At 40.5% G+C, this 47,500-nt stretch carries 42 protein-coding genes and 1 rRNA gene (1 of these 43 cut by a window edge); 19 read left to right on the forward strand and 24 right to left on the reverse strand.

Annotation, left to right across the window (positions count from 1 at the left end; all coding sequences use genetic code 11):
• Positions 1-197 precede the first annotated feature (197 nt).
• The 3 genes from H5183_RS17230 to H5183_RS17240 form a co-directional block, all read right to left on the reverse strand.
• On the reverse strand, positions 198-1,409 hold the full coding sequence (locus tag H5183_RS17230) for a TonB family protein (RefSeq protein ID WP_149982190.1): 1,212 nt from the start codon (positions 1,407-1,409) through the stop codon (positions 198-200).
• 9 nt (positions 1,410-1,418) lie between these two features.
• A complete protein-coding gene (locus H5183_RS17235; RefSeq protein ID WP_145239968.1) occupies positions 1,419-1,793 on the reverse strand; it encodes a BlaI/MecI/CopY family transcriptional regulator in 375 nt (124 codons plus the stop codon).
• A gap of 81 nt (positions 1,794-1,874) precedes the next feature.
• On the reverse strand, positions 1,875-2,567 hold the full coding sequence (locus H5183_RS17240; protein ID WP_145239966.1) for a pseudouridine synthase: 693 nt from the start codon (positions 2,565-2,567) through the stop codon (positions 1,875-1,877).
• An 85-nt stretch (positions 2,568-2,652) separates the two neighbouring features.
• On the opposite strand from H5183_RS17240, the gene H5183_RS17245 reads away from it, so the two are divergent.
• Together H5183_RS17245 and H5183_RS17250 are read left to right on the forward strand one after the other, a co-directional pair.
• On the forward strand, positions 2,653-2,958 hold the full coding sequence (locus H5183_RS17245; protein ID WP_182732290.1) for a DUF6482 family protein: 306 nt from the start codon (positions 2,653-2,655) through the stop codon (positions 2,956-2,958).
• Between the two features lie 46 nt (positions 2,959-3,004).
• Positions 3,005-3,415, forward strand: coding sequence for an N-acetyltransferase (locus H5183_RS17250; protein ID WP_145239962.1), 411 nt, complete (start codon positions 3,005-3,007; stop codon positions 3,413-3,415).
• Here the strand turns inward: H5183_RS17250 and H5183_RS17255 are convergent.
• From H5183_RS17255 to lptM, 8 genes are all read right to left on the reverse strand, one after another.
• A complete protein-coding gene (locus H5183_RS17255) occupies positions 3,408-3,764 on the reverse strand; it encodes a HopJ type III effector protein (RefSeq protein WP_145239960.1) in 357 nt (118 codons plus the stop codon). The genes H5183_RS17250 and H5183_RS17255 overlap by 8 nt on opposite strands.
• Positions 3,765-3,772: 8 nt before the next feature.
• Positions 3,773-4,885 carry a retroviral-like aspartic protease family protein gene (locus H5183_RS17260; protein WP_145239958.1) on the reverse strand — a complete coding sequence of 371 codons (1,113 nt, stop codon included), beginning with the start codon at positions 4,883-4,885 and terminating at the stop codon, positions 3,773-3,775.
• A gap of 17 nt (positions 4,886-4,902) precedes the next feature.
• On the reverse strand, positions 4,903-5,616 hold the full coding sequence (locus H5183_RS17265; RefSeq protein WP_149982187.1) for an HAD-IA family hydrolase: 714 nt from the start codon (positions 5,614-5,616) through the stop codon (positions 4,903-4,905).
• A gap of 12 nt (positions 5,617-5,628) precedes the next feature.
• Positions 5,629-6,594, reverse strand: a complete 966-nt coding sequence (locus H5183_RS17270) for a tyrosine recombinase XerC (RefSeq protein ID WP_145239954.1) — start codon at positions 6,592-6,594, stop codon at positions 5,629-5,631.
• Positions 6,591-7,223, reverse strand: a complete 633-nt coding sequence (locus H5183_RS17275; RefSeq protein ID WP_182732291.1) for a DUF484 family protein — start codon at positions 7,221-7,223, stop codon at positions 6,591-6,593. The genes H5183_RS17270 and H5183_RS17275 overlap by 4 nt, the downstream gene beginning before the upstream one ends.
• The gene (gene dapF, locus H5183_RS17280; protein ID WP_145239950.1) at positions 7,220-8,050 is read right to left on the reverse strand and encodes a diaminopimelate epimerase; all 831 of its coding nucleotides are present in this window, start codon (positions 8,048-8,050) and stop codon (positions 7,220-7,222) included. The genes H5183_RS17275 and dapF overlap by 4 nt, the downstream gene beginning before the upstream one ends.
• Before the next feature lie 62 nt (positions 8,051-8,112).
• The gene (gene lysA / locus H5183_RS17285; RefSeq protein ID WP_149982184.1) at positions 8,113-9,366 is read right to left on the reverse strand and encodes a diaminopimelate decarboxylase; all 1,254 of its coding nucleotides are present in this window, start codon (positions 9,364-9,366) and stop codon (positions 8,113-8,115) included.
• The gene (lptM, locus tag H5183_RS17290) at positions 9,366-9,560 is read right to left on the reverse strand and encodes an LPS translocon maturation chaperone LptM (RefSeq protein ID WP_149982183.1); all 195 of its coding nucleotides are present in this window, start codon (positions 9,558-9,560) and stop codon (positions 9,366-9,368) included. The genes lysA and lptM overlap by 1 nt, the downstream gene beginning before the upstream one ends.
• A gap of 148 nt (positions 9,561-9,708) precedes the next feature.
• Between lptM and cyaY the strand changes: the two genes are divergently transcribed.
• The 9 genes from cyaY (at position 9,709) to H5183_RS17335 (ending at position 20,598) form a co-directional block, all read left to right on the forward strand.
• Positions 9,709-10,032, forward strand: a complete 324-nt coding sequence (cyaY, locus tag H5183_RS17295; protein ID WP_145239944.1) for an iron donor protein CyaY — start codon at positions 9,709-9,711, stop codon at positions 10,030-10,032.
• On the forward strand, positions 10,029-10,685 hold the full coding sequence (locus tag H5183_RS17300; protein ID WP_182732292.1) for an alpha/beta hydrolase: 657 nt from the start codon (positions 10,029-10,031) through the stop codon (positions 10,683-10,685). Before cyaY ends, H5183_RS17300 begins: the two co-directional genes overlap by 4 nt.
• A 25-nt stretch (positions 10,686-10,710) precedes the next feature.
• Positions 10,711-11,616: a DUF2914 domain-containing protein gene (locus tag H5183_RS17305; protein WP_182732293.1), complete on the forward strand. Its 906-nt coding sequence runs from the start codon at positions 10,711-10,713 to the stop codon at positions 11,614-11,616.
• A 62-nt stretch (positions 11,617-11,678) separates the two neighbouring features.
• Positions 11,679-12,617, forward strand: coding sequence for a hydroxymethylbilane synthase (gene hemC, locus H5183_RS17310; RefSeq protein WP_149982317.1), 939 nt, complete (start codon positions 11,679-11,681; stop codon positions 12,615-12,617).
• Positions 12,618-14,483, forward strand: coding sequence for a uroporphyrinogen-III C-methyltransferase (locus H5183_RS17315; RefSeq protein WP_182732294.1), 1,866 nt, complete (start codon positions 12,618-12,620; stop codon positions 14,481-14,483).
• Positions 14,480-15,589 carry a heme biosynthesis HemY N-terminal domain-containing protein gene (locus tag H5183_RS17320; protein ID WP_182732295.1) on the forward strand — a complete coding sequence of 370 codons (1,110 nt, stop codon included), beginning with the start codon at positions 14,480-14,482 and terminating at the stop codon, positions 15,587-15,589. The genes H5183_RS17315 and H5183_RS17320 overlap by 4 nt, the downstream gene beginning before the upstream one ends.
• A gap of 38 nt (positions 15,590-15,627) precedes the next feature.
• Complete coding sequence (locus H5183_RS17325; RefSeq protein ID WP_182732296.1) at positions 15,628-18,321, forward strand: CHASE domain-containing protein; 2,694 nt, start codon at positions 15,628-15,630, stop codon at positions 18,319-18,321.
• A 125-nt stretch (positions 18,322-18,446) separates the two neighbouring features.
• Entirely contained in the window at positions 18,447-19,454 is a 1,008-nt protein-coding gene (gene add, locus H5183_RS17330) for an adenosine deaminase (RefSeq protein WP_182732297.1), read from the forward strand.
• Between the two features lie 133 nt (positions 19,455-19,587).
• Positions 19,588-20,598 (forward strand): energy transducer TonB, encoded by a 1,011-nt coding sequence (locus tag H5183_RS17335; protein WP_182732298.1) that lies wholly within the window; start codon positions 19,588-19,590, stop codon positions 20,596-20,598.
• Positions 20,599-20,669: 71 nt separating this feature from the next.
• Here H5183_RS17335 and H5183_RS17340 read toward each other — a convergent pair whose 3' ends face one another.
• The 5 genes from H5183_RS17340 to ubiD all read right to left on the reverse strand — a co-directional run bounded on the left by H5183_RS17340 (position 20,670) and on the right by ubiD (position 24,621).
• The gene (locus tag H5183_RS17340; protein ID WP_145239928.1) at positions 20,670-21,077 is read right to left on the reverse strand and encodes a CBS domain-containing protein; all 408 of its coding nucleotides are present in this window, start codon (positions 21,075-21,077) and stop codon (positions 20,670-20,672) included.
• A gap of 108 nt (positions 21,078-21,185) precedes the next feature.
• On the reverse strand, positions 21,186-21,899 hold the full coding sequence (locus tag H5183_RS17345; protein WP_182732299.1) for a YafY family protein: 714 nt from the start codon (positions 21,897-21,899) through the stop codon (positions 21,186-21,188).
• 29 nt (positions 21,900-21,928) lie between these two features.
• The gene (locus tag H5183_RS17350) at positions 21,929-22,252 is read right to left on the reverse strand and encodes a hypothetical protein (RefSeq protein ID WP_257325242.1); all 324 of its coding nucleotides are present in this window, start codon (positions 22,250-22,252) and stop codon (positions 21,929-21,931) included.
• Between the two features lie 102 nt (positions 22,253-22,354).
• Positions 22,355-23,068 carry an NAD(P)H-flavin reductase gene (gene fre / locus H5183_RS17355; protein WP_145239924.1) on the reverse strand — a complete coding sequence of 238 codons (714 nt, stop codon included), beginning with the start codon at positions 23,066-23,068 and terminating at the stop codon, positions 22,355-22,357.
• An 86-nt stretch (positions 23,069-23,154) separates the two neighbouring features.
• Positions 23,155-24,621 carry a 4-hydroxy-3-polyprenylbenzoate decarboxylase gene (ubiD, locus tag H5183_RS17360; RefSeq protein ID WP_145239922.1) on the reverse strand — a complete coding sequence of 489 codons (1,467 nt, stop codon included), beginning with the start codon at positions 24,619-24,621 and terminating at the stop codon, positions 23,155-23,157.
• Between the two features lie 166 nt (positions 24,622-24,787).
• On the opposite strand from ubiD, the gene H5183_RS17365 reads away from it, so the two are divergent.
• The gene (locus H5183_RS17365) at positions 24,788-27,421 is read left to right on the forward strand and encodes an EAL domain-containing protein (protein WP_182732300.1); all 2,634 of its coding nucleotides are present in this window, start codon (positions 24,788-24,790) and stop codon (positions 27,419-27,421) included.
• An 84-nt stretch (positions 27,422-27,505) separates the two neighbouring features.
• Here the strand turns inward: H5183_RS17365 and H5183_RS17370 are convergent, their stop codons facing one another.
• Together H5183_RS17370 and H5183_RS17375 are read right to left on the reverse strand one after the other, a co-directional pair.
• Positions 27,506-29,527: a methyl-accepting chemotaxis protein gene (locus H5183_RS17370; protein WP_182732301.1), complete on the reverse strand. Its 2,022-nt coding sequence runs from the start codon at positions 29,525-29,527 to the stop codon at positions 27,506-27,508.
• Between the two features lie 76 nt (positions 29,528-29,603).
• Positions 29,604-29,888, reverse strand: a complete 285-nt coding sequence (locus tag H5183_RS17375) for an MliC family protein (protein WP_149982170.1) — start codon at positions 29,886-29,888, stop codon at positions 29,604-29,606.
• 123 nt (positions 29,889-30,011) lie between these two features.
• Here H5183_RS17375 and H5183_RS17380 point away from each other — a divergent pair, with 123 nt between their 5' ends.
• Complete coding sequence (locus H5183_RS17380; protein WP_182732302.1) at positions 30,012-30,932, forward strand: DUF808 domain-containing protein; 921 nt, start codon at positions 30,012-30,014, stop codon at positions 30,930-30,932.
• A 56-nt stretch (positions 30,933-30,988) separates the two neighbouring features.
• Here the strand turns inward: H5183_RS17380 and H5183_RS17385 are convergent, their stop codons facing one another.
• Entirely contained in the window at positions 30,989-32,278 is a 1,290-nt protein-coding gene (locus H5183_RS17385) for a hypothetical protein (protein WP_145239913.1), read from the reverse strand.
• Positions 32,279-32,451: 173 nt separating this feature from the next.
• On the opposite strand from H5183_RS17385, the gene H5183_RS17390 reads away from it, so the two are divergent.
• Positions 32,452-34,413, forward strand: a complete 1,962-nt coding sequence (locus H5183_RS17390; RefSeq protein WP_259397382.1) for a S9 family peptidase — start codon at positions 32,452-32,454, stop codon at positions 34,411-34,413.
• Between the two features lie 78 nt (positions 34,414-34,491).
• Here H5183_RS17390 and H5183_RS17395 read toward each other — a convergent pair whose 3' ends face one another.
• Positions 34,492-35,430: a tetratricopeptide repeat protein gene (locus H5183_RS17395; protein ID WP_182732303.1), complete on the reverse strand. Its 939-nt coding sequence runs from the start codon at positions 35,428-35,430 to the stop codon at positions 34,492-34,494.
• A 94-nt stretch (positions 35,431-35,524) separates the two neighbouring features.
• Complete coding sequence (locus tag H5183_RS17400) at positions 35,525-36,928, reverse strand: M20/M25/M40 family metallo-hydrolase (protein ID WP_149982165.1); 1,404 nt, start codon at positions 36,926-36,928, stop codon at positions 35,525-35,527.
• Between the two features lie 224 nt (positions 36,929-37,152).
• Between H5183_RS17400 and dbpA the strand changes: the two genes are divergently transcribed.
• Positions 37,153-38,541: an ATP-dependent RNA helicase DbpA gene (dbpA, locus tag H5183_RS17405; RefSeq protein ID WP_145239907.1), complete on the forward strand. Its 1,389-nt coding sequence runs from the start codon at positions 37,153-37,155 to the stop codon at positions 38,539-38,541.
• 7 nt (positions 38,542-38,548) lie between these two features.
• Here dbpA and H5183_RS17410 read toward each other — a convergent pair whose 3' ends face one another.
• The gene (locus tag H5183_RS17410) at positions 38,549-39,133 is read right to left on the reverse strand and encodes a DNA-J related domain-containing protein (protein WP_182732304.1); all 585 of its coding nucleotides are present in this window, start codon (positions 39,131-39,133) and stop codon (positions 38,549-38,551) included.
• A 79-nt stretch (positions 39,134-39,212) separates the two neighbouring features.
• Here H5183_RS17410 and H5183_RS17415 point away from each other — a divergent pair, with 79 nt between their 5' ends.
• Positions 39,213-42,029, forward strand: a complete 2,817-nt coding sequence (locus H5183_RS17415; protein ID WP_182732305.1) for an ATP-binding protein — start codon at positions 39,213-39,215, stop codon at positions 42,027-42,029.
• Positions 42,030-42,304: 275 nt separating this feature from the next.
• Here H5183_RS17415 and rho read toward each other — a convergent pair whose 3' ends face one another.
• A complete protein-coding gene (gene rho, locus H5183_RS17420; protein ID WP_064666866.1) occupies positions 42,305-43,564 on the reverse strand; it encodes a transcription termination factor Rho in 1,260 nt (419 codons plus the stop codon).
• Between the two features lie 181 nt (positions 43,565-43,745).
• Positions 43,746-44,072: a thioredoxin TrxA gene (gene trxA, locus H5183_RS17425; protein WP_145239901.1), complete on the reverse strand. Its 327-nt coding sequence runs from the start codon at positions 44,070-44,072 to the stop codon at positions 43,746-43,748.
• A 90-nt stretch (positions 44,073-44,162) separates the two neighbouring features.
• On the opposite strand from trxA, the gene rhlB reads away from it, so the two are divergent.
• From rhlB to H5183_RS17440, 3 genes are all read left to right on the forward strand, one after another.
• A complete protein-coding gene (gene rhlB / locus H5183_RS17430) occupies positions 44,163-45,440 on the forward strand; it encodes an ATP-dependent RNA helicase RhlB (protein ID WP_145239899.1) in 1,278 nt (425 codons plus the stop codon).
• Positions 45,441-45,487: 47 nt separating this feature from the next.
• Positions 45,488-46,981, forward strand: a complete 1,494-nt coding sequence (gene gppA, locus H5183_RS17435; RefSeq protein ID WP_145239897.1) for a guanosine-5'-triphosphate,3'-diphosphate diphosphatase — start codon at positions 45,488-45,490, stop codon at positions 46,979-46,981.
• A gap of 517 nt (positions 46,982-47,498) precedes the next feature.
• Positions 47,499-47,500 (forward strand): 16S ribosomal RNA (locus H5183_RS17440); it runs 1,540 nt beyond the window's last position.

The raw sequence follows: 47,500 nt of genomic DNA on the forward strand, positions 1-47,500 counted from the left end.
GATAAATACAGTGATAACAAGGCGTAAATTTTGACATGTAGTTGTTCTACTTGAAAAAATTATAACGCAGTTAGCGCTTTATTTAGCTCGCTAGAATGGTTAAATATTTAAGTCGATTGGTATAAGCTTTGTTTTTTAAAACGCTAAAGCAAGCGGCTTCAATAAGGCGCTTGCTTTAGGGTCTTGGTTGTTAAAATTTACTTAGCCGCAACAGTCACCTTTTCAATCAGTTCTTCTGATTTGTAATTACTGTCAATTGCAAAGTCTAACTGTACCAATACATCTTTAAAGCCTGAATTTGAAGGCTTATATTGCCATTGCATTAGCGCTTTTTTTGCCTCTTTATCGAATACTCTTTCAGGTTTGGCATTCACAACCGACACATTTTGTGTCTTTCCGGCTGGGCTAATATCGTATTTTAATACTACTGAACCGCTTATACCTTGTTCAGCTGCCTGTATCGGGTAAAGAGGCTCAATACGCATGATGGGTGAAATAGCTTGCACCTTACTTATTGCTTCTGGTTGTTTTGCGATAGCAAAGCTGCTGATCATACCCGCTGCAAAAATAAGTAAAGCGCCTTTGGCAATCATTGAGCTATTGCCGGTGTGTTTGATTTGATTGAGTCGTTGTAACATCGTGTTTTTATCTCCATAGTGTGAGTAAGCTATTAACCCTGCACGGCTATTTGCTGCACAGTTGATCAGAGCTTTACTGTATAAAATGCGTTGTTGAGTAGTTTTATTGGTCAGTACTTTTTCGTCGCACGACAGCTCTTGCAAGCGTCTAAAGTTCATGTAGCCAAGCCAAGCCAGTGGATTAAACCAAATCAGCAATGTGGCCATTAATGCCAGCGCATTAAATAAATTATCGGCGCGTTTTATATGTACTTTTTCATGTTCAATGATCAGCGTTAACGCAGTGCTATCAATGTGTTGTGTATAGGCGGTTGGTAGGACTAGCTGATTACTGAATAGCCCTATAACCATTGGTGTACTAACGGCGCTACTTTGTAATAGTTGCATGTCGGGGTGTGCGTCAATCAGCACTTTATCATCAAGATTGGTTAATCGTAATTGGTTGATAAACCGCAGGTGTACCACGATGGCAGTTAACGCCAGTATGCTAAATATAGCGCTATAAACTAGTACCCAACTAATACTAATCGTTGTTGAAAAACCTTGCTTGGGGCTGATCAGCATAGTGCTAATGACGTTGTTTGGCAGCGGCTTAAAATGCTCTGGCATATTTGCTAGCAGTAATGTGATTGGTAACATTAGCCATAACTTATAGACAAAGTTAGCATTGAGCCATTTTAGTGAATAGCGTTCTAAAACCAGCAAACTGAGTATCAGTAAGCTGATTAATAGTTGCTGCTCAAGAAGCCAGTTAAAGGTGTTTTCTAACATATTAAGCCCTTACTTTTGCTGTTTTTCCCAGTCATCAATCACCTTTTTAAGTTCGTTGATGTCTTGTTGAGAAAGTTGCTCAGATTTAGCAAAACCGCTGACTAACGGCGCGATACGGCCACTAAAAAAACGCTCAATAAAATTTTGACTTTCTTTTAGCGTGTATTCAGCGCGTTCCATGCAAGGAGTGTAAATATACTGGCGGCCATCTTTTTCAAAGCTGAGTGCGCCTTTTTTTACTAACCGACCGAGTAAGGTTTTAATGGTTTTTTCGTGCCATTGTTTATCATCGCTTAAACGCTCGATAATTTGGCTTGCTGTAGCAGGGTAGTTCAGCCAAAGTGCATCGAGCACTTCAAATTCTGCTTTTGATAATTCAATCATATATATATTGCCTACAGGTGTAATCTTTAACTTAAGATTACACCTGTAATCAAACTTTGCAACTATTTTATATAAAAATAATTAGTTTTTTAAAATGTCAGATTTATTTATTTTACGATAGGTATTTTCTGGCAGGCTTAGGGTGGCCAAATTAAGCTCGGCAATTTGTTCTCGGTAAAGATCAATCACTTTATAGCCACAGTAATGGGCCATTTTTCGGATTTGGCGATTCAGCCCTTGCTTTAAAATAATACTAAATTGGCAGTCGGCTACTTTCTCCACGGTGCATGGCAGTGTGATATGTTTATCAACAGGCACACCATTTGCCATTTTTTGGCTAAAGCCATCATTAAGCGGTTTATCAACAGTGACTAAATAACGTTTTGGCTGGTGGAAGTCAGGATGGATCAGCTGATTACAAAATTCACCATCATTAGTCAGTATTAACAGACCACGAGAATCTTTATCTAGCCTGCCAATGGGGTATACGCGGGTGTCTGTTGGTAGATGGTGAATTAAGCTGCTAGGGTCATGTTGATTGAGTTTACAATCAATTCCTACCGGTTTGTGATAGGCATAATAAACGCGCGTTGCTTTACCTTGTACGCGCGTGTTATTGACGCGTATATCGTCGTTATCATCAACGTGATCAATATGATTGGCTGGGCGATTATTTACGCTCACCACACCTTCATCAATCAGCCGCGAGGCTTGTTTACGAGAACAAACGCCAGCATGGGCAAGGTATTTAGCTAGACGAGTTTTCTCGCTCATAAATTAAGTCGCTTCGGTTTAAATTGATCAAAGTATATCAAAGCAACGTACAGATAACTTAATCCACTGTAAAAAGGGTTTCACCATGGCGATAAAATTATCAGAACTTAAAAACCATCAGCCTTTGCAAAAAGTTATTGTTCACTCATTGGAAATGGCTTTATACCAAGTGTCGGTGATGATCAACAATGTTGAGTATTATGTAACGGATGAGCAGGGGGAGTTTATTCGTGGCTTAAGCCCATTGCATATTCAAAAACGACTCGACCACCTTAGTTATGCGCAAATGGTATTGCGTCATACCAGCGCATACGATGAAATGTGTGGCCAGCCTGAAAAAGTGGGCAGTAATATGCTTGAGGTGCCTTACGGTAAAAATCATTTATATTAACTTGTTAGTCATTTAAACTGACCTTTTAACTTGGTAAAAAGCGACCATGTATCAGTTTGAAAATGATGATTCACAGGTATTAGAACAGTTATTGCGTGAGCAAATAGTTGCTTATAATCAAGCTCACTTTGATGCACAAAGACTGCCATTGGGGTGTAAATTTGTTGATGAAAATCAGCAAGTGGTGGCGGCTGTAGCTGCTCAATTATTTGGTAACTGGTTACAAATAAATTGGCTTTGGTGTGATGAAAAAGCACGCGGTCAAGGCCTAGCTAGTAAGTTACTTAGCGCGATCGAATTAAAGGGTAAGCAGTTAGGTGCGCTGCAAGTTCAGCTTGATACTTTAGATTTTCAAGCTAAACCATTTTATGAACATCGTGGTTATGAAGTTAAATATCAACTCGATAATTATCCTCGCTCTGGCACCCGCTACTTTATGGAAAAATCACTTAGTTAGCTGTTAATGGTTCGCCATCAAAAGTAATGCCCAAGAAGGGGGTTACTTCTGGTGCTAACATAAATGTGCGAATGTTCATGTGATCGTGCTCATTAGGATTGCCAAGTACATCATCACGATAAAACGCGCCAAAGCAATCTAGAGTATTTTGTTTACTTAGTTGGTTTAGTTTAGCAAAAGCAAAAATTTTACATGAGCCATTATTTTCACCAACGGCACTTTTTAAGCCGTGGTTATTGAATGCGCAGGCTGTAAAAGTATAGTTTGCTTCAATCACTGCCATCGTATCGGCAAATGCAATGGTGTGTGGCTCATTAGCCAGACGGCTTAAAAAATCGTTGAGTGTCATAGTCATCCTTATTTAGCTAACTCTAGCTGATTAGTTTGTTGATTAATATTAAATTTAAACAACTGTAAAAAATTCATGCCGAGTAATCCATACCCACTATGGTTATCAATTACTAACACTTCAAAGTTTTCAATATATTGCTGGCCAATTAAAATTGAATCAAGTTGGTAACGTTTTGCGATTACTTGGCCGTTGGCGGTATTGATGCTTAAGCTATCAATATAGTCGGGTATTGGCCGTAATGCTTGAAATACGTTATTTGGTAATACGGTAAAGCTTGCCCCGGTATCTATCATTAGTTGGGTATTGAGCGCATCGTTGATTTGCATATCTAATAAATAGTGTGCGCCGTATGGACGTAATGGCACCAGATCAATACCGCTTTGCGCTTGTGCTATGCGTGTTTGTAATTCAGCAACTTTCGCTTGTAATGGATGCTCCAAAGGAAAGCGATCTAATGTTGCTTGCGCGCTTAGCAGGTCACCGAGATGGTAATATGCATTAGCGAGTGCGAATAAGTAATTAGGATTTTCGTTATCATAATCAAGCCACACTAAGGTTTGATTAATGGTTTTTTGCCACGCGTGCTGCTCTGTAAGCGTTTTTATTTGTGCCATGGTCAATTGTATTAAACGCATATTAATGGCTGCTTGCTGGCTTTCATTGGCAAGTGATTGCAATGATAATAACGCAACAATAGCTTGGTGTAGCTGCTGGTTTTTCACTAAACGTTCGGCATCAAGCTGTAACATATTTATATCGTATGGATAGCTATTTAAAAATAATTGCAAAAAAGTCTCAGCAACTGTGAGCTCATTATTTTTTAACCAGTTATCGAGTTTATCTAACCATAAAAAGTAAAGTTGTTCAGCTTGTAATGGCTGGCTTGTAGTTAATGCTTGGTAGCTGGCTAAGGCAGCCGTAAACTGTCGCTGATTAAATTGCTGTAGAGCTTGCTGATAGAGTGATTGCTGATTGTTTTCAACGATAACTGATGGCGACAATTTAACGGCTGCTTGTGGGGCTGTTGCTTGCTGTTGTGGCCACAATAAATAGCCATTAAGTGCCACTGATAGCAGTAGCAGCAGCGTGATAAATTTAGTAACAGCAGTCCCTTTCATTGCTCGCTCCTAGAATATTATGGCTGGCTTAAAAAGTGTTTAAGCGCTTGAATATCAGTTATTTCAATATCGGCTAAGCCTTTGTAGGCATATTTAGCTGGTTGGTCATTTAACCAAAGTGACTGACAACCCGCATTATGCGCACCTTGTACATCGGTGTCTAAACTATCACCAATGTGCAAAATGTGCTGGGTTGGGACGCCAAGCGCGGCGGCGGCCTGTTCAAACATCGTGGTATGAGGTTTAGCTTTACCGTGAATACCTGCTTGTAAAACCAGTTCAAATACACCATTTAAGTTAAAACGTTCAATTTCTACATTACCATTGGTAATAGCAATTAAGCGATAGCGTTTACTCAGTTGTGAAAGTAAATCGAGCACTTTATCATCCACTACAATTTGGCTGCGGGCATCAGCAAATGCTTGATAAGCATTATTAGCATGGTGTTCGAGCTCTGCGTTTTGATAACCGAGCTTTGCCAGTGCTGTACGCAGAGTGCTTTTGCGCCACTGCGTAACATTGTCGACTAACTCGGGGTTATCAAGTAGCGCCTGCTCACGGCACTGTTGCCAATAGTCTTTACCTTGTGCTTGCCAGTTTGGCAATGCATTTAGATAATTTATCTGTGCTTGAACGGCTGCTGTAATTATCGGATGGTTATTGTATAAGGTGTCGTCTAAGTCAAAACTCAATACGGTAAAAGGTGAAATGGCACGATTAAAGCGGATCATATAAGCTCCTTGCTAGTCGGTATTTGAACGTTTTTTAGCGCGAGGGTGCGTGTTGTCATACACTTTAGCTAAATGCTGAAAATCTAAATGGGTATACACTTGGGTGGCCGATAAACTGCTGTGACCCAATAACTCTTGTACTGCTCGCAAGTCACCCGATGATTCTAAAATATGTGATGCAAATGAATGGCGTAATTTATGTGGGTGTACTTGGCTGCTAATACCTTGTTTTATTCCCCACTCTTGCATGCGAAGTCGAACGTGACGTGCTGAAATACGGCACTTTTTGCTACTGACAAATACTGCAATTTCTTCTGGATGAGCAAATTGAGGGCGTAGTTTAAGCCATTTATTTAATGATTCTAGCGCTTTGCCTCCCACTGGTAACAGGCGTTCTTTGTTGCCCTTACCGCGGACTAATATTTCCCCCGCACTGCGATTTATATCTTGTATATTGGCACCAACTAACTCACTAATTCGTAAGCCAGACGAATACATCAGCTCCATCATCGCCTGATCGCGAACTGCAAGAGGATCATCATCGTGAATATCAAGTAACCGTGCCATTTGGTCTACATCAAGGTTTTTAGGCAGGGGTTTGGCAAACTTGGGGCCTTTGATTGCTTCTGCCGGATTATGATAATGGTTTTGTTGACTGTTATCTTTGGTCTTTAAAAACTTATACAAACTGCGAATGCAGCTGAGCTTTAAACTAATCGTACGGCCACTTAGTTGCTTGCTTCTAAGCTGCATGCTGTAACGGCGTATATGCTCACCCTGTACGCTTGACCAATCATTACACAGTTTGCTGAAATACAATGCAGCGAAGTTAAGTTGGCTGGTGTACTGGCTGATAGTGTGTGGTGAGTATTGTCTTTCGAAGCGCAGATAATCACTAAATAATAGGATTGGCGTGCGCCACTTATCGCTTAGTTTGTCACATAATTGATCAACATTTGGCGGCTGCTGCTCGCTCATGCCTGCTCTAGTTCCAATTCCAACAGTCTAAGTTGCAGTGAGCGAACAAACTCAAGTACAAATAAACTATCTTTTGCCGGTTCGAAGTGGTTTGCATCATCACTGCCAAAGGCCAAAATAGCGATAGGGTGCTGACTGTTACCAATTAAATAGAGCGCAGTTGATTGTGTAGCAGGGCTGAACAGTAAATCTCGCTCTTGCTGATTTACGCGACCCAGATAAACGCCATTATGCTCTAAGCGGTGTTCAATTAGTTGCGCAAACTTTTTATCATACTTAAGCAAGTGGCATTCATTAATCGCCGGATTAGTACAAATAATATTGCGTAAGTTTATTGCTAAAGTTTTAAAGTCGTAGTTAGTCCAAAGCTGGCGATGACACTCGCTGAACAAGCCATAAATTAGCTCATTTTCTTTTGCGTGCTTAATTAAGCTGTCAATTTTGCTTTTCAACATGGTGTTGTGTTCACGCAATTGACGCTGTTGAATGTGCACTAATGAGGTTGCGCCTTGTGCTTGCTGCAGCTCAAGTTGGGCTAATAGTGCTGGATTTTGAGCTAAAAACAATGGGTTTTGTTGTAAAAACTCACTCACTTGCTCACTAGTTACTTGGTCGTTTGAGTTACTCATAAAGCGACCTGCCCATCAAATACATGCTCTGCAGGGCCGGTCATTCGCACTGGATGGCCTTCACCTTGCCAGCGAATTTGCAAACTACCGCCCGGTAAATCGACCTGTACTGTAGTGGATAATTTACTTTGAATTTGGCCAATTACCATTGCTGCACATGCGCCTGTACCGCAGGCGAGCGTTTCGTTAACGCCACGTTCCCAAACTCGCAATTTAATATGCTCAGAATTAATCACTTGCATAAAGCCCACGTTAACGCGCTGTGGAAAACGTTCATGATTTTCAAGTAGCGGGCCTAAAGTGCTGACGTCAGCTGTCTCTATATCATCAACTTCAAGTACACAATGTGGGTTACCCATTGATACTGCACCACTAAATACGGTGTGTTCTTCTGCTCGAATAATATAAGTCAGTTCACGCTTAGTCGCTTTGAGTGGAATTTTGCTCGGTTCGAAATTAGGGTGACCCATGTTGACGGTGACTTGGCCATCTTTTTCTATGTATAAGGTTAAATTACCTGATTTGGTAGATACGGTGACTTTATGTTTATTAGTAAGGCCTTTCATCCGTACAAAACGGGCAAAACACCGAGCACCATTGCCGCATTGTTCTACTTCGTTACCGTCAGCATTAAAAATACGATAATGGAAATCAAGATCGGGAGAATAAGGCGCTTCAACCATTAATAGTTGGTCAAAGCCGATGCCGAAATGGCGATCTGCCAGTTTTTTTATTTGGTCTCGTGACAAGAAAACGTTTTGTGTAATGTTATCAATTACAACAAAATCGTTGCCTAGGCCGTGCATTTTGGAAAAATTAACTAACATAGCGCTCTAATTCGGGTTGCTCTGCGCTAATCATGCCACAGAGCAGCCTCGTTACAAAAAGTTTATGGTAAAATTTTCTCGCCTTGCCATAGACTTTCCAGAGTTTCACGCGCGCGGATCAAATGACTCTGCTCGCCATCGACCATGATCTCTGCCACACGTGGCCGTGAGTTATAATTTGAGCTCATGGTAAAGCCGTAGGCACCAGCGCTGCGCTGGGCAAGTAAATCACCTTGTTGTAAGGCTAACAGGCGATCTTTACCTAAAAAGTCACCGGTTTCACACACCGGACCGACAATATCAAAGTTGTATGTGGGTGTGTCGTCATTACGAGGCGTTACCGGCACAATTTTTTGCCATGCTTGATATAAAGCAGGGCGCAACATATCGTTCATACCGGCATCAACGATTGCAAAAAACTTATCTTGGTTTTGTTTTATAAACTCAACTTTTGTAACCAAAATACCCGCATTGGCAGCAATCGCACGGCCCGGTTCAAAAATAAGCTCTAAGTGTTGATAATCAGTTAAACGATCGGTGATATGTGCCACATATTCACTTGGATGCGGTGGCGCTTCGCCATTGTATGGTACGCCTAAACCGCCGCCAATATCTAAATGGCTGAGTTCAATACCGTTGGCTTTTAAATCGTCAATTAGAGCCAGTACTTTGTCTAGTGCTTCGAGAAATGGTTTGATTTCAGTCAGCTGTGAGCCAATGTGACAATCAACCCCGGTGATTTTTAGGCCAGGCAATGACGCAGCATACTGATAAACACTTGTTGCAGTAAGAATATCTATACCGAATTTATTTTCTTTTAAACCCGTTGAAATATACGGATGGGTTTTCGCATCGATATCAGGGTTTACACGAATTGAAATTGGCGCGACTAAATTAAGTTCGCTGGCAACGTGTGAAATACGATCTAGCTCTGAGACGGACTCAACATTAAAACATTTAATCCCGAGCTTGAGTGCGTAGGCAATTTCGTCAGCTGTTTTGGCAACCCCTGAAAAAACCACTTTACTAGCGTCGCCTCCGGCCGCAATGACGCGGGCAAGCTCACCTTTAGAAACAATATCAAAACCTGAGCCTAAACGTGCCAGCACATTTAAAACAGCAATGTTTGAATTGGCTTTTACAGCATAGCAAACTAAGTTTTTATGATTGGTCGCGGCCTGTGCAAAGGCAAGATAATGACGCTCAAAGGTTTTGCGAGAATATATATAACAAGGCGTACCGTATTGTGCGGCGAGCTCCTTGACAGCGATGTCTTCAGCATGCAGCTGATTATTTTTATAGTCAAAAAAGTCCATTATTGGTCCTGTTTCGATTCAGTTGTTGATGACTGTGTTTGCGTAACTGGAGTTGTTACTTGTTGTGGTTTATTTGGCTCGGCTTTATCTTCTGGCAAATATAGTGGCCCGCTTTGTCCGCAGCCAGCTAAAGTGATGAGTAGTACACCAAGTGGGGAAAGTCGTTTTAATTGTTTAAGATGCATCTCTTTCATTAGATTAATCGTGTTGCTGGCTTTATAATCGCAGATTAACAGAATATCTAAAAAATGCAGCTATTCGCGGATGAATTTATTCCTGTTACACTAGCTGCATGCAATTCGTACCGAATATCTGGCTAAATGCCCGTAAAAGGAAACAATAATGACTGATCATGAATACCACCAATTAGCCGAAGCTCTTATGTTTACCATTGAAGAACAAGTGGATGACTGTGAAGCTGACTTAGACTATGAATCTGCACAAGGTATTTTGGAGATTATTTTTGCTGATCGCAGTAAAATTGTGATTAATAAGCAAGCTCCTTTGCATCAAGTATGGGTTGCGACTAAGTTTAATGGTCACCATTTTGAATTGCGTGGCGATAAGTGGATTGATAATCGCTCGGGCGCAGAATTTTGGCAGTTTATGAATGAAGCAACAACGCGTCAAGCTGGCCAAACGGTAGAATGGCAATCAGCACTATGAGTTTAGAGTTTGTAGAATACGCGGCAAAAGGCCAGCATCAAGCAACGATTATTTGGTTACATGGTTTAGGCGATTCAGGCGATGGATTTTTACCTGTCGCATCGCAACTTGCATTGCCTGATGAATTAGGTGTGCGGTTTGTGTTCCCACATGCTCCGGTACAACCGGTCACCATAAATGGTGGTATGGCAATGCGTTCTTGGTATGATATTAAATCTATGGATCTAGACAAGCGCGCTGATGAAACTGGGGTACGCGAATCAGCGGCGAAGGTTGAGCAGTTGATTGAGCAAGATCTTAGTAAAGGTATTCCTGCAGATAAAATAATATTGGCTGGTTTTTCTCAAGGTGGCGTTATTGCGCTACATTTAGCACCGCGTTTAACTCAGAAACTGGCAGGTGTAATGGCGCTTTCGACTTATATGTGCGTGCCAGATAAGTTAACGGCTGAAGCTAAACATACAGATTTGTCGGTATTTATGGCTCATGGTAGCCAAGATCAAGTAGTACCTTATGATGCAGGTCGTCATGCGTTTGACATACTTACAACGCATAACATGGATGTAAGTTGGCAAGATTACCCAATGGGCCATCAGCTCTGCGGGGAAGAACTAATGGCTATTCGCCACTGGTTGATCGCGCGCTTAAGTTAAATAGTGTTGAGTAGCCGAGGCTAAAATGAAACAAAAAATAGTGATCACTGCAAGTATGAGTCGAGAGGCTGCACCTATCGCGCCTGAGGTAACCTATCAATGGCATTGGCAGCGCATTGTTACAGTTATACTACTCGTGATATTTGCGTTAGTTATTTTTACTTATAGCCTGTTGAGCTCCGTTAATGCTGAGCAAAATGATCAACAACAACCCCTTGATAGCCCCGCCGAGTCTGTTGCACAGACAAGCGAAGAAGACGCGCCTTTAGCATCTTCAACAACGGTAGCAGACAATACAGAGTTTGAGGTAGTCAGCGAAGCGTCGACGCTCACTGATATTAATGCTGATGATGGTAATGATGCTAGTGTAGTGGATGATAAAAGTGAATCGCTAGAAATGGCGATGATAACTGATAGCCCAGAACAGCAAATTGTTGATAGTAATCAGCCCGAACAAAGCCAAGCACTTGCAGCTAATACTATTGTTGCTACAAATACCAATAATGAGCCAGTAGAAAGTGACGTTAGTGCGGAGCAACCAGATAGTTTTGCTACATCCGCACATATTGCCAGCGTTGCTCTTGGTGCAAAAATTGATACCGACAAAGTAAGCCGCGCAGTATTGACCCGTGAAGTGGTTGATCGTGAGCCCGTTAATGTTTTTAAAGCGGATGTGCGTTTAAATGAATTTACTGAAACAATGGCATTTTTTAGTGAGCTTAAAAATATGCAAGGGCAGACGGTCAAGCATGTTTGGCGCTATGAAAATGAAGTGCTAGCTAGTATTGAGCTTGGTGTAACGTCTCCTAGGTATCGCACTTACTCTAATAAAACTATTTTACCTGAACAAGTTGGCAACTGGCGTGTTGATGTTGTTGACGAACAGGGCCATTTATTGGCACAAAAAGAATTTCGCATTTTAGCTGAGTAAGTGTTTATTCACCTTTAGGCTCAGCAAAGAAAATTAATTGGACTCCTTTTATGACTGAAAACGTGACAAAAAAACCTCAACTTATTCGTATCGCTACGCGTAAAAGTGCATTAGCACTGTGGCAGGCTGAATTTGTAAAGGCACAGCTAGAGCATTTCCATGCCGGCATTACTGTTGAGCTAGTACCAATGTCGACACAAGGAGATATTATTCTTGATACACCACTTGCAAAAATCGGTGGCAAAGGACTATTTGTTAAAGAGCTTGAGCAGGCCATGTTAGATGGCCGTGCAGATATCGCTGTGCATTCAATGAAAGATGTACCTGTTGATTTTCCTGAAGGGTTAGCACTGCATACAATTTGTGAACGTGAAGATCCACGCGATGCATTTGTGTCAAATACCTTTGCCAACATTGCACAGCTACCACAAGGTGCTATTGTTGGTACATCGAGTTTGCGTCGTCAGTGTCAAATTCGTGAACTGCGTCCTGATTTAGAAATTCGTGATTTACGCGGTAACGTCAATACTCGCCTAGCTAAGCTTGATGATGGCCAATATGATGCGATTATTTTAGCTGCTGCTGGATTAATTCGTTTACAGATGCATGACCGTATTAAAGCATTTATTGAACCAGAAGAATCGTTACCAGCGAATGGTCAGGGCGCTGTAGGTATTGAATGCCGTATTGATGACGAGGTTACCCAAGCGTTACTTGCACCACTTGAGCATAACGAGACACGTATTCGTGTTAATGCCGAACGTGCAATGAATCGCCGTTTAGAAGGTGGTTGCCAAGTACCAATTGGCGCTTATGCTTTAGTTGATGGCGAGCAAGTACATTTACGTGGTTTAGTGGGCGCAATTGATGGCAGCGAAATTTTACGCGCTGAGATCAGTGGTAAAGCAATTGATGCTGAACAGCTTGGTGTGCAACTGGCTGAACAGTTACTTGCTTTAGGCGCAGATAAAATTTTAGCTGAAGTATATAGAGACGCATAAATGTCACAGATCCTGATAACTCGCCCACATGGAAAAGGCGCCGACCTTGCAGAGCAACTGTCGCAAGGGGGTTATCAGGCGACTTTATTTCCGGTTTTGAAAATTGATTACTTAACCCCAGATAATACTCAACTGACCCCTTTACTGAATGCAGATAAAATTATTTTTATCTCCCAAGATGCTGTCAAAGCATTGTTGGCACTTAAACCCGATATCAATACTAAAGCGCAATTTTATGCCGTAGGTGAACAAACGGCAGAAGCCATTTGGCAGGCATTTGGCGTACGAGCAGCCGTGCCTAAACTGCATGATTCTGAAGGATTACTGGCTTTAAAATCATTACAGCAAGTTGATGGTCTAAATATAGTGTTGGTCAAAGGTAAAGATGGCCGAGCAACGATTGCAAAAAACTTAAAGCAACGTGGGGCATTTTTAAATAATTTAGTGGTTTATCAACGAGGCCCTGTAGAAGGTAATGCAACTGACTGGCTAGACCACTGGCAAAGCCTTGATGTTAAAGGTATAGTCATAACAAGTAATGCGGCAGTTGATGCGATTTTTCGGGAACTGGGCGCAAAACAATTAGAGTGGATCAGACAGTGCCAGTTTTATGTTGCCAGTGCTCGCATTAGTGAATACCTTGCGGCGCAACAGATTGACTCGGCAAATATACACATTGCTGCAGGTGCAAGCGATAGCGCTATGTTTACTTGTATTAGCGAAGGTAACATTATGAGTGAAGATACAAAGCCAACATCACAGCTTGCTGACCCTAAAGCAACGCCAAGCAGTTCAACCAAGGCGAGTGCTAAGGTTGCAGACTCTGCTTCGGCAACAAAAAAAGACTTTGCTATGAAACAAGAAACGAACCAAAACAACAAACAAAAAATAAGTAAAACTGGCAGCTTAGCATTACTTATCTCGTTGATTGTGGCCTCTGGTGTTGGTTTTCAGTTTTACCAAAAACTTCATACACAACAGCAAGCAAATCTGTTAGTTAATCAGTTATCAGCTGACAACCAATTACTCAGTAAAGAGCTGCAAGCAGTGAAAGTTGCGCAGCAAACCTTGCAACAAGCGCTGTTTAATAGTGAGCAAAAAGTTGCTGCTAGCTTAGCTGAAAATGCAGATAACACGGCAAAACAATTAGCAGCCGCCTTGCAGCGTGCAGAGCAACAAACATATAGTCTTAATCCACAAGAGGTGACTAGTTTGCAGCGTATGGCTGAGTTTAAACTGTGGGCTGAGCATGATTATAATGGAGCGGCGGCAGTATTAACTCGATTAGATACGTTATTAGCAGAGCATCCAGGAACTGGCGCTATTCGCCAAGCAATATATCAAGATTTGCAAGCGCTTAGCACTGTTGAGCCGGTTGCAATAGAAGCAATTTATTTAAAGCTGCACGGTGTACTTGGGCAAGTAGATAAGCTCGTTTTCAATGCGGTGGCATTACCACAAGAAGTAGATCAAAAAGAGCAACATGTATTGAGCGAAAACGTTAGTGATTGGCAGCAAAATTTAGCTAATTCGTGGCAGCAATTTAAAGATAACTTTATTAAAATTCGCCAACGTGAAGATATCGCTATTGAACCTTTATTGACAGAGTACGAGCGTCATTTGATCCAACAGCGATTAAGTTTATATTTATCGCAAGCTCAAGATGCGCTTTTGACTAAACAAGCCAGTATTTATTTTACTGCTCTGAGTCAAGCCGAAGTATTAGTAAAAGATTATTTCCAACATGATGAAGCACTAACTAAAAGTACGCTTAAAGCGCTGCAGGAGTTGAGCAAAGAGCAGTTAAACTTTAGTCCAGCTATCACTTTGCAAAGTACTGAGCAGATCAAGGAGTGGGCAAAATGATCCGCTTAATATTGGTTATTATAGCAGTTGCTGTATTACTTGCTTTATCGCCTATGTTAATAGGTGAAGTGGGTTATGTATTAATTTCGTTTAATCAAACTACTATTGAAGGGTCTATCGTCGCTTTTTGCGCGACCATTTTGGTTATCGCGCTGGGTTTGTATTTAACTTATAAGCTTATTCGTTATATTTTGTCTTTATACAGCAATACTCGCCATCGTTTTTTTGCCCGCAGTGAAGAGCGTAAACAAGCGGCGATTGAGCAAGGTGTATGGAGCTTAATTAATGGTGATAGCGAGCAGCTAGAACTGGCATTGGGAAACAATAGCGTGGCTGATAATTGGCAAGATGTGCGCTATGCGTTACTAGCTAAAGCGGCTTTACAAAATAATGACACAAGCAAAGCGATTGGATTACTTGAGAAAATATCGCCAGCAAACCAACTAAAAGCGGCTAAACTCTGGTTAGCCAGTGGTGATTGCAGCACAGTAAGCAGTGAATTAAAAGCGTTAGCGGAAGCTAAAAAAGCCACCGCGCTGGAGCTGAAATTGTATGCCGAAGTACTTGTGCAACAGCAAAAATGGACTGCGCTTGAGCAGTTTATGCCGCGTTTACTAAGTAAAAAAGCGTTAACAGATAGCCAATGGTCGATATTATTAACCACCTACTTTATGGCACAGCCAGAATCGCAATTAACCGATAAGTATCAGCAACTATCTAAAAACGTAAAAGTAAAAGCGCATAGCTGTTACTTAGCTGCGATGGCAAAAGCTGGGCGTTTAAATGAGATTGAATTAAGTTTACTTAAAATGCTGAAAAAACCAGAGCAGCACATTGAGCTTGCACATATATTAAAAGTGTCCGCCCCTGGAGACGCATTAAAGTTACAGGCGAGTTTACAAGATACTTTAAAAAAAGAGCCGGATAATCAAGCATTGTTACTGGCACTTGCATGCTTAGCTAATGCTCATGGTGAGTATGAGCTTGCTGCTCGGGTGTTCGATAAAGCGTTAAACAAAGAGAACAGCAAAGAATATTTAGTACAAGCACAGCTTAGTTATAGTAAAAGCGCACAACCACAAAAAGCACTCGACCTTTATTTGTAATTACAGTTAGTTGAGGCCTGAATAGGAGCGCCAGAGCATTGCAAAATATATTTACTCTGACGTTTGGTTTAACTTTTGCTTATTTTATTACTGGGTTTTTCAGTAATTCGCTGCTCGCTATTGATGGTTATGCAGTGGCTTCGTGGCCACCATCAGGCATTGCCCTTGCAGGGTTTTTATTGTGCGGGCGACGCGCCTTAGTTGGGGTTTTGCTCGGTGCTTTACTCACCAATATGATTCATCTCGATCGTGTTGCTGATATTCTGCATTGGCAGGTTTTCTTACAAGCTTTAGCTGTCTCTTTTGCAGCCGTTTTGCAGGCCTGGGTAGGCTGCTATTGCATCGTTAAAATAATTAAAGCTCCGCTAGACTTATCCTCTTTAAAACACAGTGTACAAAGCTTGATCATTGCAGGGCCTGCTTGCTGTGTGATTGCTGCAGCGATAGGCACTAGCTTATTGGTGTCCAATAATATAATACCGGTACATACCGCTTTTGATAACTTTGTGGCGTGGTGGATTGGCGACAGTATTGGGGTGTTAATTTTTACACCGTTAATATTGGCGGCTTTTAATTACGAGCAGATGCGTCATCGCTTACAAGTAATTTTACCTTCAATCCTTATTTATGTCGTTATAAGTATTAGCTTTTATGCTGCGGCAAGTGTGAAAAAAGACAAAGATATTCAAAAGCAAGAAGCAAAAGTAGCTGAAGTGCGGTTGGAAATAAATCATAAATTAGATGAGGTATCGGCGCATTTAGTTCTGCTTTCTACTTTTTTTGCCAGTAGTGATGAAGTCAGTTACGCTGAATTTAAGCGTTTTACTACAACTCAACTTAATTACAGCAATGTAGTACTTGCCCTAGAATGGGTGCCAAATGTACCGTTATCAACGGTTGCTCAATACCAACAACAAATTCGTCTAGAAGGCTTTAATGAATTTTATATAAAAGAGCAATCACCCGAGCAACAATGGCAGAGTGTGACGAAACGGGACAGTTATTACCCTGTACAGTATGTACATCCGATGTTGGGTAATGAAGAGGTAGTAGGTTTTGATTTAGCCTCAAATGCGCAAATCCGTAATGTGATGATGATATCAAAAGCATTGAATGAGTTGATTATTAGCGAACCGATGAAGCTTGTACAAAGCAACAATGATGATACTGGGGTATTGTTTTTCTTTCCGGTTTTTGGTGACTTAGATATTCAAGGTGATTTTAGGGGCTTTGTGGTTGGCGTTATTAACTTAGCGCGCTTGGCTGATACTTTGCAGTTTAATCATCGTAGTCAAGTAAGTATGCACTTCTACGATGTGACTGATGCGCAGCAGCGACAACTAATCTACCGCGCATCTCGCAACGATAGCAAACTGCTGAGTGAATACCAGTTAGTTATTGGGCAGCGAGTTTGGCAAGTTCAGCTATTTGAGCCAACAACACAAACGTCATGGATAATGTACTGGTTTGCACAAATATTAGGGATGTTATTTGTTTGGTTACTGATCACTTTTTTAATCTCAGTGACCGGCACCAATATTCAGGTGCGCGAGCAAGTTGCTCAACAAACACGAGTGTTGCGTCAAGAAAAACAAAAAGCAGATGAAGCAAGTCAAATCAAAAGCCAGTTTTTAGCGAATATGAGTCATGAAGTACGTACTCCTATCAATGGCATTAAAGGTCTGCATTATTTAGCGTTGCAGCAGCAAGATTGGCAACAAGCCCGCCATTATATTGAACAAGCTGATGGTGCGCTGAGTGTGTTGCTGCGAGTATTAAATGATGTACTCGATTTCTCTAAAATGGAAGCAGGCAAACTCGATTTAATACAAGAGCCTATCGAGCTAAATCAGCTTATTGATGAATTAGTTAATTTGGTGCAATTCGACGTTGATATTAAGTCGCTGAAATTAATATTAGAACTAGATAACAGCGCAGATCTACAGCTAGATAGCGACCCAATACGTTTAAAGCAGGTCTTGCTAAATTTATTAAATAATGCGATTAAGTTTACCGCTACAGGCACAATCACACTCAAAGTATGGCAGCAGCAAGACGTCACTTACTTTAGTGTCAGTGATACTGGTATTGGTATTAGCCAAGTAGCTCAACAGCAACTTTTTCAACCATTTGCACAAGCCGATAGCTCTACCTCGCGACAGTTCGGCGGTACAGGTTTGGGGTTAAGTATTTGCAAAAAGTTGGTTGAATTGATGGGAGGAAATATTAGTTTAGTAAGTGAGGAAGGACAAGGTTCAACTTTCACTTTTACCTTACCACGTATCTCGCCTCTCACTAAAGCCGAGCAATTAGAGCCTCTCTTTGCTGAGATTGACACGAGTACTTTATCGCTTGCTGAATTTAAGATCCTATTGGTGGAAGATAATCCGCTAAACCAACATGTTGCTACCGCTATATTAAAAACCAAAGGGTGTATTGCTGATGTTGCCAGTGACGGTTTTGAAGCCATTGAGAAGGTCTCTGAAACCCGTTATGATTTAGTGCTTATGGATATTCAAATGCCTAATATGGATGGTTTGCAAGCCACTAAAGTGATTCGTGATGAGCTATTTATACATCAGCTTCCTATTATTGCTCTGTCAGCAAATGCTCATGATGATGATGTTAAAAAAGCTCTCGCAGCTGGTATGGATGGCTATTTAACAAAACCAATCGATGCCGAAAAGCTATTTAAAACCATATGGCATTACCTACAACAGAGTACTGATTAATTTTTAGTACTTTTATCGAGCGGGGCTGACAAATGACCTCAATAATACAAACAAAATCATCTAAACTTGAATTACCGATTTAAGTGCGTATGATCCGCGCAAATTAACTGAACTGAGTGCTAATTATGATCAATAAAAAACTCCCTTTGCTAGATATCCATCGCCATTTAGATGGCAATGTCCGCGCGCAAACTATTCTTGATTTAGGTCGTCAGTTCAATATTAAGCTGCCTGCTGATAATGTTGCAGACTTAATACCGCATGTGCAAGTTATCGATCCTGAGCCTAACTTAATGGCCTTTTTACAAAAGCTTGACTGGGGCGTCACGGTATTGGGTGATTACGATGCGTGTCGGCGTATTGCCATCGAAAATATTGAAGATGCGCAAGCACAAGGTCTTGATTATGTAGAGCTGCGTTTTAGCCCTTACTACATGGCACAAAGCCAAGGCTTACATCCACAAGGTGTGGTTGAAGCTGTAGTTGATGGTATTAAAAGTGCGACTCAAAGTAGCACGGTTAAAGCTAATCTGGTTGGTATATTATCACGTACTTATGGCACTAAAGTTTGCCAGCAAGAGTTAGATGCCTTACTCGCGTTTAAAAATGATTTAGTTGCAGTGGACTTAGCTGGTGATGAAATTGGCTTTCCGGGCGAGTTATTTGTCGATCACTTTAAGCAAGTACGTGATGCTTACCTTAGCGCAACGATTCACGCCGGTGAAGCTCTGGGAGCTGCCAGTATTTGGCAAGCAATCAATGAGCTAGGTGCTGAGCGTATTGGCCATGGTGTCAAAGCTATTGAAGATGCCAAGCTAATGGATTACCTACGTGATAAACGCATAGGTATTGAATCGTGCCTAACTAGTAACGTGCAAACCAGCACAGTAGCCAGTTTAGATGTGCATCCACTGAAGCGCTTTTTAGATCATGGTATTTTAGCGTGTATTAATACCGATGATCCCGCAGTGGAAGGCATCGAAATTGAACATGAATACATGGTTGCAGGACCTGCTGCAGGACTGACTCAGGTTGATATGGAAAAGGCGCAAGTTAATGCGCTTGAGATTGCATATTTAAGCGATGCAGAAAAACAAGCCTTACGAGATCTAAAAGCCTCGTCTACTTATTAATTTAAGTTTTATGATTGAAATGCGCTATCTAGCGCATTTTTGCAATATCAACAGGAAAGAAAAACATTTATTGCACTAGAAGAATGGCGCTTCTAAATAAAGTAAGGATGTAATTCCCTTAAAGGACCTGACTATGAAATTTTTCACGATATTTTTTACTCTTTCGATTTTAGCAAATAGTTATTTTGTAAAGGCTGAATCATTCATACCTGCGAAACTTATTAATAATCACAATACGCTAAATAAAACTCAAAGCGCCACTCGTTTAGAAGGCTGGGCTTACGTAAGTTATGTAATTGATATCGATGGTAAAGTGAGTGATATTGATATTATCGATATTTCTGATAAAGAATATTTTACTGCACGTACAAAAAAATACTTTGAAAAGCTTGAGTTTTCGCCAGCAACAGATGGGCAAGGCAGTATTGCGTCTGGGCAAACGCTGTTACTTCGCTTGACTAAGGAAGGGATTGGTATTGGTAGATACGCTGTTACGCCCGGTTTTTATACTCGTTACGAGCAAGCAAGTGAGCTGCTTTCTCAGCAGCGGTTCGCTGAAGTCGAAAAATTATTGACCGATATGTCATCAGATAATGCCAAAAACTTACAAGAGCAGGCTTTACTTTATTGGATTCAAGGTCGCTATTATTACGCGCAAAAAGAGTGGGATAACTACGGTCAAAGTATCGAAAGAGCAGGCTATCTTCATACAGACTTACCACCATCACTTGCCTCTAAAACACTACAAAATTTATATCGTTGGCACTTATATAAAAATCAGTTTTTTAATGCTGGGCAAGCTATTAAGGCAATGACTCAATTAGAGAATGTTGAAATTAGCGAACAAAGCATGGATTTTTTACAGCAGCCTATAAATGAGAGTCTATCAAGTGATAAAGAGTTTAAGTTACAACAAACAATGCTTAAAGGGCAAAGTTGGGTATATCAGCCTCTAAAACTCAATTTTACAATTTTAATGAATGCTGAGCAGATTGGTGAAATAGCGCTAAGATGCGCAAATAGAGTAAACGATTTGACGTTGAGTGACGTTGTTAAAGTGACGTTAGCACCATCAGATAAAAACTGCGCAGTATTAATAAAAGCCAAAGATGCGGCGGTTATAAATATTACGGAGCACCCCTAGCTTAATTAACGCACATTAAACAAATGGCAATGCCTTGTTCGCTTAGCGTCAGGCATTGCTTGAAAAACACATTATTGCTGGCAGCTCAGGTAGTTATCAAAAAGTGCTTTGAGTACATCACTGCGTCCAATCATGCCAATTACTTTGGTGCCTTCAACAACGGGGTAATTTTTAGGTTTACCGGTTTTCATTTGCTCGGCAAGTTCCATTATGTTGGTGTCGCCGTTGACGGTTACAACCTCGGTTTGCATCAGTTGTGAAACCTTAACCACACCGTCACAAAAATAACTATTTTGCATTAACGGTTTTAGCAGTTCTTGCTCAGAAATAAAGCCCACTAAACATTTATTATCATCAAACACTGGCGCTCCCAGTAGTTTGAATTTTTGTAGTTCTGCAATTGCTGTGGTCATCTCGGTTTCAGGGGTTATATGCGGTAACTTGCGCTGCATAAAATCTTTTACTTTGGTGTTTAACATTTGGGTCTCTCCCAATTAATGAGTTATTCAAAGTATGGTTAAGGATTGGCCGTTTGTGAAATTGTTTATGTTGATTGCGCTGATAGGTAACAACAATCACAGCTAAATTTAATTATGAGCCAGACCATCAGAGTGAGTTTGGTATTTGGCTTTCACTAACTCCATATAATGCGCTAAGCTTTTTTGTGAATTAGTATCAAATGCCTTGGCGAGTGGAATAATGCTTTGAATACGATCTAAGCGAAACTCTCGGTAGTCACTGCGCAACTGACAATAAGCGATAAGAGTCCACTTTGCTCCCCAATATACCAGTCCTAAAGGGTCGACAATACGCTGAGTTGGTCGTTGGTTTACATCCAGATAATGAAATTCAATGCAGGTTTTATTAGTGATGGCTTTACGAAGTATCAAAGTGGTCGTTTGGTGGCTTTTATCGTGATGAAATGCAGAGACTAAATACGGCAGCTCTGCAACGCGTTGCTTTAACCTGTTAGGCAACACTGCATTAATTTTAGTCATTGCAGCTTGGGCATTCGCCGCTAACTGTGGATCAGTCCAAGCGCTCACCATTTTACTACCTAACAACAGTGCTTGTAGCTCCTCAAGAGTAAACATCATCGGTGGTAGATCGTAATCGGTAATTAAATAGCCAGTGCCTGCCTCACCTTCAACGGGCACGCCCGAGCTCTGTAAGTGCTTAATATCGCGATAAATTGTTCGCTGAGATACCTGTAATTTATTGGCAAGTTCGTTTGCAGTGATCGCAAAGCGGCGACTCTTAAGTATGTTTACTAATTGAAATAGCCGCTCTGATTTGTGCATTGGTTATCCTTGTTTTCAAAAGTACAGTGTTAGCTTTGTTGGCAAGCTGTTTGGCTAAGCACTTCAAAACGATCCTGCTTTATCGATTCTTTTGCAATGAGAGAAGTGTACTGTTGGCAAATAGCATTATCAAAAAATGTATCACGCAGTTTTTGGGCATCAGCAACCGTAGCAAAATAAATGATACTACTATATTGCTGGGTATCGGCTTGTTTAGCAAGGGAGCGGTAAAGTACGCCTGATTGGTTATCAATATAACGCTGAAAATCATTATTAGCGATGTGGAACTGCGCTAAGTTTGTATCAGTCTTTAGTTTGAAATTTACAACTTCGATTAAATTTGTGGTCATCATAGTTCTCCTTGTTTAAGAAGAGCTAAGTAAATCATAGCGGGCTGTCAGGGAGTGTCAGTAACCAGCTTACGGATAAAAATTAAACTGGTTACTCTGGTTATACTATTTTATAAATGCAAATGCATCGGCGAACATGTTTTCGCGAATTGCACCATGTGCTAGGAAATCATCGCGGACAATACCTATCATGTCAAAACGCCCTGCCATGTAAATATCATATGGGGCAAGCGATACGATATCGTTCATCACCGCTTTATGTACGTAGCCTGTGTGGCCTGTCCAGCTAGCTGTTGGGTTTTCAACTACTGGTATAAAGGTAAAGTTTTCACGGCTATCGGCCCATGTTTGCATTTCAGTATGCGCATACAAGGCTGACTCTTCACGCACACCCCAATAGAACAATACCGGACGCTCACAACCGATTTCACTTAAATGATCAGCCATAGATTTTGCGTATGAAAACCCAGTGCCGCCAGCGAGTAAAATAATTGGGCGTTCGCATTGGAGACGCAACTGTGAAATGCCTAAGCCGGCTTCAATCAACACCTGAGTTTTCTCAGCATGGGCTTGGCGAAGATGCTCTAAAGTTTGCATTGCATATGAATCAACTGCAGATGCGCCAATATGGAGTTCTAGCTCATCAGACTGTGAAGGGCGGCTGGCAATTGAAAACGCGCGCTTGTCTTTTTCGCCAAGCACTACTTGCAAATATTGGCCAGCTTCAAAGGTGACGCTTTCAACAGGTTTTAAAATTACTTTGTGAACAAATTCAGTGAGTGGGCTGATAGCGACAACTTCAGCGTGTAATGTTTGCATGTTTTACCTTAAATTAGCGGATACGCACTTTATTTGAACAATAATAACATATCCGCATAGTGAGTTTATAGCCTCTAAAAGAGCTGTTAAAGAATATCTAAGCTTTGCCAGATTTCATCGACGCGATCTTTAGTCGCTTGATCCATCACAATGGGTTCGCCCCACTCACGAGTGGTTTCGCCGGGCCATTTATTAGTGGCATCCATACCCATTTTTGAACCAAGACCTGAAACCGGTGATGCAAAGTCTAAATAATCAATCGGAGTGTTTTCAATTAGAGTAGTGTCGCGGGCGGGATCCATACGTGTAGTAATCGCCCAGATCACGTCATTCCAATCACGTGCGTTAACGTCATCATCACAGACAATGACAAACTTTGTGTACATAAACTGACGCAAGAACGACCATACCCCCATCATCACGCGCTTGGCATGACCTGGATATTGTTTTTTCATTGTCACTATCGCCATACGATATGAACAGCCTTCTGGCGGTAGATAAAAATCGACTATCTCAGGAAATTGCTTTTGTAAAATAGGTACGAAGACTTCATTGAGTGCGACCCCTAAAATTGCCGGCTCATCTGGTGGACGACCAGTAAAAGTGCTGTGATAAATAGGATCTTTACGATGTGTCATGTGGGTCACGGTCATAACAGGGAAGTTATCAACCTCATTGTAATAACCCGTGTGATCGCCATAAGGGCCTTCAGGTGCCATTTCGCCCGGCATTATATAGCCTTCAAGAACTATTTCAGCACTGGCAGGAACTTGTAAATCATTGGAGATCGACTTAACTACTTCTGTTTTGCTACCACGTAGCAAGCCGGCAAAGGCGTATTCACTCAAGGTATCTGGCACTGGCGTGACGGCACCTAGGATTGTCGCAGGATCAGCACCCAATGCTACCGATACCGGATAAGGTTGGCCTGGGTTTTCTTTACACCATTCTTGAAAATCGAGAGCACCGCCACGGTGTGATAACCAGCGCATAATGATTTTATTTTTACCGAGTAATTGTTGGCGGTAAATACCTAAGTTTTGGCGTTTTTTGAAAGGTCCTTTGGTGACGGTTAAACCCCAAGTGATTAATGGAGCCACATCACCAGGCCAGCAGTGTTGAATTGGCAGCTTAGTTAAATCAACATCATCGCCTTCTAGAATAACTTGCTGACAAGGCGCTTTTTTAACTTCTTTGGCAGGCATATTTAATACTTGCTTAAACACTGGAATTTGGCTAAATGCTTCTCTAATGCCTTTTGGTGGCTCTGGCTCTTTTAAAAATGCCAGCAACTTACCGACTTCCCGTAGTTCGCTAACGTGTTCTTTACCCATTCCCATGGCAACACGCTCTGGTGTACCAAATAAGTTAGCTAGTACGGGGATATCATAACCTTTAGGGTTTTCAAACAATAAAGCGGGTCCCTTAGCACGTAGTGTGCGGTCGGCAATTTCGGTCATTTCAAGATAAGGATCAACTTCTTGGTGAATACGCTTCAGTTCACCTTTTTTTTCTAATAAATCGATAAAATCACGTAGATCTTTGTATTTCATTGTGGGCCGCTTTAAAGCTTAAAAGACTGTTGGCATTATACTTAAATAAAGACGTTAAGCGAATTAATGAGGTGTTTTTAGAGCGCATTTAAGCGATCATTTTTGTTACATTATAAGGTGAGTAAGCTATAGTTTAGGACAAATGTTTGAAATGAGTTTTTGATTAATGGGTGGGCTTATCGTAAAAACATTTATCAAGGCTGTTCTTCTTTGCTGTGTAATTACCTTTGTAGATCAAGTAAGTGCTAAGCAATCATTAAATTCGGCGCTCAATGTGCCGCTTTTTAATGAGCACAGTGCCGTGATGTTAGTGGTAGAACCGCAAACGGGTGAAATTAAATTTGCTAATAAAGCAGCGGCAGCATTTTATGGTTACAGTATTGCGCAATTGCAAACAATGCGTATCCAGCAAATTAATATATTTACTGAGCAACAAGTTGCACAGGAACGCCAAGCTGCTCTGAGTAAAGGGCAAAACTATTTTGTTTTCAAACACCGATTAGCGAGCGGTGAAACACGTACCGTTAGCGTTTATTCAGCCCCATTTACAATTGAAAATAAAGATTTTTTATTTTCTGTCATACATGATATTTCATCTCAACGTAACCTTGAAAAAGCGCTTTGGCATTATCAAGAAAATCTTGAACAATTGGTTGCCATTCAAACTAATGAAATAGAACAAAAACGCACCGATCAATTGCTGTTAGCGCTAATATCTATTTCTGTACTACTAATACTGTTAGCGACTTTAACCATGTTAGCTTTGCGATTACGCCGAGCTAAAAAATCGGCGCAAAAAGACAGTGCGACGCTAAAAGCGATTTTCAATAGTATTGATGATCTGCTCGTTTACACGGATGTCGAACATAGGGTCATTACAGCTAATACTGCGGCTGTGCAAAAGTTGACGGCAGGCGAGCCACTGGAAGATAAAAATATTTACTCATTTACTGAGTGTTCGAAAGGAGTAGTTGGGGTTGATAGTGAGTGTCAATTTCACGGAGCTAAAGAGGTATTTTGGGGAGAGGCACGAGTAACCGCAGTTATCGACGAAAAAAATAGCAAAATTGGTGAAATACATTTAATTCGTGATATCACTTTAAAATTAAAAGCACGTCAACAACAACGACTCGCGAGCACGGTATTTTCAACAACTAATGAAGGTATTTTAGTTTCTAATCGTGATAATGAAATTCAAGCTGTAAATAAAGCCTTCACACAGATCACCGGTTATCAAGAACAAGATGTGCTTGGTAAATCACCTGCAATATTAAATTCGGGCCATCATAAACCATCGTTTTTTAAAGTGTTATATCGACGTTTAAATGAGGCTGGGCACTGGGAAGGTGAAATATGGAACCGCCGCAAAGATGGTAGTATTTACCCGAGCTGGGTCAATATTTCGGTAGTATTTGACGAGGAAAAAGACATTGAAGTTTATGTTGCCTTATTTAACGACATTTCTTTACGCAAAGAAAATGAACAGGAAATGTGGCTACAAACTAATTTTGATACCTTAACGGGTTTGGCAAATCGCTATCATTATAATAGCAAGCTAGATCAAGAAATGATCCGTGCGACAGCTGATAATAAGCGTTTGGCAATTTGTTTTATTGATTTAGATCGGTTTAAAAGCGTTAACGATACCTTAGGGCATAATAGTGGTGATTTACTATTACTTGAGGCTGCCAAAAGGCTTAAAGCATGTATGCGCAGCTCTGACGTAGTTGCCCGTTTAGGTGGCGATGAGTTTGCGCTATTACTGCCAGGGATCAATAAGTTAGCAGATATTGAGCGACTAGCTACAAAAGCTCTGCTGGCGCTTAGTTCTTCATTTAAAATTGGTGAGCAAGATGTATTTGTATCCGGCAGTATGGGGATCACTATTTTCCCCGACGATGGCAGCGATCGAAAAATATTACTACGTAATGCTGATAGCGCTATGTACAAAGCTAAAGCGCAAGGGCGAAACTGCTTTGAGTTCTTTACCAGTGGCTTGCATGAACAAGCGACTGCTCGCAGTAGGCTCGAAAATGCTCTTCATAAAGCGCTTAGTAATAACGAGTTTACCGTTTATTTTCAGCCAATTATTAGCCACGATAAAAAAACGGTCGGTTGTGAAGCTTTATTGCGATGGCATAGTGCGGAGCTTGGCGATGTGTCGCCGGCACAATTCATTCCTGTATGTGAAGAGTTAGGATTAATCATTCCAATTGGTGAGTGGGTACTCAGAGAAGCATGCCGCGAAGCTGCTAAGTGGTGTAGCAGTTTCGGTGATCAGTTTTTTGTTACGGTAAATATGTCTAGCGTGCAATTTATTCGCCAAGATATTGAAGCGTTAGTTAAAAGTGTTCTACAGGAAACGCAGTTATCAGCTCAGTGTTTAACCCTTGAAATTACAGAAACGCTACTTGCTGATAATAGCTCAAATATTTTGCAGCAGTTGCAAGCATTACGGGCAACCGGCGTGGGTTTAGCAATTGATGACTTTGGCACCGGTTACTCATCGTTGAGTTATTTAAAGCGTTTTCCGCTGAGTAAGTTAAAAATAGATCGGGAGTTTATAAAAGACTTACCGGATGATCTTGAAGATTGTGCGATGGTTAGTGCAATAATTTCAATGGCTAGTAACCTACAGCTCAAAGTTGTTGCCGAAGGAGTTGAAACCTTTGCACAGCTGGCTTTTTTAAACGCTCTAAATTGTGATTATATTCAAGGTTTTTTATACAGCAAACCACTGCCTGCGGCACTATTTGATAAATACATTAGGGAGTTTATCGCGGAGCAAAATAATAAATAAGTTGCTACACGCCACTGCAACGTTATTTCTGTGGCGTGTATTTATCATTATCACAATAGCTGCAGATGGGTTTTATATTCAGAGTTAGAACTTAAATCTTTCTACTGCGCTGGTTAATGAGTGAGCGAGTTGGTTAACGTCTTCACTTTGATTGGCGAGTGACTTTGCATGTTCGGCATTCGTTTGTGCTTGCACCGTTACTTGCGCCATAATCTGTTTTATCTCATTGCTGTTATCAAGCTGGTGATGTGATGAACTAGCAATTTGCATACTCATTTGGTTAATTGTCACTAAAGTACTTTTTATTTTATCCACCGCTTGGTTTAATTCACTACTATTTGCTACACATTCTTTTGCTTGTTGTTGCCCATCGTTAATTTCATGATGAGCAGTATTGGCCTGATGTTGCAGTGTTTGGATCATTGTATGTATTTCGCTAGTCGAGTTTTGCGTTCGTGCAGCTAAAGAGCGAACTTCATCTGCCACAACAGCAAAGCCTCGGCCATTTTCTCCTGCACGGGCAGCTTCAATAGCAGCGTTTAGCGCAAGTAAATTAGTTTGTTCAGCAATACTGCTAATTGTATCCACGATTGCGCCAATTAATTGTGTGTGTTGGGTTAGCTCATTAGTACTTTGTACAGCTTGATCAAGCCGAGTCAGTAACGCTGCAATACGCTGGCTGTTACGATCAGCAATCTGATTTACATCATTGGCAAACTGCGAAGCGTTAGCAACTTCATTAGAGGTGTTATCAGCTCGTTCACAGACCGCTTGGGAATTACTATGCATGCTATGCGCCACCGAGTCGGCCTCTGCAATACGATCTAATTGCTGCTGTGCTGCTTCGGTCATATGTTGGCCTTGTGCACTGGTTTGAATTGCTGATTGATCTAAGGTGTGGGCGTTATCACTTATCGCACTTAGTAATGTACTTAGATCATCGCTTAATTGATTGATATTGTTTAAAAGTACACCAAATTCATCATCATTATGGGGCTTTGTACGTTTCGATAAATCCCCAGAAGCGATACGTGATAGTGCTTTATTTACAGCATTGAGTGGTTTTAACATTGCTTTGGTGGTTAAAAAGCAGATCAAGGCTGCAAACGAAATAAGCACTAAACTTATAATAATCGCGAGTCGCGAACCTGTAGTGATCACCGACTGAGCATCCGCCTGCAAGGTATCAAAGCGTTTATCGGCTAAATGATTTAACTCAATAATGAGCTGCTCGGTAAGTTGAAACTGTTGCTGGAATACAGCAAAGGCTTGCTCGGTCGCAACTTTACTGGTCAAAAGAGTACTTTGTTGCTGGTACAGTGTTGCCAACTGTTGATTAATTAAGCTGAGAAGGTCTTTTAGGTTGCTGAAATTTGTTTGATTTTTTAACTCACTCGCTTGCTGTTGTAGGTATGTAAAATTAGATTGGATATTGTCTAATAAAAAAGCGGTATCTTGTTGGTGCTCTGTGAGTGTTTGTAGGGAGCTAATGTGGTTGATGCTCTTAACATTATTGCCTAAGGTGAATAGTAAGTCGTCAATGCGGGTCGCGGTACCAACAATAGCGGCTAATAACGATTGTTGCTCCGGTGTTACTTCGATTAGTTCTAAATCAAGTAAGCCACTACTCAAGTCAGCAAGATTATTAGCGTAATCATTTGCTAATGAGGTAACCTGAGTTGCTGCTGTTAGGCCTTGTTGTTTGGTGTTAAACATTGTTGCACTAGTGGTACTAAATTGCTGATAGCGTTGTGTTATTTTCGATAGTAATTGCAGCATTTGCGGTTGGTCGTGCAGCTGAGAGCTTAATTCTTCTAGCTTGGTTTTAAATAAAGCTTGTTCTTCATGAGTTCTCTGTTGCTGCTGTTGCAAACTGGCTTTACTTGTTTGGCTGTATGCAACGGCATTAAATTTGGTGATTGATAACAGCGATAACCGCAAGGCATGACTTTGCTGTTGTACCGGTACAGCTAAAGTTTCTATATCCGAAGTGGCGTGATTAATTTGTCCTAATGACCAGTAAAAAAAACTACTGCTGGCGAGCATTAAAAAACCAATTGTGGCAAAGGCAAAAATTAGTTTCGTTTTAATAGCAATAGCGCGCATAGTGAACCCGTAAATACTTAATTATTTATGAGTGTAGCAGTATTTTTATAAATTATAAGTTTGGCGAGCGATTGTATTACTCTAAATTACAATGATATTTGTTGCCATCAATTATCAACATTGCTTCATTCCCTTTGGTCCAAAACAGCACATCTTCATTGGTATATTTTACGCCCGAGGCGCTGATTTGTTTGGTCAGCGAATGATTTACTTGATTGTAATTTAGCGTGGCACTTTCTTCATCATTACTGGTAATAACGGCGCTTAGCTGGCTATCGCAGGAGAAAGACTGACTATTTAATTGTTCTGTGCATGCACTGAGGCTAATAACACCGAGTGCAATTAATAGGGTTTTATACATTAACAAGTACCTTGGCTAAATGTGTTGAGCAACTAGCATAGCAAACGAAAATTAACCTTTGGTGAAAATACTTGTTTAGGCTATGTTGATTATTATAAATTTTTTAACTGCAAAGGAAATGAGATGGCAGGTACTAACCTATTGACATTATTGGACGATATCACCACTTTATTAGATGATATTGCCACTATGAGTAAAGTCGCCACGAAGAAAACTGCGGGTGTATTAGGGGATGATTTAGCCTTAAACGCGCAACAAGTGACAGGAGTCACTGCCGATCGTGAGCTACCGGTCGTGTGGGCGGTAGCGAAAGGCTCATTTTTAAATAAAGCTATTTTAGTTCCTGCAGCGTTATTAATAAGTGTCTGGGTGCCTTGGCTTATTACACCTTTATTGATGGTTGGTGGATTATTTTTGTGTTTTGAAGGTGCAGAAAAGTTAGTTGAAAAGTTATTACCAGCTACGAAAAATGATGATGTAGATGCTGTCGAAAATTTAGATTTAGTTGAGTACGAAAAACAAAAAGTAAAAGGGGCTATTCGAACCGACTTTATTTTATCGGCAGAAATAATAGTTATCACTCTAGGCACCGTGGCGGGTGCAAGTTTACTAAATCAAGCGCTAGTCTTAAGTGTTATTGCGGTGATCATGACCATAGGCGTTTATGGGTTAGTGGCAGGGATTGTAAAACTCGATGATGCTGGTTTGTATTTGCTTAACCAAGCACAGCAAACAGGAAACCGTTTTAAAGCATTATTAGGTAAAGGTTTATTAGCCGCAGCACCACGTTTAATGGCGTTTTTAGCATTTGCAGGTACGGTAGCGATGTTTTTAGTGGGTGGAGGAATTTTAGTGCATGGTATTAGTGTGTTGCATCATTGGCAAACCGCTGTTGCTGAGTTTGCACTGGCAAACTTAGGTACGCTGGGAGAGATTATTGCGCCTTTACTGTTCGATGGTTTATTAGGTGTATTAGCCGGTGCGATTGCTGTGTTAGTTCATCATGGAATTGTCAGCATGAAAGCAAAAAAGCCAGCAAAGTAAATTTGCTGGCAATGAATTAGCAAGGGAATGCTATGAAAGTTATTTGCTTGAATTAATTAGTGTTCATGTTTTGATTCAGCAGCTATACCTAACCAGGTAATTTGATTAGGGATAAAATCAAGGTTAAGAATAGTTTTAGTCGTTTGCTCATGGGTGTCGATACTTAATACTGTTTGGTTGTTTGCATCACTGATATATAAAGTATCGTCGGCCGCTGAGGCCGCGAGTGCATAGTTACCAGCTGGGTTTTCGAGTACTTTAAAGCGTGCGCTGACTTGCCAATCATCTTCAGCATGTAGCACTGACAAGAAACCATCACTTTCAAGTACATAAAACTCGCCGGTAATCCTATCCAGTGCACTTGCTAATACGGTATTTTCAGTATTTTGTTGCCATGCAAGCTGTGTCATTTCAGCTGATGCTGGGTCGATGGTGTAAAAAAGCTTACTTTGTGCAATACCTAAAAATAGTTCGCTGTGTTCACTCGCTTTAATTGTGCCAATACGCGTACCTTCAGCAAAGCTGTTGAGATTAGCTACTTTGGCTGCGTTAAACACACCACCTTTTTCAGTTATAACTAATACACCATCGCTACAGCCAAAAGCGATATGCTGGTGATTTTGCGCACTGCCATGTAGTGCAGGGCAATCCACTGCAAACCGCTGTTCTTGATGAAAGTGATCACCATGAATATGCAGTTGTTCAACATAATTTGGCAGCACGCTAGTTATATCTTCGCTGCGATAAGTTGTTATTACCGATTCACCGCGAATTTGCGCTGTACCATGCATGGCATTGTTAAAGCTATGTGCTGCAAGTATTTCGCCATCTTCAATTGATGTATCAGTTAAAATAGCAAAGCTTGCTGGGATCCCCGCATCTATATTGCCATCAAAAAACAGTGCCGCTTGCTGTTCGCTTATATCAAAATGAGTTGGCTTATCATTTGTTAATGTAAAACCTGAAAAGGAAGGTAGTTGTTCGTAATCATGCAGGTGATCATCATGATCTTCTTGGTATAAACCACCATCAATAAATTCTACATAGTTATCCGCGCGTTGTATAAGTACCGCAAAACGATTGTTAGGACTTGCATATAAGCCGCTAACAATATTTGCAGTATTAAACATTTCAAGTAGCGTGTCATTATCAGTATCGAAAATTGATACGTTTGCAGTATCAGCATGACTAATGGCTAAACGCCCTGTTGAGGTGATTCCGATATGATCATGGTTATCTGCCAGCCCAGCATTTTTATCTGCAAGATCATCAATTTCACTGTTACAAGCACACAGTACGGTGACCATAGATGCGATCAGGCTAGTTTTAAAGTTAGGTAAAATCATTAACATTCCGGTGTTTTGTTATAATGTATCGGCAATGTTATAATGTAACTTAATCAAAGTAAATAAGTACTCTTCGTTCTTTACTTAAGTATTTGGATGGATATCTATTTAAAATCTTACTGGGTACAATTGCAAAAAATATAAATATAAATATAAATATAAAAGGATGTTGTATGGGTAAAATAATGCAGTTTATTGTTGTTATTGCTTTGTGTGTTGTCAGCTTCATGAGTGATGCAAATCAATCAGCTCCAGCAGTCGATGACTTCAGCCGCAGCAGTGAATATAGCCAAGTTAAAATCTCTCCTAATGGGAGCTACCTTGCAGTAATTATGCAACCTGAAGGTAAAAAGGTGCTAGTTATTTTAGATGCTAAAAAATTTACAATTCACCACGCTATTAATTTTGAGAGCAATGCCCAAGTTGGTGCTTATCATTGGGTAAGTGATGATCGGGTTGTAGTTGCAAAAGAATACTTACGCGGCTGGCAAGATCACCCTGAATATTATGGGGAATTATATGGCGTGAATGCTGATGGCTCAAAAGCTAAGTACTTAGTTGGCTATCTTGGCGAAATGCAAACTGGCTCTCGTATCAAAAAGGCCACACCACTTTATGGCACCTCTTATTTGCTGGATCCTTTAATCCACGATGAAGATAAAATGCTTATAGTGACTTACCCGTGGACATCAAGTAGTGAACCGCACACGGTTGTTTATGAGGTTGATATCTTTTCAGGGAAGCGTCGTAAAGTTACGCGCTCCCCGTCACGTATGGCCAACTTTTTGACTGACCATGAAGGAAATGTCAGAGTGGCTGTTTCCAGTGATGATTACATTAAGCCTACAATACATATCCGTGAAAAGTCAGGTGGAGATTGGCAAGCGCTTAATTTAGCTGGTTTGACTTACAGTGATGTTGAGTTGCACGCTTTTGATAGTAGTGGTGATGCTGTCTATATCACAGCATCAATAAGTGGTGAAGCTCAAGGCTTATATAAATTGAATCTAAAAACCAGAGCAATTGATTTAATTCATAAGGAAGAGAAAGTCTCACCAAAGCAAATATGGGTCGATGAAGCATCAAAAGAGCTATTTGCGATTGAAACCGAACTAGGTTATCCAACTTATGCTTTTGTCGATGGGCAATCAGATAAAAGCATGCGTTTAAAATCATTAATCTCCGCTTTACCTGGTGAACAAGTGCAACTCGTTAGTAGTACTGAAGATGGCGACACTAATATTATTTATGCCTCTAATGATCGTAACCCTGGACAATATTATTTATTCGATGCCAAAAGTAATAACTTACGATTTTTGTTTGCATCCCGCAGTTGGATTGATGCAGAACAAATGGCGCAGACCAAGCCTGTAAGTTATACCAGTCGAGATGGTTTAACTATTTATGGCTACTTAACAGTACCGAATAACACCATAGAAAAAAACTTACCTTTAGTGGTTATGCCACATGGTGGTCCACATGGCCCGCGCGATTGGTGGGGATTCGACCCTGATGCACAGTTGCTTGCAAGCCGTGGTTTGGCCGTACTAAAAGTTAATTTTAGAGGTTCAGGTGGTTTTGGCCGTAACTTTGAGCATGCTGGGCATCGAAAATGGGGAGCTGAAATTCAATTTGATATTATAGATGGTGTGAAGTATTTAGTTGAGCAGGGTACAGTTAATAAAAACAATATCTGCATTATGGGCGCGAGCTTTGGTGGATACTCAGCGTTACAAAGTGCGATTTTAGAACCTGATATGTTTAAATGTGCGATTGGCGTTGTTGGCGTTTATGATTTGCCCTTAATGTTTAAAGAAGGGGATGTTGCGGAGCGCGATAGTGGCCAACGTTATTTACAGAATGTATTGGGTACAGATGAAGCGCAACTAAAGGCTTTTTCACCTAGCTATAATATTGATAAGTTAAAGGCTCCAGTGCTGATAGTGCATGGTGGTGAAGATCAGCGTGCACCGATTGAGCAAGCCGAATCACTGATTGCGGCTCTTAAAAAAGCTAAACATCCTTATATATATGAACTGCTTGAAGATGAAGGGCATGGTTTTTATAAGCAAGAACATCGCACTCGTTATTATCAAAAAGTGCTGACCTTTTTAGACAAACACTTAACAATGTAACAGTCGTATTTACGTGTTAAATGGCAAGCTAAAAGCTTGCCATATTTATATCCACTTGTTGTGGGTAGTTTGGCTATATTAACAGGAATACTCAAGGCACAGCTCTTTGAGTTGTACTTTGGCTTTGTGGTTATTTTGCCTGGCAGCTTGTTGATACCAATAAATAGCTTGGCTGATATCTTTTTCTACCCCCTCACCATCACGATACATTTGCGCAGTATTAAGCTGACCCCATTGTGAGCCTTCTTTGCTGGCGAGTAAAAAGCTTTCGAACGCTTCAGGAAATAACCCATCTTTGTAATAGATGATGCCTTGCTGATTATTTTTATTAAGCTTCAACCCTTCATATAGCGGTTTAGGGCGTGGTGGGAACATCACAAAACCACCATATAAGCTATATGCATAAGGGCGTAGTACATCATAAATAGCGCCTTCATCATATAAACGCTGTACTTCGCTGCGCGGTAAAATTATTGTTTTTGATGAGAAATAACCTTTTTGTATCAATAAGCTGGTACGCATAGCCATAGTAATGCCGCTGTCGCGTTTATAGCGATAATTGCTGATTTGAAAGGTGATATTTTGGTCATCAAACTCGAGTACTTGGGCTACTTTTAGGTTTTCAGGGCGCAATGGTTCGTTAGAAAACTTATCAGCATGTACCAAGTAAGTATCGAATGCTTGTGGCTGGCTGAGTATTGCTTGCTTGGCTTTTAGCTCATCAAGATGTTGTGTATAGAAGTAAATTGATAACCAGATAAGTAATATCGAGCCTATAAAATATTTGATCAAAGAAAGCTTTTCTAACCATGGCAGTTGCATAATTGAAAGCTGCACATTGTGCTGACAATGGCTACACTGGTATTGGTAATGCCATGCTAATGGCAGCATAGGGACAATTGAAAAACGCAAAAAGCGGCTGTGGTTTTGTAGTCGATAGTCATCGTGATGACAGTATGGGCAGGTTTTTGTTTGGCTGAAAAACGACAATGAATCGCTGGTATTGAATAGTAGCATATGGCCTTTTTTCCCCTTCCTTGTTTTACGTTAAATTAAAACAAGGAGGGTTAGATGCAAAGTAAAAAATTGTAATAAAGTATGTTTGGTTAGCTTATTTACTCGCTACAGGCTTTGCTTTAATTGTAGTTTTAGCATCAGCTGCCATAAACGCAAATACAGCATATGCTGCGGTATTTTGCTTAAGTTTAGCCGGATCGATCTTATCAAGCGTATCATCAGCAGTGTGATGGTAGTCAAAGTAATCAGTACCGTCTTGGTGCAGCTCAAAAATTGGCGCGCTGGTGGCATTTTTAAATGGAATTAAATCAGGCCCACCATTAGCGCTATTTTTACCTATGTATTCAACATTTAGCGGCGCAAGTTGCTTGGCTATTGCACGCACTACTGGCAACGAGGCTGCAGATACATTCGATTCAAAGCCATACACTACATCAGCACCAAAGTCAGATTCAGCGGCGGCAACAATTTTATCAAGTTCATTTGCATGCTTTTTAAAATAAGCTTTAGCGCCCCATAATCCTAGCTCTTCAGCGGCAAATAACACTACACGAATACTGCGTTTAGGACGTTTTATTTCACTAATATGTTTGGCTGCAGCCATGGTTAACGCAACGCCTGCACCATCATCAAGTGCGCCAGTGCCTAAATCCCAAGAATCTAAATGACCGCCAATCAGTACGTACTGTTCAGGGTTTTGTGTGCCATTGAACTGACCAATCACGTTATAGCCAGTACCTTGGCCGCGATCTTCAGTTTGCACATTGATATTTACGGTAACATTTTTACCTAGTGCAACTAAGCGAGCTAGCTGATCTGCATCAGGGTTAGCAATGGTCACATTAGGGATTTTCGTAACACCTTCTTGATAGTGACTGCCACCGGTATGAGCAAAGCGGTGGTGTGCGGTGCTAACAGAACGCATCATATAACCAATCGCGCCTTTTTTTGCAGCCTCAACTGAACCTGTTGAGCGAGCACGAACAGCAGGACCATAACCATTGCCATCAATATGACGGTTCATATGGTAATTTATATAAGCTATTTTACCTTTTAAGCTGTTTGCTGGTGCTGCGATAAGTTCATCAAGCGTTTCAAATAATACAACTTCAGCGGTAATGCCATCTTTCGGTGTGCTAACGCTGTGGCCTAACGCTGTTAGGTGCAAAGGTTGCTCGCTTGGCGTTAAAATTTTGCCACTTTCACTAAAACGGCGCCATTCAGGAAAGGTTGCTTCTTCTAGCCATACTTTATCAAAACCAAGCTCTTTAAATTTAGCTTGGGCCCACGCAACGGCTTTTTTATCGTTTTCTGTGCCAGGTAAGCGAGGTCCTATTTCAGTAGTAAGCGATTCAAGCAATTGATAGCTTAACTCGCTGTTACTGGCATTAGTTCTTAGTTCGGTGACTTGCTGAAGTTGCTTTGCGGTAAATTCAGGCTCGGCGGCATTGGCTAAAAAGCTGCCGGCGAGCAGTAATCCGGTGATGATTTTTTTCATTATTGACCTGGTTATATTTTCAAGTGAGAGTTATTAAAGCATTTAATACTGAGCAACAAAAGTAGATGAGATAAATGCCTATCGGTGGCGATGTTATGGTGAATGTTTATTGAGAATATGGTCAGCTTAATGGTAGCAATTTGTATATTCTGCTATTATGCAGCATAACTAAGTCGGGCATCTGCAGCGGCTTTTCATGTTTACTTATTGCACTGGAAATTACTTTGACCGCTACAGCTTTTTCATCACTCGCTTTACCATCAGGTTTGGTTGATAACTTATCGACTTTAGGTTACACCCAAATGACCGCTGTACAGGCGCAAAGCCTGCCGCCAGTGCTTGAAGGTAAAGACATCATTGCACAAGCTAAAACTGGCTCAGGTAAAACTGCCGCATTTAGTTTAGGTGTGTTGGCCAAGCTTAATGTTAAGCGTTTTCGTATACAGTCTTTAGTGCTTTGTCCAACCCGTGAGTTGGCTGAGCAAGTAGCTGTGGAAATGCGTAAATTAGCGCGTGGTATTCACAATATAAAAATATTAACTCTATGTGGTGGCGTGTCGATTGGTCCACAAATTGGTTCACTAGAGCATGGTGCACATATTATTGTTGGCACACCTGGGCGTGTAGATGATCATATTCGCAAAGGTACGCTACGTTTAGATGATGTAGACACGCTAGTACTTGATGAAGCCGATCAAATGCTTGATATGGGCTTTCAAGACACTTTGGATGCAATTATTGAGCGTATACCAAAACAGCGTCAAACTTTATTATTTAGCGCCACTTTTCCGCGCGCAATAGAAGCGATTGCCAAGCGTGTATTAAGCAATCCTGTTATGGTGAAGGTTGAAGAAGAGCAAGAAAAAAGTACTATTAAACAGTACTTTTATAAAATGGATAATAACAAACAACGTTTTAATACATTAAAATTGTTGCTGCTGAAGTTTCAACCAGAAAGTTGTGTGGTGTTTTGTAATACCAAGGTCGAAACTCAACAGGTGTGTGATGATTTAGCTGATGAAGGCTTCAGTGCCGTGTCATTGCATGGTGATTTAGAGCAGCGAGATCGTGAGCGCACCTTGATCCACTTTGCTAATAAAAGCGCCTCGATTTTAGTGGCCACTGATGTAGCCGCTCGCGGTTTAGACATCGATGATATGGATATGGTGATTAACTACCACCTTGCCCATGACCCACAAACCCACGTACACCGTATTGGTCGAACTGGTCGTGCTGGTAAAAAAGGCATTGCATGCTCTATTTATGGCGATGCAGAACAATTCAAAGTGGCACAAATTGGTGACCATTATGAATGTGATTTTTTACCAGAACAATTACCGCCGTTTAGCCTACTTGAAAAGCCACCATACAAACCACAAATGGTGACACTAATGATCGATTCAGGTAAAAAGCAAAAGGTACGCGCAGGTGATATTTTAGGTGCATTAACCGGTAAAGATGGTGTTGCCGGACGTCAAGTCGGTAAAATTAATGTGCTTGATAATGTGGCTTTTGTGGCTGTCGAACGTAATAGCTCAAAGCCCGCGCTACGAAAATTAACGGAAGGTAATATTAAAGGGCGTAAAATTCGTGCCCGTCGTTTAACTCGTTAATTATTGCTTATGATGTTTTTGAGCAGCTTGCTCTAAGCTGCTCATATTCATTTTTTAACTGTTTAAACTGCTCTGCATTACCATGTTGTTTATCTGGATGATATTGTGTTGCCAACTGCCGCCAGCGCTTTTGCAATGCCTGCATAGAAAAATCGTCAGGTAATTCCCAGCGCTTTAATAATGTCTGGCGTTGTTGTTGATCAAGCGTATTTATTGTTGGTGATGCACGAAAAGTACGCCAAAAGTCATCTAACAGTGATTTAACTTCTGTTATCGAAGCATCGTAATTTTGCCAATCTAGATAGTACGTTTGTAATGAGTCATGCGCTGCAATAGTTATCTTATCTGGATTATCGGTGAGCTCTATATGTAAACTGGCTACCAATAAATATTGATTTGGCAACAGTTGTTGTTGCAGTTGATAAAGTGCATTCATAATTAAAAAGTTACGCTGAAACAGATCACGGTATGGATCTGTATCTAAGTTATTAACTACACCTCGCTTAGATAATTCCAACGCTAAAGTGTGAACCTTCCAAATGTGCTTCGTTAAAATTAACTCGAAAATCTCATCAATCAGTGGGTTAAGCATTGTTTACAGTCTAGTTATTGGTGTATCTTGACTAAACTATCATAGCTTCTACTGCTAACAAAATTCCAAGGAAAAAATTATGCTGGGTCAGTTTAAGCGCCTATTATTTATTTGCTCTATTAGTCTGCTTGGCGTTTTTTCTCAATCAGGTAATGCTCAACAACAAGTAGCACTTTTTGAACAATTTAAAGTTACGGATGAATGGTCTGAAAAGCAGCTGTTAGCAACCCAGTTACTGTCTACACAATTATCAAATCAGCAACAAGTTGCTATTTATTCTGGTTTAGCTGAGCGTGCGTTTGAGTTGAGTAATTATCCCCAAGCATTGCATTATTATCAGTTGCTTGAGCAGCATAGTACATTTGAAAATCTGCCTGAGTTACATTTTCGAGCAATAAAAATGCAGGGCGTGGTGCAATATTTTCAAGGTTTATTACAACAAGCCATTATTGATTACAGCCGTGCGTTAAACTTAGCGGTACGTTTAAAGAGTCCATTAAAACAAGCCAACTTGCTAAGTAATATTGGCCTTGCATATTTTAATATGCACAACATGGAGCTTGCTTTAGATCATTACCAGCAGGCAAAAGCACTTTATGAAATAGATGGTAGCGCGCAAGACAAAGCTGATATTCTTCATAATATTGCGGGCATCTATATTCGTTTATCTAGCTATGATTCGGCACTCGAAATTTATCGCGAAGTGCTCGATGTATTTCAGCAATTGGGTGATGAAGAGGGGATTGCTCGTTCCTATGGCAATATGGGTGTTGCTTATACTGAGTCGGGTCAAAATCAATTAGCGTTGCACTATTACCAGCTCGCTTTACGCTATTATCAAAGTGTAAATGATGCCTATCAGTTATCTGTACAGCATACCAACTTAGCTAACATAAATTTAAAAATCGATGAGTTGGATGCTGCTTTGTATCACGCACAAGCAGCTCAAAAATACGCTCAGCAGATAGATAATCAATCCTTACGGTTAGCTTCTTTACATGTTTTAGCTAAAGTGCAATTAGTGATGGGGGATATTGATATTGCGGAGCAAAATTTACAACAATCAATATCACTAGCCAAAGAATATAAAGATGAATTGCGTATTAAAGACGGCTTAGGTATCGAGGCGTTATTAAGCGCTGGTGCCGGTGACTATAAGCGGGCTATTCATCTGCACCAACAGTTTGTTGATTATCAACGTAGCATAACCAGTGAAGAGGTCATGAAAGCGTTAAATGTATTTCAGTCTCAGTTTCAGTCGAGCCAGTTAAACCAAGAAATTAAACAGCTTAAACAAGAGCGTAGCCTACAAGAATTAAAGATTGAAAAACGTTCACAGTTAACTATTTTACTGTCTATTGTGCTGATGTTGGTATTGATCTGTGCAGTTGTATTATATCGCCGTGCAATCGAAAAAAAGGCTAAAGCCCAATTAGAGCAAAAAGTTGAGCAACGTACTCAAGAATTACAATATGTGGCACAAGAGCTACGTGCCGCGAATCAAGTTAAGAGCCAGTTTTTGGCTAATATCAGCCATGAAATACGCACACCACTTACCGCTATTTTAGGGCAAACAGACGACTTATTGCATGGTTTATATCAGCCCCAGCAATTACAAACAGAATTGTTAGTTATTAAAAAACATAGCGATCATTTAAAAGATTTGATTAATGATGTGCTCGATATTAGTAAGATAGAAGCAAACCGTTTAGATTTACATGTTAGCGAGTTTGACCTCGTGGAGCTTGTTAATGATGTTTATGCTATGTCAAGTATGCAGGCTAAAAGTAAAGGTTTAACGCTGCTATTAGAAAATCACTTAGGCTCGAGTTATTGGACTAAGTTAGATATGATCCGCGTTAAGCAAATACTAATAAACCTACTGACTAATGCGATCAAATTTACCGAGCACGGCAGTGTTACTCTGGATATTAATCACACCGAACAAGGCGTATGCTTTAAAGTGATTGATACGGGGATTGGTATGAATACAGAGCAAATAAAAAACATTTTTGAATGTTTTCAACAAGGCGATAATACCATCACCCGCAGGTTCGGTGGTTCAGGACTTGGTTTGAGTCTTTCCCAGCAATTAGCAATTATGATGGGGGGTTATATTAGTGTTGAAAGTGAGCATGGTAAAGGCAGTGAGTTTATTTTTAATGTGCCATGTAAAGAGTATGCGCCAACCCTTATTGCTACCGACAACTCAAAACCAGCTGCAACTAAAGGTCTAGTTGGGCGAGTATTATTAGCAGAAGATCATCCCGACAATCGTAGACTAATAACGCGCTTTTTAAAGTCGATTGGCCTTGAAGTGATCTCAGTAAGTAATGGTGAGCAAGCAGTTGAACAGTGCCTCAGTGAATTTCCAGATGTTGTTTTATTAGATATACAGATGCCAGTAATGGATGGCCTTAGTGCATTTGAACTGTTACATAAGTGTGGTTTTAATAAACCTATTTTTGCGTTAACAGCTAATGCAATGAGTCATGAAATAGATAATTACTTAGCGATGGGATTTACTGGCTATTTAAGTAAGCCAATAGAAAAAGAAGCGTTTTATCAGGCACTCGCAGCGCATTTAAATAGTACCAGCACGCTACCTTTAGCTAATCCTGATATTAGCGATTTAGTGACGAGTTTTATTGCCAGCTTTGATGATGAAATAGCGTCACTTACACAGCACCTTGCAGCAAAGGATTATATTGCATTACAGCAAGATAGCCATCGTATCCTTGGTGCCGCACAGATATTTTCATTAACTGATGTAGCTAATGCAGCGATGTGCTTAGATAAATCACTCTTATCACAAAAACATAACCCCAGCAGTGATGCAGACGTAAAAGAATTAGTAGATGATTTGATTAAGCAGCTATCACAACAGCTGACTTAAAAGAGCGATATATAAGCTTAATGGGTCGTTACATTAAGGCTATAAGTTACTACTAACCAATAAGGCGAGTTGAGCGTTTTATTGAGTGGCATTACTGCGTGCTAGATTTAAATAATCGCAGTTTTAATATTTACTCAATACTGCGCAGTCTGATTTTCGTCTATAGGAAACAGAGCAAAGAGATTAATAAAACAAATTTATAATAGGAGTGAGATTTAGGGATAGGCAAAAAAAATGCCTGTATTAACAGGCATTTTAGAATCTAGTAAAGAGAATTATTGACGCTTCATCGAATCAAAAAATTCATCATTCGTTTTGCTCATAGAGAGTTTATCAATTAAAAACTCCATGGCATCAATTTCAGACATTTCATGAACTATTTTGCGTAAAATCCACATTTTTTGTAGTTCATCAGGTTTAGTCAGTAGCTCTTCGCGACGGGTACCTGAGCGGTTAAAGTCGATTGCAGGGAATACACGTTTTTCAGCAATCTTACGATTTAAGTGTAATTCCATATTACCAGTACCTTTAAACTCTTCGTAGATAACTTCATCCATCTTAGAGCCGGTATCGATAAGCGCAGTTGCGATAATAGTTAAACTACCGCCTTCTTCAACGTTACGCGCAGCACCAAAGAAACGCTTTGGTTTATGCAGGGCGTTAGCATCAACACCACCAGTAAGTACTTTACCTGATGAAGGAATTACCGTGTTATAAGCACGTGCTAAACGTGTGATTGAATCCAGTAAGATGATTACATCTTTTTTGTGCTCAACTAAACGTTTTGCTTTTTCAATTACCATTTCAGCAACTTGTACGTGACGGCTTGCTGGTTCATCAAACGTTGATGCAATAACTTCACCTTTTACTAGGCGTTGCATCTCAGTAACTTCTTCTGGACGCTCATCGATAAGTAGTACCATCAATGTCGCATCTGGGTGGTTATGGGTAATCGATTGCGCAATATTTTGTAGTAGCATTGTTTTACCCGCTTTAGGCGGTGCTACTAATAAACCACGTTGACCACGGCCAATTGGTGAGGCTAAATCAAGTACTCGAGCAGTAATATCTTCGGTGCTACCATTACCGCGTTCCATACGTAAACGTTCGTTTGCATGTAGCGGGGTAAGGTTTTCAAAAAGAATTTTCGTGCGAGAGTTTTCAGGTTTATCAAAATTTACTTCGTTTACTTTTAGTAATGCAAAGTAACGTTCACCGTCTTTAGGTGGACGTATGAGACCCATTATAGAATCACCAGTACGCATACTAAAACGACGAATTTGGCTAGGTGATATATAAATGTCATCAGGACCAGCAAGGTAAGAGGCTTCTGATGATCTTAAGAAACCAAAACCATCCTGTAAGATTTCTAATACACCACCGCCAAAAATGTTCTCTCCACTTTTGGCGTGGGCTTTAAGGATAGCAAAGATAATATCTTGCTTTCTTAAGCGGGCTACGTTTTCGAGCCCCATGGACTCAGCTAAGTCTACAAGTTCTTTGATCGACTTGTCTTTTAATTCGCGTAAATGCATATTGGTGGGTTCTTTATTACAGTTATCATGCTCATATAATCGATATTGATTAGTGAGAGAGGTTTGTTGGTAAACTAAGGATTAGTTGGCTTTATAAACTAGCAGGTCATTCGCTAGGCGTCCAGTCTTTATACAAAAAAAATTAAAAAAAAGGGCAGTTGCCCTTTTTTTAGGCATATTTTTAGATGTTGTTTTCTAAAAACTCAACAAGTTGAGTTTTAGAAAGTGCACCCACTTTAGTTGCCGCAACTTGGCCTTCTTTGAAAAGAAGTAACGTAGGGATACCACGAATACCAAATTTAGGTGGTGTGCCCGCATTTTGGTCAATGTTTAATTTACCGATTACAACACGGCCATCAAACTCTTCTGCCACTTCATTAAGAATTGGCGCGATCATTTTACACGGTCCACACCATTCTGCCCAAAAATCAACTAATACAGGCTTGTCTGATTGTAAAACGTCAGCTTCAAAGCCATCGTCAGTTAATTGAATAATTTTCTCGCTCATTGCGCTCTCCGATAAGTTAGGCGAATTATTTAATGCGTATTTAAACACTCTTGTTTCTTATTGCAAGTTTAAACGTTATGCTTAAACGCTATGACTAAGACACATTTGACCGATAAAAAGTTTTCAGACTTTGCTATTGCACCGGAAGTGGTTGCCGGGTTAACCGAAAGTGGGTTTGAATATTGCACACCCATACAAGCTAAATGCCTACCTTTTATTTGTGATGGCCGCGACATTGCGGGTCAAGCACAAACAGGTACAGGCAAAACGTTGGCGTTTTTAACTGCCACGTGCCATCGGTTATTACAATCTAGCAAAGCACCTAGTAAACATCCAAGAGCCCTGATCATGGCCCCTACTCGGGAGCTTGCGATTCAGATCCACAAAGATGCAAAAATTTTAGCGCCACACTGTAATCTTAACTTAGGTTTAGTATATGGTGGCGAAGATTACGAAAAACAACGTGCACAATTAGAAAAAGGCGTTGATATTTTAATTGGCACCACAGGGCGCTTAATCGATTTATATAAACAAGGGTGTTACACCCTCAATGAAATCGAAGTAGTGGTACTTGATGAAGCCGATCGTATGTTTGATTTGGGTTTCATAAAAGACATTCGCTATATGTTCCGCCGTATGCCGGATACATCACAACGCCTTAATTTATTATTTTCAGCAACGTTATCGTATCGCGTTCAAGAACTGGCGTTTGAGCACATGACAAACCCAGAGCATGTACAAATTGAACCTGATGTGAAAACTGGCAAGCGCATTGTTGAAGAGTTATTTCATCCTTCTCAAGAAGATAAAGTTAAGCTGTTATTAACTTTGATTGAAGAAGAATGGCCTGAGAAAGCCATTGTGTTTGCAAATACTAAACATAGCTGTGAAACGGTTTATGCATGGTTAAAGTCTGATGGACACCGGGTGGGAATGCTCACTGGTGACGTAAATCAGAAAAAACGCCAATCAATTTTAGCGCAATTCTCTAAAGGTGATTTAGACTTCCTTGTGGCAACAGATGTTGCTGCTCGTGGCTTACATATCCCTGAAGTGAGTCATGTATTTAACTTCGACTTACCAGATGATTGTGAAGATTATGTTCATCGTATTGGCCGTACAGCACGCGCTGGGGCATCAGGTAAGGCAATTAGTTTTGCATGTGAGCAGTACGCATATAATCTTCATGAAATTGAAGAATACATAGAGCACAGCATTCCTTTATCACATTATGATAAAAGTGCATTGCTTGATGATTTAACTAAGCCTACTATTCAAAGAAAGCGTAATTATTCAACAGGCCCACGTAGTCGTAGTAACAACAGCGGACGTAGACCAAACAATAGTTACCAAAAAGCACGGTCGTAATTGCGACCGTCGTTATAGTCGTAGTAGTAACTAGAGGTTTTTGAACGGTGGGGCAACTTAAACCGCAAAAAAATGTTTATGCAGTAATTGATTTAGGATCTAACAGTTTTCACATGTTGATCGCTAAGTCAATTGCTGGCGGCTTACAAACAATAGGCCGAGTTAAACGCAAAGTCAGATTAGCCGCAGGGCTAAATGATGATAATTTACTGAGCACAGAAGCAATGCAACGAGGCTGGGAATGTCTCGCACTATTTGCAGAGCGTCTTCAAGATATCCCTAAAAACAACATTACTATTGTTGCCACCGCTACTTTGCGCTTAGCAACGAATGCTGATGAATTTAAAATCAAAGCCGAGCAAATCCTTGCGCATAAAATTAATGTCATTAGTGGTGAGCTAGAAGCGCGCACTATTTATAAAGGCGTTGCGCATACATCTTCATGTAGTGGTCGCCAACTAGTAATAGATATTGGCGGTGCCAGTACTGAGGTAGTTATAGGTAAGGGATTCGACGCACTACATTATAAAAGCCTAAACATGGGCTGTGTTACCTACCTAGAACGTTACTTTAAAGACTGTAAACTCAATGACGCTAATTTCAATGCTGCTATTAAAGCCGCACGAGTAGTTATTGATGATATAGCGCCAAGTTATAAAGTGGCGGGTTGGGAGATTGCATCAGGTGCATCGGGTACTGTACAAGCTATCCAAGAAATTATGGTGGCACAATCACTCGATGAAACACTGAGTTTAGATAAACTCAATAAAATTAAAAAGCAATCGATCGCCTATGAGACCATCGCTGAGCTAGATTTACCTGGGCTTAGTGAAGAAAGACGTTTAGTTTTTGTGTCAGGGCTCGCTATTTTAATTGCTTTATTCGAAGCGCTTGAAATTGATAAAATGGGATTAGCAGGAGGCGCACTTCGTGAAGGTGTGCTTTATAGCATGATCCCTGAGTTTCATAATCATGATATTCGAAAGCGCACTGTTGATGGCCTGATGAGCCGTTATCATGTCGATCAAAAACAAGCGAACCGAGTTGCAGAACTCGCCAGTCACCTCGCAGCTCAAGTCAGCGAGCAGTGGCCACTATTCAACAATAGTGGCCTGCCTTTACTAAAAGCGATTGCGCAATTGCATGAGATTGGTTTGTTAATTGAGTATAAGCAATATCAAAAGCACACCGCTTATATTTTAGAAAACACCGATATGCCAGGCTTTTCACAATCGGAGCATAAAATTATTGCGGCTGTAGCGAATGCACATCGTTCAGATCTGCAAAAGAATGTTTTTGAGTATTTAGGCTGCCATGCTCAGCTTACTCAGTATGTAACACGGTTGCTTAGGATCGCAGTGATCTTATCAATGCGTCGCCAAGATGATGTATTACCAAAATTAGTATTAACTGTTAATAATGACGCTCTAACACTAATATTTGAAAATGATTGGCTAAAAGCGCACCCGCTAATGGCAAGTGAGCTCCAACAAGAGTCTAAACAGCAAGCAAAAGCTGGTTGGAAGTTTATTGTTAAGTAACAAAAGGGCTGTAAAAGCCCTTTTATTGTATTAAAAACCACCTTTATGCACTAAATTTGTTCGAACAGTCAATTAAATCAAAAAAGATCAAAAAAAGTGTTGATCTGTTTTTGGATCTCCCTATAATGCGACCCCACTGAGACGGGAAACGCCAACGCATAGCGAGGCACGAACAACTCAGAGAGTTAAATAAAACTTCGGTTTTAAATATTCGCAAGAAAGTTTAAAACTAAGTGTTGACTCGAAAAATAAAGGATGTATTATACGCATCCCTAGCGACAATGTCGCAACGTTCTTTAACAATATAAAGCAATCATCTGTGTGGGCACTCGTACAGATTGAGTTCTAACAGCCAAGCTTAGTTCGCTAAGCAAGGCAAAAAATTTAGAGTCTCAATTGAAACTGAGTGACCAACAGAAGTAACTTATTTATAAGTTGCTTCGGCACAGTCAATTCAATATCGAAAGATATTAAATAAATTCAGAATTCATTGAGCTGTCGAAAGACAAAAAACTTTTA

Origin of the sequence: Pseudoalteromonas sp. SR44-8 (assembly GCF_014163635.1) — a bacterium.
GTDB classification, from domain to species: Bacteria; Pseudomonadota; Gammaproteobacteria; order Enterobacterales; family Alteromonadaceae; genus Pseudoalteromonas; species Pseudoalteromonas rhizosphaerae.

Coding starts and splice junctions, on each gene's coding strand:
- H5183_RS17230 (WP_149982190.1), bottom strand. CDS start 1,409: ATGTTAGAAAACACCTTTAACTGGCTTCTTGAGCAGCAACTATTAATC.
- H5183_RS17235 (WP_145239968.1), bottom strand. CDS start 1,793: ATGATTGAATTATCAAAAGCAGAATTTGAAGTGCTCGATGCACTTTGG.
- H5183_RS17240 (WP_145239966.1), bottom strand. CDS start 2,567: ATGAGCGAGAAAACTCGTCTAGCTAAATACCTTGCCCATGCTGGCGTT.
- H5183_RS17245 (WP_182732290.1), top strand. CDS start 2,653: ATGGCGATAAAATTATCAGAACTTAAAAACCATCAGCCTTTGCAAAAA.
- H5183_RS17250 (WP_145239962.1), top strand. CDS start 3,005: ATGTATCAGTTTGAAAATGATGATTCACAGGTATTAGAACAGTTATTG.
- H5183_RS17255 (WP_145239960.1), bottom strand. CDS start 3,764: ATGACACTCAACGATTTTTTAAGCCGTCTGGCTAATGAGCCACACACC.
- H5183_RS17260 (WP_145239958.1), bottom strand. CDS start 4,885: ATGAAAGGGACTGCTGTTACTAAATTTATCACGCTGCTGCTACTGCTA.
- H5183_RS17265 (WP_149982187.1), bottom strand. CDS start 5,616: ATGATCCGCTTTAATCGTGCCATTTCACCTTTTACCGTATTGAGTTTT.
- H5183_RS17270 (WP_145239954.1), bottom strand. CDS start 6,594: ATGAGCGAGCAGCAGCCGCCAAATGTTGATCAATTATGTGACAAACTA.
- H5183_RS17275 (WP_182732291.1), bottom strand. CDS start 7,223: ATGAGTAACTCAAACGACCAAGTAACTAGTGAGCAAGTGAGTGAGTTT.
- dapF (WP_145239950.1), bottom strand. CDS start 8,050: ATGTTAGTTAATTTTTCCAAAATGCACGGCCTAGGCAACGATTTTGTT.
- lysA (WP_149982184.1), bottom strand. CDS start 9,366: ATGGACTTTTTTGACTATAAAAATAATCAGCTGCATGCTGAAGACATC.
- lptM (WP_149982183.1), bottom strand. CDS start 9,560: ATGAAAGAGATGCATCTTAAACAATTAAAACGACTTTCCCCACTTGGT.
- cyaY (WP_145239944.1), top strand. CDS start 9,709: ATGACTGATCATGAATACCACCAATTAGCCGAAGCTCTTATGTTTACC.
- H5183_RS17300 (WP_182732292.1), top strand. CDS start 10,029: ATGAGTTTAGAGTTTGTAGAATACGCGGCAAAAGGCCAGCATCAAGCA.
- H5183_RS17305 (WP_182732293.1), top strand. CDS start 10,711: ATGAAACAAAAAATAGTGATCACTGCAAGTATGAGTCGAGAGGCTGCA.
- H5183_RS17315 (WP_182732294.1), top strand. CDS start 12,618: ATGTCACAGATCCTGATAACTCGCCCACATGGAAAAGGCGCCGACCTT.
- H5183_RS17320 (WP_182732295.1), top strand. CDS start 14,480: ATGATCCGCTTAATATTGGTTATTATAGCAGTTGCTGTATTACTTGCT.
- add (WP_182732297.1), top strand. CDS start 18,447: ATGATCAATAAAAAACTCCCTTTGCTAGATATCCATCGCCATTTAGAT.
- H5183_RS17335 (WP_182732298.1), top strand. CDS start 19,588: ATGAAATTTTTCACGATATTTTTTACTCTTTCGATTTTAGCAAATAGT.
- H5183_RS17340 (WP_145239928.1), bottom strand. CDS start 21,077: ATGTTAAACACCAAAGTAAAAGATTTTATGCAGCGCAAGTTACCGCAT.
- H5183_RS17345 (WP_182732299.1), bottom strand. CDS start 21,899: ATGCACAAATCAGAGCGGCTATTTCAATTAGTAAACATACTTAAGAGT.
- H5183_RS17350 (WP_257325242.1), bottom strand. CDS start 22,252: ATGATGACCACAAATTTAATCGAAGTTGTAAATTTCAAACTAAAGACT.
- fre (WP_145239924.1), bottom strand. CDS start 23,068: ATGCAAACATTACACGCTGAAGTTGTCGCTATCAGCCCACTCACTGAA.
- ubiD (WP_145239922.1), bottom strand. CDS start 24,621: ATGAAATACAAAGATCTACGTGATTTTATCGATTTATTAGAAAAAAAA.
- H5183_RS17365 (WP_182732300.1), top strand. CDS start 24,788: ATGGGTGGGCTTATCGTAAAAACATTTATCAAGGCTGTTCTTCTTTGC.
- H5183_RS17370 (WP_182732301.1), bottom strand. CDS start 29,527: ATGCGCGCTATTGCTATTAAAACGAAACTAATTTTTGCCTTTGCCACA.
- H5183_RS17375 (WP_149982170.1), bottom strand. CDS start 29,888: ATGTATAAAACCCTATTAATTGCACTCGGTGTTATTAGCCTCAGTGCA.
- H5183_RS17380 (WP_182732302.1), top strand. CDS start 30,012: ATGGCAGGTACTAACCTATTGACATTATTGGACGATATCACCACTTTA.
- H5183_RS17385 (WP_145239913.1), bottom strand. CDS start 32,278: ATGATTTTACCTAACTTTAAAACTAGCCTGATCGCATCTATGGTCACC.
- H5183_RS17390 (WP_259397382.1), top strand. CDS start 32,452: ATGGGTAAAATAATGCAGTTTATTGTTGTTATTGCTTTGTGTGTTGTC.
- H5183_RS17395 (WP_182732303.1), bottom strand. CDS start 35,430: ATGCTACTATTCAATACCAGCGATTCATTGTCGTTTTTCAGCCAAACA.
- H5183_RS17400 (WP_149982165.1), bottom strand. CDS start 36,928: ATGAAAAAAATCATCACCGGATTACTGCTCGCCGGCAGCTTTTTAGCC.
- H5183_RS17410 (WP_182732304.1), bottom strand. CDS start 39,133: ATGCTTAACCCACTGATTGATGAGATTTTCGAGTTAATTTTAACGAAG.
- H5183_RS17415 (WP_182732305.1), top strand. CDS start 39,213: ATGCTGGGTCAGTTTAAGCGCCTATTATTTATTTGCTCTATTAGTCTG.
- rho (WP_064666866.1), bottom strand. CDS start 43,564: ATGCATTTACGCGAATTAAAAGACAAGTCGATCAAAGAACTTGTAGAC.
- trxA (WP_145239901.1), bottom strand. CDS start 44,072: ATGAGCGAGAAAATTATTCAATTAACTGACGATGGCTTTGAAGCTGAC.
- rhlB (WP_145239899.1), top strand. CDS start 44,163: ATGACTAAGACACATTTGACCGATAAAAAGTTTTCAGACTTTGCTATT.